This is a genomic window from Gaiella sp., from assembly GCF_057140465.1.
Window position 1 is genome coordinate 55,146 of record NZ_DBNHWK010000101.1, and the last position, 51,214, is coordinate 106,359.

Annotated in this window: 51 protein-coding genes, 4 tRNA genes and 1 pseudogene (1 of these 56 running past the window's edge); 13 read left to right on the top strand and 43 right to left on the bottom strand. The window is 72.7% G+C overall.

What is annotated here, in order from left to right; translation table 11 throughout:
* Both AC162C_RS14185 and AC162C_RS14190 read right to left on the bottom strand, forming a co-directional pair.
* Positions 1-307: the 5' end (the start) of a CoA-acylating methylmalonate-semialdehyde dehydrogenase gene (locus AC162C_RS14185; protein ID WP_484098099.1), read on the bottom strand. The gene continues 1,226 nt to the left of window position 1, outside the view; only the first 307 of its 1,533 coding nucleotides appear in the window; its start codon is at positions 305-307; the stop codon falls past the left edge of the window.
* A gap of 78 nt (positions 308-385) precedes the next feature.
* Positions 386-1,438, bottom strand: a complete 1,053-nt coding sequence (locus AC162C_RS14190; protein WP_484098100.1) for a C40 family peptidase — start codon at positions 1,436-1,438, stop codon at positions 386-388.
* Positions 1,439-1,534: 96 nt separating this feature from the next.
* On the opposite strand from AC162C_RS14190, the gene AC162C_RS14195 reads away from it, so the two are divergent.
* The 3 genes and pseudogenes from AC162C_RS14195 to AC162C_RS14205 all read left to right on the top strand — a co-directional run bounded on the left by AC162C_RS14195 (position 1,535) and on the right by AC162C_RS14205 (position 2,436).
* Entirely contained in the window at positions 1,535-1,717 is a 183-nt protein-coding gene (locus tag AC162C_RS14195; RefSeq protein WP_462972595.1) for a TlpA family protein disulfide reductase, read from the top strand.
* 15 nt (positions 1,718-1,732) lie between these two features.
* Positions 1,733-2,029 (top strand): annotated as a pseudogene (locus AC162C_RS14200) (TlpA family protein disulfide reductase); the annotation flags it as partial.
* A gap of 53 nt (positions 2,030-2,082) precedes the next feature.
* Positions 2,083-2,436, top strand: a complete 354-nt coding sequence (locus AC162C_RS14205; RefSeq protein WP_484098101.1) for a hypothetical protein — start codon at positions 2,083-2,085, stop codon at positions 2,434-2,436.
* Between the two features lie 36 nt (positions 2,437-2,472).
* On the opposite strand, the gene AC162C_RS14210 is transcribed toward AC162C_RS14205, so the two are convergent.
* Complete coding sequence (locus tag AC162C_RS14210; protein ID WP_484098102.1) at positions 2,473-3,279, bottom strand: DUF4097 family beta strand repeat-containing protein; 807 nt, start codon at positions 3,277-3,279, stop codon at positions 2,473-2,475.
* Between the two features lie 155 nt (positions 3,280-3,434).
* On the bottom strand, positions 3,435-3,893 hold the full coding sequence (locus AC162C_RS14215) for a toxin-antitoxin system HicB family antitoxin (RefSeq protein ID WP_484098103.1): 459 nt from the start codon (positions 3,891-3,893) through the stop codon (positions 3,435-3,437).
* A gap of 188 nt (positions 3,894-4,081) precedes the next feature.
* Between AC162C_RS14215 and AC162C_RS14220 the strand changes: the two genes are divergently transcribed.
* Together AC162C_RS14220 and AC162C_RS14225 are read left to right on the top strand one after the other, a co-directional pair.
* Complete coding sequence (locus tag AC162C_RS14220; RefSeq protein WP_484098104.1) at positions 4,082-5,839, top strand: ABC transporter ATP-binding protein; 1,758 nt, start codon at positions 4,082-4,084, stop codon at positions 5,837-5,839.
* Positions 5,829-7,610, top strand: coding sequence for an ABC transporter ATP-binding protein (locus AC162C_RS14225; RefSeq protein WP_484098105.1), 1,782 nt, complete (start codon positions 5,829-5,831; stop codon positions 7,608-7,610). Before AC162C_RS14220 ends, AC162C_RS14225 begins: the two co-directional genes overlap by 11 nt.
* 39 nt (positions 7,611-7,649) lie before the next feature.
* On the opposite strand, the gene AC162C_RS14230 is transcribed toward AC162C_RS14225, so the two are convergent.
* Positions 7,650-7,952 (bottom strand): hypothetical protein, encoded by a 303-nt coding sequence (locus AC162C_RS14230; protein ID WP_462972602.1) that lies wholly within the window; start codon positions 7,950-7,952, stop codon positions 7,650-7,652.
* Between the two features lie 126 nt (positions 7,953-8,078).
* On the opposite strand from AC162C_RS14230, the gene AC162C_RS14235 reads away from it, so the two are divergent.
* Positions 8,079-8,261 (top strand): hypothetical protein, encoded by a 183-nt coding sequence (locus tag AC162C_RS14235; protein WP_462972603.1) that lies wholly within the window; start codon positions 8,079-8,081, stop codon positions 8,259-8,261.
* Positions 8,262-8,294: 33 nt separating this feature from the next.
* Here the strand turns inward: AC162C_RS14235 and AC162C_RS14240 are convergent, their stop codons facing one another.
* The 8 genes from AC162C_RS14240 to AC162C_RS14275 all read right to left on the bottom strand — a co-directional run bounded on the left by AC162C_RS14240 (position 8,295) and on the right by AC162C_RS14275 (position 15,433).
* Positions 8,295-11,351 (bottom strand): 2-oxoglutarate dehydrogenase E1 component, encoded by a 3,057-nt coding sequence (locus AC162C_RS14240; RefSeq protein ID WP_484098106.1) that lies wholly within the window; start codon positions 11,349-11,351, stop codon positions 8,295-8,297.
* Between the two features lie 63 nt (positions 11,352-11,414).
* Positions 11,415-11,711: a hypothetical protein gene (locus AC162C_RS14245; RefSeq protein ID WP_484098107.1), complete on the bottom strand. Its 297-nt coding sequence runs from the start codon at positions 11,709-11,711 to the stop codon at positions 11,415-11,417.
* Entirely contained in the window at positions 11,708-11,968 is a 261-nt protein-coding gene (locus AC162C_RS14250) for a hypothetical protein (protein WP_484098108.1), read from the bottom strand. Before AC162C_RS14250 ends, AC162C_RS14245 begins: the two co-directional genes overlap by 4 nt.
* Before the next feature lie 30 nt (positions 11,969-11,998).
* Positions 11,999-12,253 (bottom strand): hypothetical protein, encoded by a 255-nt coding sequence (locus AC162C_RS14255; protein ID WP_484098109.1) that lies wholly within the window; start codon positions 12,251-12,253, stop codon positions 11,999-12,001.
* A gap of 20 nt (positions 12,254-12,273) precedes the next feature.
* Positions 12,274-13,089, bottom strand: coding sequence for a PqqD family protein (locus tag AC162C_RS14260; RefSeq protein WP_484098110.1), 816 nt, complete (start codon positions 13,087-13,089; stop codon positions 12,274-12,276).
* Positions 13,089-14,438: a hypothetical protein gene (locus AC162C_RS14265; RefSeq protein ID WP_484098111.1), complete on the bottom strand. Its 1,350-nt coding sequence runs from the start codon at positions 14,436-14,438 to the stop codon at positions 13,089-13,091. The genes AC162C_RS14260 and AC162C_RS14265 overlap by 1 nt, the downstream gene beginning before the upstream one ends.
* Entirely contained in the window at positions 14,419-15,150 is a 732-nt protein-coding gene (locus tag AC162C_RS14270) for an ABC transporter ATP-binding protein (RefSeq protein WP_484098112.1), read from the bottom strand. The genes AC162C_RS14265 and AC162C_RS14270 overlap by 20 nt, the downstream gene beginning before the upstream one ends.
* Positions 15,151-15,208: 58 nt before the next feature.
* The gene (locus AC162C_RS14275; protein ID WP_484098113.1) at positions 15,209-15,433 is read right to left on the bottom strand and encodes a hypothetical protein; all 225 of its coding nucleotides are present in this window, start codon (positions 15,431-15,433) and stop codon (positions 15,209-15,211) included.
* A gap of 166 nt (positions 15,434-15,599) precedes the next feature.
* Here AC162C_RS14275 and AC162C_RS14280 point away from each other — a divergent pair, with 166 nt between their 5' ends.
* Together AC162C_RS14280 and AC162C_RS14285 are read left to right on the top strand one after the other, a co-directional pair.
* Positions 15,600-17,009 carry a cellulase family glycosylhydrolase gene (locus AC162C_RS14280; RefSeq protein WP_484098114.1) on the top strand — a complete coding sequence of 470 codons (1,410 nt, stop codon included), beginning with the start codon at positions 15,600-15,602 and terminating at the stop codon, positions 17,007-17,009.
* 35 nt (positions 17,010-17,044) lie between these two features.
* Positions 17,045-17,503, top strand: a complete 459-nt coding sequence (locus tag AC162C_RS14285) for a hypothetical protein (protein WP_484098115.1) — start codon at positions 17,045-17,047, stop codon at positions 17,501-17,503.
* Between the two features lie 26 nt (positions 17,504-17,529).
* Here the strand turns inward: AC162C_RS14285 and AC162C_RS14290 are convergent.
* From AC162C_RS14290 to AC162C_RS14420, 27 genes are all read right to left on the bottom strand, one after another.
* Positions 17,530-17,602, bottom strand: a tRNA-Ala gene (locus AC162C_RS14290).
* Positions 17,603-17,677: 75 nt separating this feature from the next.
* On the bottom strand, positions 17,678-18,100 hold the full coding sequence (locus AC162C_RS14295) for a thioredoxin family protein (RefSeq protein ID WP_484098116.1): 423 nt from the start codon (positions 18,098-18,100) through the stop codon (positions 17,678-17,680).
* An 8-nt stretch (positions 18,101-18,108) separates the two neighbouring features.
* The gene (rsfS, locus tag AC162C_RS14300) at positions 18,109-18,456 is read right to left on the bottom strand and encodes a ribosome silencing factor (protein ID WP_462972650.1); all 348 of its coding nucleotides are present in this window, start codon (positions 18,454-18,456) and stop codon (positions 18,109-18,111) included.
* 33 nt (positions 18,457-18,489) lie between these two features.
* A complete protein-coding gene (locus AC162C_RS14305; RefSeq protein WP_484098117.1) occupies positions 18,490-19,074 on the bottom strand; it encodes a nicotinate-nicotinamide nucleotide adenylyltransferase in 585 nt (194 codons plus the stop codon).
* The gene (gene cgtA, locus AC162C_RS14310; protein ID WP_484098118.1) at positions 19,071-20,264 is read right to left on the bottom strand and encodes an Obg family GTPase CgtA; all 1,194 of its coding nucleotides are present in this window, start codon (positions 20,262-20,264) and stop codon (positions 19,071-19,073) included. The genes AC162C_RS14305 and cgtA overlap by 4 nt, the downstream gene beginning before the upstream one ends.
* Before the next feature lie 83 nt (positions 20,265-20,347).
* Positions 20,348-20,602: a 50S ribosomal protein L27 gene (rpmA, locus tag AC162C_RS14315; RefSeq protein WP_462972617.1), complete on the bottom strand. Its 255-nt coding sequence runs from the start codon at positions 20,600-20,602 to the stop codon at positions 20,348-20,350.
* Between the two features lie 3 nt (positions 20,603-20,605).
* The gene (gene rplU, locus AC162C_RS14320) at positions 20,606-21,148 is read right to left on the bottom strand and encodes a 50S ribosomal protein L21 (protein WP_484098119.1); all 543 of its coding nucleotides are present in this window, start codon (positions 21,146-21,148) and stop codon (positions 20,606-20,608) included.
* Positions 21,149-21,274: 126 nt separating this feature from the next.
* A complete protein-coding gene (locus tag AC162C_RS14325; protein ID WP_484098120.1) occupies positions 21,275-24,214 on the bottom strand; it encodes an Rne/Rng family ribonuclease in 2,940 nt (979 codons plus the stop codon).
* Positions 24,215-24,414: 200 nt separating this feature from the next.
* On the bottom strand, positions 24,415-24,609 hold the full coding sequence (locus tag AC162C_RS14330) for a hypothetical protein (RefSeq protein WP_462972620.1): 195 nt from the start codon (positions 24,607-24,609) through the stop codon (positions 24,415-24,417).
* Between the two features lie 73 nt (positions 24,610-24,682).
* On the bottom strand, positions 24,683-25,471 hold the full coding sequence (locus AC162C_RS14335; RefSeq protein ID WP_484098121.1) for a hypothetical protein: 789 nt from the start codon (positions 25,469-25,471) through the stop codon (positions 24,683-24,685).
* On the bottom strand, positions 25,468-26,658 hold the full coding sequence (gene rodA / locus AC162C_RS14340) for a rod shape-determining protein RodA (protein WP_484098122.1): 1,191 nt from the start codon (positions 26,656-26,658) through the stop codon (positions 25,468-25,470). The genes AC162C_RS14335 and rodA overlap by 4 nt, the downstream gene beginning before the upstream one ends.
* Positions 26,655-28,664: a penicillin-binding protein 2 gene (gene mrdA / locus AC162C_RS14345; protein ID WP_484098123.1), complete on the bottom strand. Its 2,010-nt coding sequence runs from the start codon at positions 28,662-28,664 to the stop codon at positions 26,655-26,657. Before mrdA ends, rodA begins: the two co-directional genes overlap by 4 nt.
* Before the next feature lie 48 nt (positions 28,665-28,712).
* On the bottom strand, positions 28,713-29,228 hold the full coding sequence (gene mreD / locus AC162C_RS14350) for a rod shape-determining protein MreD (protein ID WP_484098124.1): 516 nt from the start codon (positions 29,226-29,228) through the stop codon (positions 28,713-28,715).
* Entirely contained in the window at positions 29,225-30,166 is a 942-nt protein-coding gene (gene mreC / locus AC162C_RS14355; RefSeq protein ID WP_484098125.1) for a rod shape-determining protein MreC, read from the bottom strand. The genes mreD and mreC overlap by 4 nt, the downstream gene beginning before the upstream one ends.
* Positions 30,167-30,229: 63 nt before the next feature.
* Entirely contained in the window at positions 30,230-31,282 is a 1,053-nt protein-coding gene (locus AC162C_RS14360) for a rod shape-determining protein (protein ID WP_484098126.1), read from the bottom strand.
* A 128-nt stretch (positions 31,283-31,410) separates the two neighbouring features.
* Positions 31,411-31,986: a Maf family protein gene (locus tag AC162C_RS14365; protein ID WP_484098127.1), complete on the bottom strand. Its 576-nt coding sequence runs from the start codon at positions 31,984-31,986 to the stop codon at positions 31,411-31,413.
* Positions 31,983-32,750 carry a class I SAM-dependent methyltransferase gene (locus AC162C_RS14370; RefSeq protein WP_484098128.1) on the bottom strand — a complete coding sequence of 256 codons (768 nt, stop codon included), beginning with the start codon at positions 32,748-32,750 and terminating at the stop codon, positions 31,983-31,985. The genes AC162C_RS14365 and AC162C_RS14370 overlap by 4 nt, the downstream gene beginning before the upstream one ends.
* A gap of 100 nt (positions 32,751-32,850) precedes the next feature.
* Positions 32,851-33,267, bottom strand: a complete 417-nt coding sequence (ndk, locus tag AC162C_RS14375; protein ID WP_462972629.1) for a nucleoside-diphosphate kinase — start codon at positions 33,265-33,267, stop codon at positions 32,851-32,853.
* A 12-nt stretch (positions 33,268-33,279) separates the two neighbouring features.
* Positions 33,280-33,810, bottom strand: coding sequence for a zinc ribbon domain-containing protein (locus AC162C_RS14380; protein WP_462972630.1), 531 nt, complete (start codon positions 33,808-33,810; stop codon positions 33,280-33,282).
* Positions 33,811-33,916: 106 nt separating this feature from the next.
* Positions 33,917-34,972 carry a bifunctional folylpolyglutamate synthase/dihydrofolate synthase gene (locus AC162C_RS14385; protein WP_484098129.1) on the bottom strand — a complete coding sequence of 352 codons (1,056 nt, stop codon included), beginning with the start codon at positions 34,970-34,972 and terminating at the stop codon, positions 33,917-33,919.
* A gap of 13 nt (positions 34,973-34,985) precedes the next feature.
* Positions 34,986-37,433 (bottom strand): valine--tRNA ligase, encoded by a 2,448-nt coding sequence (locus AC162C_RS14390; RefSeq protein ID WP_484098130.1) that lies wholly within the window; start codon positions 37,431-37,433, stop codon positions 34,986-34,988.
* A 118-nt stretch (positions 37,434-37,551) separates the two neighbouring features.
* A complete protein-coding gene (gene clpX / locus AC162C_RS14395; RefSeq protein ID WP_484098131.1) occupies positions 37,552-38,823 on the bottom strand; it encodes an ATP-dependent Clp protease ATP-binding subunit ClpX in 1,272 nt (423 codons plus the stop codon).
* Between the two features lie 47 nt (positions 38,824-38,870).
* On the bottom strand, positions 38,871-39,455 hold the full coding sequence (clpP, locus tag AC162C_RS14400) for an ATP-dependent Clp endopeptidase proteolytic subunit ClpP (RefSeq protein ID WP_484098132.1): 585 nt from the start codon (positions 39,453-39,455) through the stop codon (positions 38,871-38,873).
* On the bottom strand, positions 39,456-40,802 hold the full coding sequence (gene tig / locus AC162C_RS14405; protein ID WP_484098133.1) for a trigger factor: 1,347 nt from the start codon (positions 40,800-40,802) through the stop codon (positions 39,456-39,458). It lies immediately after the preceding gene.
* A 134-nt stretch (positions 40,803-40,936) separates the two neighbouring features.
* Positions 40,937-41,021 (bottom strand) — tRNA-Leu (locus AC162C_RS14410).
* An 88-nt stretch (positions 41,022-41,109) separates the two neighbouring features.
* Positions 41,110-41,343: a hypothetical protein gene (locus AC162C_RS14415; protein ID WP_484098134.1), complete on the bottom strand. Its 234-nt coding sequence runs from the start codon at positions 41,341-41,343 to the stop codon at positions 41,110-41,112.
* A 79-nt stretch (positions 41,344-41,422) separates the two neighbouring features.
* Positions 41,423-41,495, bottom strand: a tRNA-His gene (locus AC162C_RS14420).
* 35 nt (positions 41,496-41,530) lie between these two features.
* Between AC162C_RS14420 and AC162C_RS14425 the strand changes: the two genes are divergently transcribed.
* Together AC162C_RS14425 and AC162C_RS14430 are read left to right on the top strand one after the other, a co-directional pair.
* A tRNA-Arg gene (locus tag AC162C_RS14425) sits at positions 41,531-41,602 on the top strand.
* Positions 41,603-41,710: 108 nt separating this feature from the next.
* Positions 41,711-43,168: an arylsulfotransferase family protein gene (locus AC162C_RS14430; protein WP_484098135.1), complete on the top strand. Its 1,458-nt coding sequence runs from the start codon at positions 41,711-41,713 to the stop codon at positions 43,166-43,168.
* Positions 43,169-43,264: 96 nt separating this feature from the next.
* Here the strand turns inward: AC162C_RS14430 and AC162C_RS14435 are convergent, their stop codons facing one another.
* On the bottom strand, positions 43,265-43,690 hold the full coding sequence (locus AC162C_RS14435; protein WP_484098136.1) for a hypothetical protein: 426 nt from the start codon (positions 43,688-43,690) through the stop codon (positions 43,265-43,267).
* A 164-nt stretch (positions 43,691-43,854) separates the two neighbouring features.
* Here AC162C_RS14435 and AC162C_RS14440 point away from each other — a divergent pair, with 164 nt between their 5' ends.
* A complete protein-coding gene (locus AC162C_RS14440; RefSeq protein WP_484098137.1) occupies positions 43,855-44,748 on the top strand; it encodes a hypothetical protein in 894 nt (297 codons plus the stop codon).
* 19 nt (positions 44,749-44,767) lie between these two features.
* Here AC162C_RS14440 and AC162C_RS14445 read toward each other — a convergent pair whose 3' ends face one another.
* Positions 44,768-46,816: an alpha/beta fold hydrolase gene (locus AC162C_RS14445; protein WP_484098138.1), complete on the bottom strand. Its 2,049-nt coding sequence runs from the start codon at positions 46,814-46,816 to the stop codon at positions 44,768-44,770.
* Between the two features lie 25 nt (positions 46,817-46,841).
* Here AC162C_RS14445 and AC162C_RS14450 point away from each other — a divergent pair, with 25 nt between their 5' ends.
* Complete coding sequence (locus AC162C_RS14450) at positions 46,842-48,239, top strand: NAD(P)/FAD-dependent oxidoreductase (protein WP_484098139.1); 1,398 nt, start codon at positions 46,842-46,844, stop codon at positions 48,237-48,239.
* 204 nt (positions 48,240-48,443) lie between these two features.
* Entirely contained in the window at positions 48,444-49,853 is a 1,410-nt protein-coding gene (locus tag AC162C_RS14455) for a hypothetical protein (RefSeq protein WP_484098140.1), read from the top strand.
* On the opposite strand, the gene AC162C_RS14460 is transcribed toward AC162C_RS14455, so the two are convergent.
* Positions 49,854-51,214 (bottom strand): tetratricopeptide repeat protein (locus AC162C_RS14460; protein ID WP_484098141.1); only part of this gene is annotated, 1,361 nt, incomplete at its 5' end.

Below are 51,214 nucleotides of genomic sequence, written 5' to 3' on the forward strand. Positions count from 1 at the left end.
CGAGGAGACGCGCGAAGTCGTCCCGATGGGCATCGATCAAGGCCTGGATCCGGAAGAACAGCTCGGTGCGCTTCGCGAGCGAGAGCGCCCGCCACGCCGGGAACGCCGCCCGCGCGGACTGCACCGCACGATCGACTTCCTCGACGCTCGCAAAGTCGACGCTTCCCTGGCGGCGACCCGTGGCCGGCTCGTACAGAGGGCCCGATCGTCCCGACTCACCGGCGACCGTGCGCCCGTCGATCCAGTGGCTGATCCTCTTCTCGCCCTCGCTCTCGGTGACGGAGGGGGCGTCGGCTAGCTCTGTCATCCCAGATTCTCCTCCTGACGTGAGCCTCTGAGACTAGCGCGCAGCGGCATCTCCCGCGTGCGTGCGCCGACGCCCGGGTCAGACGCCGAGCGCGAGCTCTTCGAGCGGGCGGCGGGCCCAGGCGAACCGCGTCTCGTACCACCCCTGCAGCGGCTGCATCGTGACGCCGTTGGACGAGGAGTGGACGAACCACCCGGAGCCGACGTAGATGCCGCTGTGCGTGATCTGTGCCGGCTTCGAGCGGACGCCGCGCGACCCGAAGAACAGGATGTCCCCGGGCTCGAGCGCGTCGATCGCGATCCGCATCGCCGCAGGCACCTCGGCGCTCATCGCGTAGGTCGTGCGGCCCTGGATCACCGACGCGAGCTCCGGCACGAGCGGCAACGGCTCGAGCTTGTAGACCCGCCACACGAGCCCCGAGCAGTCGAAGCCCCCGGGGGCGCTCACGGTCCCGCCCGGAGCCGACGAGCTCCAGAGCTGCTGTCTTCGCTCGGACGTCCCGGAGAACACGTAGGGGTAGCCGACGAGACGCAACGCACGGGACACGATCCCCGCCTGCTGGTCGCTCATCTCCGGGAACACCAGCGAGCGGGAGGCCTCGTCGAGCGACGTCCTCTGCCAGTCGGAGAGCTGGAGGACGCGCGCCAGCGAGTACGCGGCCTCGGCGCGGGATGCGAGCTCGTTCGGCCCTCGCTCGAGATCCTCCTGCCCCACCGGGTGGTTCGTGCGGAGCCCGAGCACCCGTGCGACGGTCTCGGTGCCGAGGAACGGAGTGGGCCGGAGCCCCGCGTCGCGAGCCGCGACGCGGATGCGCGTCGCCACCGGTCGCAGCCCGACGGCGATCACGATCTTGGCGTCGAGCTCCCGCATCGTCAGCGCACGGCCCGGATCGGCAGGCAGCGGAGCCCTCCACCCGAGGACGAGGAGCGCATCGGTGAGCTCGCCCGCCGTCACGGCGTCGTCGGGACGGAACGACGCCACGTCCGGGCCCATCGCCCCGGCGGCGACCACCGCCTCGATCTGCGGCGCCGCCCAGCTCGCGAGGGCGCGCGACGACCCTCCCGACGCGACGGCCGCGAGCGACAGCGCACCGACGAGAGCGAGGCATGCGGACACGACTGAGCGACGCATCGCTCCCTGTATCGGCGGGATGGCGCGCGCAGTGAAGGGCCGACTCCCTCGTCCGGGGCGACCTCGACGGGCAGCCGGACCGGTACCCTCGAGCGAATGGTTCGCGCCCTGAGCACCTTGATCGCACTCGGGACCCTCTTCCTCGCCGCCGCGCCGGGTGAGACGGCGACGCGGCCGAAGGCTCCCCGCATCGTCGGCCTGACGCTCGAGGGGAAGCGTGTGAACCTCGCCCAGTTCCGCGGGAAGCCCGTGTTCATCAACGTCTGGTCGTCGTGGTGAAGCACGTGCCGCAGCGAGGCAGGCGCCTACGCACGTTGGGTGAAGAAGCAGGTGAAGAAGCGGGGGCGCAACGCCGTCGTCTTCCTCGGCCTGAACACGGTCGATGACCTCGCCGACGCCAAGGCGTTCCAGAAGCGCTACCGGTGGACGTGGCCCTCGATTCGCGACCCGAAGCGCGCGCTCGCACGGAAGTTCGGGGCGACGTACCAGCCCGCGTTCGTCCTCATCGACGCGAAGGGCCGCTTCGTGTCCGGATTCCAGGCGGCCGGGACGCCGGCCCGCTGGAACGCCCTGATCGCGCGCCTGCCATAGCCGAGCGCGGAGGACCACGCGACTGGATCAGGTCGCTCGAGCGCGCGGATCCCGTGGATCAGTGGGCGTTGCTCTGCTTCCTCGCCCGCGGCGAAGTCGAGATCGATCCCTCCGAGCGCAACGCCGCGGTGCGGCGCGCCGAGCTGCTCCTCGCCACCGGGGGCGACCCGCGGAGGCGCCCGGAGCTCCACGGGCGCGCTGTGACGTCGATCGCCGGTGATCTCGACCGCCCCGACCGGCGTGCCGCCCTGCGCGCAGGACTGCGCGCACTGGAGCCCGAGGCGCGGGGCCTGCGGGGTGGCTCCGAAGGCCTCCACCTCCTCCTCACCGATCCCGACCTCGCGTGGCAGGCGTTCGCACTGAGCCTCCTGGCCGAGGCGCTCGCGGACGAGGACGCCGAATCGTGAGGGCCGGGCGGCGGGAAGGCCGCCCGGCGGGAAGGCTCAGCAGCGCCGGATTTGGACGTCTCCGCTGACCGTCCGGATCCTGAGCTCGACGACATCGCCCCCATCGGCGCTCGGCGCGTCGCCGAGGTCGAGGTCGGAGCGCATCGACCCGCTGACCGACTGTGCGTCGATCCAGAGACGCAGCCCGCCCTGGACGGCGACGTCGACGTCGCCGGACACCGCGTTCGCACGCAGGCCGCCGCTCGCAAGCGACTCGATCTCGAGGTCGCCGGACACGGTCCCGACGGTGCACGAGGCGGAGACCCGACCGAGCTTGACGTCGCCCGACACGGAATGCACCTTGGCGACACCTGCCACGGCCTGGGCGACGACGTCGCCGGACGCCGTCTTCACCGACAGGTCGCGATCGACGGACGCGACCGCGACATCACCGCTCGCGGATGTCACGGAGAGAGCCCCGACCCGCGCTGCGGTGACGTCACCCGAGGCCGTCTTGACGGTCACGGCCCCGCAGTCGACGCGGAGGTCCAGATCGGCCGACGCCGAGTCGACGTCGACGTCGCTCCCCGAGGGGCAGCGGACGCGGACGCCGACCTTCGCCTGCCGCGCGAGCGAGAGCAGCCCTCCCTCCCTGCGCGGCACCTCGACGCGGATCTCGTGGCCTCCGCCGCGCTCGACGGCATCGACCCGGGTTGCCTCGACTGCTCGCGTGGAGGCGTCGTCGTTGCGCAGTGCACGCAGCTCGACCTCGACGCGGTCGTCCTCGCCCGGCTCCACCTCGACGCGTCCGGCGGGGACGGTGAGCCGGAGGCGGACGGGCCCCCGGACGTCGAAGGTGGTCATTGCCTCACCACCGACGGCTCCGGAAGACTCGCCGTCGGCGGACGGGCATCGACCCTGACGTCTCCCCCGGAGCGGCGACCGGTGCGTGACGCGAGCAGATGGACGTCCTCGGGGAGATTGAAGGTCGTGAACAGCATCGCTCTGCTCCTTTCGTGTCAGCTCTGGGCGAAGCCCTGCAGCCGGTTGCCGGTGCGACCGCTCCCGGAGCGTCGGTCGAGCGCCCGCGACAGCGCGCGCACGATCCAGGCGTTGGTGGAGACACCCTCCTGCCCCGCCGCCGTCTCGACCGAGACCTTGAGCGTCTCCGGGAGGCGGAGCGTGATCCGCGCACTGAGATCGTCGCCGGGTGTCGGGACGTCGTCCGCACCCGGTACCTCGTCCACGAACACGAGCTCGGGCTCGCGCCCCGCGAGGCGGACCTCCACGTGCCCCGAGCGCAGCGTGCCACTCAGGGCGACGGCGGCCTCGGTCAAGAGGTCGAGGACGCGGAGCGTGAGGGCGGACTCGACGGCGTCGGACAGCCGGCGCCCCGCCTCGGTGGTCGCCTCGTCGCCGAGTGCGGCCGCGGCGGCGAGGTCGTGCTGGAGTGCCGTGACGTAGCGACTGATATCCATGCCTGCAGTATGACATCAAAATGATGTCTGTCAAGACCATTTTGTGATGTCTGTAGTATGTCGCCGATGACGCGCCTGCTATGGTGCGGCCCGCTCCGGATCGTGCCCGGGCCCGCGATGGAGGGGGCCATCGGACAGACCCGCCGCGCCACCACCCACGTCCACGAGCGCCGGAGGACGCGTCCCGCGTGACCGCCGTCGACCCCGTCGATCTCCCGCTCCGCGGAACCCTTCGCCGCCTCTACCCGCTCTGGCGGGAGCAGGGGCGCCTCGTCATCGTCGGACTGTCGTGCGCGCTCGTCTACACCGGGCTCTCGCTCCTGATCCCGGTGCTCGTGCAGCGAACGATCGACGACGCGATCGACGGCGACCACCCCCAGATGCTCGTCCCCTATCTCGCGGGGATCGTCCTCGCCGGCGCCGCCGCGTTCGGCTTCAACTTCGTCCGGAGGTTCTCGACGGCCCGCATCGGCATCGCCGTCGAGGCCCGCCTGAGGGGCCTGCTCTACGACGCGTACCTGCGGTACCCGCGGGCGTTCTACGACCGTCATGCCACGGGCGAGGTGATCTCGCGCGCCACGAACGACATCTACCCCGTGCGCTACTTCATCGGGTGGGGCGTGATCCAGGCGCTGCAGAGCGCGATGATGCTCGTCGGCGCAGCCGTCGTCCTGACCGCCGTCAACGCGCGGCTGGCGTTGTACGCCGCAATCGCGATGCCGCCGATCGCGATCCTCACGTACCTCTTCGCGCATCGCGTCTTCCCGATCTCCCGCCGCGTCCAGGAGCGCAAGGGCCACCTCACCGAGGCCACCGACGAGGCGGTCGTCGGCATCGAGATGGTGCAGGCCTTCGGTCGGGAGGACGACGTCCGGGACCGGTTCGGGTCGCGGGCGGAGGCGGTGCGGTCGGAGACGATGCGCCAGGCGAACGTCGAGGCACGGTTCCTGCCCGGCCTCGTCTTCCTCCCCACGCTCGGAATCGCCGCCGTGCTCTGGGTCGGCGGCCGGGAGGCGATCGACGGCCAGCTCACGATCGGGGAGTTCACCCTGTTCATCACGCTGCTGCTCCAGCTCGTCTGGCCGCTCGAGGCCCTCGGCTGGATCATCAACCTCGGCCAGCGGGCGACGGCCGCGGCGGGCCGATCGTTCGCGTGGCTCGAGGGCATCGAGCCGCTCCCCGAGCCCATCCGCCCCGTGCTGCTGCCCGACGGGCCCCTCGGGGTGTCGTTCGAGCGCGTGTCGTTCCGGTACGGCTCAGGAGGCGACGTGCTCACCGACCTCTCGTTCGCCGTCGCGCCCGGTGAGATCGTGGCCGTCTGCGGAGCGACCGGATCGGGGAAGACCTCGCTCCTGAACCTCCTCCCCCGCTTCTACGATCCGACGGCGGGGGTCGTCCGGATCGAGGGCGTCGACACGCGTGACGTCGGTCTCGCGGAGCTCCGGAGCGCCGTCGCGATCGTCACGCAGCGCCCCGTCCTCTTCTCGGTCACGCTGCGCGAGAACCTGCTGGCCGCCAGGCCGGAGGCGGACTGGGAGGAGGTGCTCCGGGCCTGCGAGGCCGCGGGCGTGTCGCTGTTCGCAGAGCAGTTGCCACACGGCTACGACACGCTGATCGGCGAGCGTGGAGTCAACCTCTCCGGAGGACAGCGCCAGCGGGTGGCGCTCGCCCGGGCCCTCGTCGCGGACGCCCGGATCCTCGTGCTCGACGACCCGATGTCGGCGGTCGACACGGAGACCGAGCGACACCTCGTCACGAACCTCCGCTCCGCGGTCGCGGGCAGGACCGTCCTGCTCGCGAGCCAACGCCTCTCCACGGTGCTCGTCGCAGACCGCGCCGTCGTGCTCGCCGACGGGCGGATCGTGGAGGAAGGACATCCCTCCGAGCTCATCACCCGTCCCGGGCCGTTCGCGACTCTCTTCGGAGACGAGGCCGTTGCCGCGTAGGAGACATCGCACGGGCCTCTCCCGCCTGTGGCTCTACACGGAGGGCCAGCGCGGCCGCGCGCTCGGCGTGATGCTGCTCGCCGCGTGCTCGGCCGCAGCCCCCGTCGTGGGCTGGCACATCGTCGGGGACGTCATCGACGCAGGCATTCGCGCCGGCGACCGGACGCGTCTCACGGTCGACGTCGTCCTGTACGTCGTGGTCAACGCGCTCGCCTGGGGGCTCGGCACCGCGACGTGGCTGATGCTCGCCGGCATCGGGCAGCGGATGGTGGTGGAGCTCCGTCGGAACCTGTTCGAGCACCTGACCTCCCTCTCCCTGCGCTACTTCTCCGAGCAGAAGGCCGGATGGATCATCGCGCGCCTCACGAGCGACGTCGACGCGCTGTCCGACGTGCTCAACCAGGGCCTGACGACGCTCGTCGTCAACTCCCTCACCCTGATCGCGGCGGTACTCGGGCTCTTCCTCCTCGACTGGCGCCTCGGTCTCGTCGCCCTGCTCGTTCTCCCCCCGGGAATGCTGGTGACACGCTGGTTCCAACGCCGCTCGCACGTCGCGTTCTCGGAGGTCCGCACGCGGATCGCCGCCGTGACGGCGCAGCTCGCCGAGTCCGTCTCGGGCATGGCGATCGTGCAGGCGTTCAACCGCGAGCGGGCGTTCCAGCGCGAGTTCGACGAGTTGAACGACGCGAACCGCACGGCCAACGTCCGCGCCCAGCGCCTCTCGTCGGTCTTCTTCCCGGCGATCCAGTTCCTCGGTGTGTTCGCGACGGCCGCCGTCCTCTTCGCCGGGGCCCGCATGATCGATGCCGGGGCGCTGGAGATCGGGACGCTGGTCGCCGCCGTCGGGCTGCTCTCGCTCGTCTTCCAGCCGCTGCAGGAGCTGTCGGAGCTCTACGGGCAGGTGCAGGCCGCAGCGGCGGCGATGGAGAAGATCTCCACCGTCCTCGACGCGGAACGGGACATCGTCGATCGCCCCGGTGCGAAGCCGATGCGCCGGATCGAGGGACGGCTCGTGCTCGATCGCGTCGTGTTCGCCTATGGCGACGATCCCGTCGTCAAGGGGATCGCGCTCGACATCCCGCCCGGCGGGTGCATCGCGCTCGTGGGCGAGTCCGGAGGCGGCAAGTCGACGACCGCGAAGCTCATCGCGCGCTTCTACGACCCGCTGGAGGGCGCGGTTCTCGTGGACGACACCGACCTCCGGCTCGTTCAGCTGCGCACGTACCGTCGACAGCTCGGCGTGGTGCTCCAGGATCCGTTCCTCTTCAGTGGGACGATCGCCGACAACATCCGCTTCGGACGGCCCGAGGCGACCGACGAGGAGGTCGAGGCAGCTGCCGGCGCGGTCGGCGTCGACCGTGTCGCAGCACGCTTCGAGCTCGGGCTCGACCACGTCGTGCGCGAGGGCGGCGCCGGGCTGTCGGCGGGAGAGCGTCAGCTGATCTCGATCGCACGAGCCCTGCTCGCGGATCCCCGGATCCTCATCCTCGACGAGGCGACGTCCAACATCGACCGGCCCAGCGAGGTCCTGATCGAGCGCGCATTCGACACGCTCCTCCACGGCAGGACCTCGATCATCATCGCCCACAGGCTGGCGACGGTGCGCCGCGCCGACGAGATCCTCGTGATCGAGCGCGGCAGGATCGTCCAGCGGGGGACCGAGCGCACGCTCCTCGCCGAGGAGGGGCCGTTCCGCCGTCTCGCGCACACCTTCGAGGCGCCGCCGGCGGAGCAGCTGGGGCACAGCGACGTCGAGCTCGCGCCGGGCTAGCGCTCGCCGCGAACCGTCACCGGCGTACGGCGAGCCCGGCTAGTCGCCCCAGTCGAAATCGCGAGACCGCGTCCAGAGGTTCTCGTCGACGGACGACGCGTCGTCCTCGGCGTCCGCCTCGCCGGGCCACGGCAGCACCGATCGCACCGGCTCCGGCGCTTCGACGCGCTCGAGCGTCTCCTCCAGCCGTGCCTGCTCCTCGGACTTGAACAGCGGGTGGTTCTCGAACGGGTCGTCGGGCTGGTACTCCGTCAACGGCATCTCGCCATCGAGCGCGGCGTTCCGCTCTCGCAGGGCGAGGTGCTCCTCGATCGCACGTGAAAGAGTGGTGTCGGAATCCACCGAGACGAACCTCCGGTCCTCGTCGTAGTGCCTCCCCGCGGGAGTGTACCGCGGAACGAATTCCCTGCAAGCCGGTCACTTCTGACATGTCTGCATGCGCCCGCGCCGATATGCGACGATGCCCCGATGCCGCGCATCCCGCGAAGCCCGACCGCCGTCGCGTTCGTGCTCTATCGAACGTGGGTGAAGCTCCCGCCGGAGCAGCGCCGCCAGCTGCTCGAGGCAGCCCGGAAGCACGGGCCGCAGCTCGCCGCGAAGGCGGCGGGGGCGACGAAGAAGGCGGCGGCCGCCCGACGCGGCCCGGTCTGAGCGCGCTCGACCCGCCCTCGACGGGACGCGCCGTCAGTCGGCGCCGGTGAGCGCGGTGCGGACGATCCGATCCTGCTCGCGCTGGTGCGCAGTCGGGTACCCCTCGCTCGGGCTCGCCCGCCACGGGCGACCCACGTAGCGGCTCGCACTGACCCCGAAGCTCGATCGTGCCGCGTCGTCCAGGCGATGCCTGATCGAGCGCCACGGCCCCATGTTCTGCGGCTCCTCCTGCGCCCAGACGATGTCGTCGAGGTGCGGGTACGACGCGACGAGCGCCGCCACTGCATCGACGGGGAACGGGTAGAGCTGCTCGAGTCGGGCGATCGCCACCGCGTGGGCGCCGGCGCGCTCGTCGTGCCCGACGAGGTCGTAGTACACCTTGCCCGAGCAGAGCACCAGCCGCCGCACCCGCTCCCGGTCGGCGCTCGGGTCGTCGAGCACCATCCTGAACGAGTCGTCTGCGAGCTCCTCGAACGACGATGCGGCGTGCCGGAGGCGGAGCAGGCCCTTCGGCGTCATCACGACGAGCGGCCGCGCGGTCGCATCGAGCGCCTGCCGCCGCAGGAGATGGAAGTACTGCGCCGCGGTCGTCGGGCTGGCGATACGGATGTTGTCCTGGGCCCCCAGCTGCAGGAACCGCTCGAGCCGCGCGCTCGAGTGCTCCGGGCCGTTCCCCTCGTATCCGTGCGGGAGCAGCAACGTGAGCCGCGACGTCTGGCCCCACTTCGAGCGACCGGCGGTGATGAACTGGTCGATCACGACCTGGGCGCTGTTCGCGAAGTCCCCGAACTGGGCTTCCCAGAGCACGAGCGCGTCCGGCGCGGCGACGGAGTAGCCGTACTCGAAGCCGAGCACCGCGAACTCGGAGAGCGGAGAGTTGAACACCTCGAACGACGCGTTCGCGCCCGCGAGGTGCTGGATCGGGGCGAAGATGCCGCCCGTCCGGTGGTCGTGCAGGACGAGGTGTCGATGCGAGAACGTGCCGCGCTCCGTGTCCTGACCCGTGAGTCGGATCGGGATCCCGTCCTCGAGCAGCGACGCGAAGGCGAGCGCCTCCGCCTGGCCCCAGTCGATGCCGCCCTGCTCCATCGCGTCGTTCCTGCGCTCCAGCTGGCGGGCGAGCTTCGGGTTGACCGCGAACCCGGGTGGCACGCGGAGGAGCTCCTCGTTCAGCGCCCGCAGGCGGTCTCCGGACACGGCGGTGATCACGGCGTCGCCGGTGGGTGGGCCGCCCGCCGGCTCCCCCGCCGGCGGCGGCACCGGTGGCGCTTCGGCGATCGCCGCCCGGAGGCGCTCGTGCGCCTCACGGAGCGACTCGGTGGCCGACGTCTCCATCGCCTCGACCTCGTCCTCGGTGAGCACACCCTCCTGCACGAGTTGCTCCGCATACTGCTGGCGAACGGTCGGCTGCGACTCGATCCGCGCGACCTGGAGCGGCTGCGTGTACGACGCCTCGTCCTGCTCGTTGTGCCCGAAGCGCCGGTAGCCGACGAGGTCGATGACGACGTCGTCGCCGAACTCCTCCCGGAAGGCGAGCGCGAGCCGGACCGCCGAGATCGCAGCCTCCGGGTCGTCGGCGTTGACGTGGATGATCGGAACGTCGAACCCCTTGGCGAGGTCGCTGCAGTAGCGCGTCGAGCGGCCCTCGAACGGGTCCGTCGTGAAGCCGACCTGGTTGTTCCCGATCAGGTGGAGGGTGCCGCCCGTCGTGTAGCCGTCGAGGCCCTGGAGGTTGAGCGTCTCGGCAACGATCCCCTGGCCGGCGAACGAGGCGTCGCCGTGGATGAGGAGCGGCAGGGCGACGGTCGGGTCGTGGAGCCCCGGGCCGCCCGACCGGTCCGTCTGCTCGGCACGGGCCCGGCCCTCGACGACGGGGTCGACGGCCTCCAGGTGGCTCGGGTTGGGGATCAGCGCGACGTCGATCTCGCCCGCACGCGTCGCGCGGGTGCCGGAGGCGGGGAGGTGGTACTTCACGTCCCCGGTCCCGCCTTCCGGATCGACGACGAGGGCGTCGTACGACCGCTCTCCCTCGAACTCGCGGAGGATCGACTCGTACGAGCGCCCGACGGCGTGGGCCAGGGCGTTGAGCCGACCGCGGTGGGCCATCCCGATCACCACCTGGTGGGCACCCGATGCCGCGACAGACTCGACCGCCTCGTCGATCATGACGATGAGCACGTCGAGCCCCTCGAGCGAGAACTGCTTCTGCCCGAGGAACGCCCGGCGGAGGTACTGCTCGAAGCCCTCGACCTGCGAGAGCCGCGCGAGCAGCGCTCTGCGCTCCTCGGCCGGGAGCGGCCGACGGAATCGCCCTGACTCGATCGCCTGTCGAAGCCACATGCGCTCGGCGTAGTCCGAGATGTGCTCGACCTCGTACGCGATCGTCCCCGTGTACACGTCCCGCAGCCGGGGAAGCGCGTCCTTCAGCGTCTCTCCTTCGACGGACAGGTTCAGCAGGCGTGCGGGGATCCTCTCCAGCAGCTCCGGCGTCAATGCCGGGTTGAAGCGGGTCTCGTCGAGCGCAGGGTCGCCGATCGGCTCGGATCCCAGCGGATCGAGGCGGGCAGCGAGGTGCCCGTGTGTCCGGTACGCCTTGACGAGACGGGCCGCGGCAGCGATCGCCCCCAGAAGCTCGTCGTCGGGCTCGGACACGTGGCGCTCGTCCGTCGGCGGCGCGGCGCGCACGACCTGCGCCGGTGCCGCGGTTGCGACGGCTGGGGCCGGGGCTGGGGCCGGGGCCGGAGTAGACGGTGCAGCCTCCACGACGACCTCGGCTGCGACCGCCGGCACCACGGGCATCGGAGACGCGCCGGGCCGCGGCGGCTCGTCGACGCGATCGGGGCGTGCGCCTTGCGACGGCGGGGCCGGAGGGGCCGGCGGCGCGGGCGTCGCCCGTGCGACCATGGGGCCCGGACGAGGTGCCTGCGGCTCTGCGAGGCGCCGGAGGCCCGGGAGCGCGAGCAACACGTCACCGTCCCGTTCGAAGACGTCGCGCCACTCGCGGGGGACGCTCGCCGGGGCGTCGAGGTAGTCCTCCAGCAACTGGGCGACGTAGGCGACGTTGAGTCCGTTCAGCTCGTGCCCTGGCATTGCACGAGTTGTAGCAGCGCCCTCACAGAGGCCGCGCGACGATCCCGAGCGAGCGCCGGAGGCCTAGATGATGGGGTTCTCGGTGATCACCACGAGCGTCATCCCGACGACCCAGGCGATCATGGCTGCGACGACGGCGGCGAACGCCAGCCGCTCGAACCGCGTGCTCATGCGCCCCGCGACGATCGCGAGCACGAGGGCGACGGGAGCGGTCCGCGCGGGGTGGGCGTCGAGCTGGAGGAGCAGTCCCAGTCCTGCCGCGATCCCCGAGAGCACGAACGACCCGACTGCGAGCAGGCCGGCGACGGCATCGACCGACGAATGACGCGTGGCGGCGTCCGGGCGATCGATCGTGCTCATCGGCGGACCTCGACACGGGTGACGCCCGACCTCGGACGCCCGGGGATCGGACGGAGGGGACCGCGAGACCGACGACCGGCGGGGCGCGAGCGATCGCCGACGCCCCACGCGGGGCCGGTCGGCGGCGTGTCGGACACCGTGGCGACGACGAGCTGGTCGTCGGCCGGCTCAGCCCGGATCGCCCACCAGACGACCAGCGCGAGGTAGACGACGGGGATCTTGAGCAACACGAGCATGAAGACCGCTTCCCAGACCATGAGCGCGCAGTCTACGCGATGGCGGCGTCGTCACCGAGCTCGGCCGGGACGCCGTCTCTCCCGCCGGGCGATCACGAACGCCGCGACCGCGTTGGCGAGGCCGCCGACGAGGGCGACGACGATCAGCCCCGGCCCGAGCGTCGTCACGGTTCCGCCGTCGTCGGGGAGTTGGTCGACCGACAGCACCGCGACGGGACCGAGCCCCAGGTCGAGCACGGACCCGGACGATGCGACGACGATCACGGCCGCGGTCGCCACCGTGTACGCGAGGACCCCCGCAGCCACGGTCCCGAGGATCGCTGCTCTCACTGTCCGCACGCTTCCCTCCCGTCTCGTGTCGCCACGGTGAGACCGATCGCATGGCCACCGAACGCGCAGCCGGCGAGCGCGAGCGCCGTGCTCTCGACGGGCTGGGCCACTCCCGCCGCGAGCGTCGCCAGCGCGATCGGCACCGAGGGCCCGGCGGCCGCGACGAGCCGGCGCCGGGCTCCGACGAGCCGGCTGTGGATGACGAACGTCCGCGACCCGGCGAGGGCGATCGCCGCCGGGACACCGGACAACGCGAGCGCGTGACCGGCCTCGTGCACGGCGAGACCGACGGCGACGGCGGCCCCGACGGCCAACCAGGCGGTCGGCGGCGCCACCCGCGAGAGCCCGGCCGTCTGCGTCCCGAGCGCCGCCGCGAGCACGCCGAGCGCGACGGCACGCGCCCGGACCGCCGACACGGCGCCCACTCCCGACCGAAGGCGGGAGGTGGTGTCGAGTGCGACCCGCCGCCATGCGGGACGTGGGTACCCACCGGAGGGGGCGAGATGCAGCACGGCGCCGACCCACGAGGCGATGCGCGCAACGGGTCCGCGTCCCCGGTCGACGTTCGCGAGCAGCAGCCGGTTGAGCCGGAACGCGAAGGCGAAGACGTCGTCGCGGGCCTGCCCGGGGTCGAGCCCGTACGCCGCGGCGAGCTCGATCGCGATCTCTCCGAGCGGCCAGCCGGAACGCTCGAGCACGAACCGCGCCGTGGGATTGACGGGAAGCCGGCTCCCCCGAAGGTCGTCGACCACGACGGCTCCTTCGAGACGCACACCGGCTGCGAGCACGACGCTGTCGGCAGGCTCGAGCATCAGGCGCCTCCGACCCGCCTCCACTGGAGCACGCCGGCCAAGGCGCACCAGAGCCCGAGAGCGAGCGCCGTTCCGACGAGGCCGGGCGCACCGACGCGCGCCATGACCTCCTGGACACCGGCGATCCCGGAGACCCCGACCGAGGCGACGGCGACGAACGCCGCGAGCACGGCGGCATCGTCGGCGAGGGACGGAGACCGGCGGGGGACGAGGGCGCCGGCGGCAATCCCTGCGGCCCAGGCGACGATCGCGATCACGGTTCCGTGGAGGGCCGCCACAGCTGCTCCTGCGAGCACGCCGGCACCCACGAGCGGGCCGATCACGGCGAGCACGGCAGCCGCGGTCGCGGCGAGCCACCCGACGGTGATCCGGAGCGGCCGACCCACCGACCAGAGCCACCGCCCCTCGGACACCTTCCCGGCAGCGGACAGCGGCGCGAGCGCGGCTCCGAGCGCCGCGACACCCGATGCCAGGAGCACGGCCGGCCCGATCTCCGCCGCGAGCGCTCCGAGCGCCAGCGACACCGCGCCGAAGCAGAGAGCCGTGACGAGGGCAGGCCGGATGTCCGGCGCCCGCACGAGCACGGCAAGGGCGCTCGCCTCGACCGGGGGCAACACGCGCCGACGCGTGCGGACACGCCGCCGCACGACGGCGGAGGGTCGCCCGGAGGCGACGACGAGCCACAGAGCCCCCGTCGCGACCCCCAGCATCGAGCCCGCGGTGGCCACCCCCACCGCGGAGCCGACCGACCCCGACAACCCCCGGGCCGCGAGCTCGCTCGCCGCACAGATGGCGGCCGCTCCGACCGCGGGCACCCCGAGGCCGATCGGGATCGACACCCTCCGCACGAGCCTGAGCACGCTCTCTGCGACGAGGCCGCCCGTCGCCGTGGAGGCGGCGAGCACGGCGAGCACGCCGGCGGCCGCAGGGACGCCCCCCGGCGACGGGAGACAGACGGTGACGACGGTCGCGACGACCGGCGGGGCGACGAGCACGGTCGTCAGGATCAATCGTGGGAGGACGACGGCGGCGTAGGCCGCCGAGCAGGAGACGGGTGCCGATGCCACCGACCCGCCGAGGGCGGCGACGCCGGGTGACGCCAGCGCCACTGCTGCCCCAGCGGCTGCTGCCGGCAGGACCAGGCCGATCACGACCGCGCGCGCGAGTCGAGCATCCGCGAGGACGGGCGCAAGGATCTCCGCCACGCGCCCACCCGCCCGGACGGCGAGCACCGGCGACAGGGCCCACGCCGCGGTTGCGGTCGCCGTCGCGAGCGGCGCACGCCGGGCCGCGCTCCGGAGGCGCCGCACCTGTGCCCGTGCGGTCGCGTCAAAGAGCGGCCAGCTCACGCCGCACCCGTTCGCGGAGCACGCCCGCTCCGGTCTCGACGAGGAAGACCTCCTCGAGGCTCGACGCGCGGTGCGCCCGGCGCAGGGCGCCTGGCCCACCCGAGGCGAGCACGCGACCGCGCCCGAGCACGACGACGGTGTCGCACAGCTGCTCGGCGAAGTGGAGGTCCTGGGTGGCGAGGAGAACGCCGCTGCCTGCCGCTGCGCGCACACGGAGCGCTTCACGGAGGACGACGACGGCCTCCGGGTCCAGCGTCGCCGTCGCCTCGTCGACGACGACGAGAGGGGCGTCGACCGCGAGGCCAGCGACGATGGAGGCCTGGCGGCGCAGGCCCCGCGACAGCGACCCGAGCCGCACCGCGCGATGCCGGTCGAGGCCCAGGGACCCGGCGACGACGCCCGCACGCCGGCGCCCCCGCTCGCCCGAGCCGTGCAGCGCGAGCACGAGGTCGATGTGCTCGGCCACCGTCAGCTCGTCGAGGCCGCCGGGGTCGTCCGGGACGAGCGCGAGCGCCCTTCGGGCGGACAGCGTGCCCGCAGCGCACCCGGCAACGACCGCCTCCCCGGCATCGAGGCGGACGAGCCCGGCAACCGCGAGGAGCGCCGTCGTCTTCCCGGAGCCGTTCGGGCCGACGAGACCGACGATCTCGCCGTGGTCGACCGAGATGTCCACCCCGTCGAGCGCACAGGTCGTTCCGTACCTCTTGCACATGCCGCGCGCGAGGAGCGGTGGAGAGGCGCCCAGGCGAGCGCCTCCCCACTGCTCGGGCTCAGGGCGCCGACTTGCAGGCAACCTTGAAGCCCTTCCACCCGAACGAGATCTCCGGGTATCCGCCGGTGATCCGGCAGTACGTGGCCCACGCGAGTGCAACCGCGTAGGCGAGACCCACGAACACGACCCACCAGACCGCCTCGTCGGCCTGTGCCGTCTCCGTCTCGAAGCTGATCGCAGGTGCCGTATACGTCGGCTCCGCGAGCGCGAGCGTCGCTCCCATCTCGACCTCCTTCTCCCTTCGTGGCTGACCTCGCTCACGCTACGAGGGGAGGTCGAACGAGGGGGTAGCGGGTTCGTGTCGAAAGGGCGACTGGCCCTTCACATCGTGCTAACGCGGCATCGCTAGCGTGGATGTCGATCGTCCCCCTCAAGGAGGTAGCTTCCCCGTGAGACGTCTCGTTCTCTTGTTCGCCGTCGCCAGCGTCGTGGCTGCTGCAGCAACCGCGACCGGCGTCGCAGCCGACCGGATGTGGGTCGGCTTCCACGACGACCCGGTGCTCCGATTCGACGGCGGCCGACAGGAGGCGCTCGACCGCGCCGGACAGAACGGCGCATCCATCGTCCGAACGCTCGTCCAATGGCATCTCACTGCACCGACGAGGCCGGCGAACCCACGCGACCCCTTCGATCCCGCGTACCAGTTCGACGACCTCGACGAGTTCATCCGCAATGCGCAGCAGCGCGACATGGAGGTGCTGATCACGATCTGGGGCACCCCGTCGTGGGCCAGCGGACAGTCGAAGCCGCAGTACATGCCGAAGCGCTGGAGCGACTTCCAGGCCTTCGCACAGGCGGTCGCAGCGCGCTATTCGGGGCGGTACCCGGGATACCCGTACGTGGGCTTCTACGGCATCTGGAACGAGTCGAACCTCGGCACGTTCTTCCTTCCCCAGTTCAACAGCAAGGGGAAGATCGTGTCCCCCGCGCTGTACGCGAGGCTCGCCGCCGCCGGGATCGCGGGCATCAAGAGCGGGAACCCGAAGGCCCTCGTCGCGATCGGCGAGACGTCGTCGAACGGTCGGAACCGGAAGCGACAGGGGCAGACCGACACCGTCGCCCCCGCGACGTTCATGCAGGGCATCGCGAAGGCGAACAAGCGCCTCCGCTTCGACGCCTGGGCCCAGCATCCGTATCCGTTCCCCGTGAGCCAGAAGCCGAACCAGAAGCTGCGCTACCCGAACGTGGGCCTCACGTCCCTGAAGCAGTTCGAGAAGGACCTCGACAAGCGCTTCGGGCGCACGAACATCCCGATCTGGATCACGGAGTACGGTCACGAGACGAAGCCGGGCGAGCCGAAGGGCGTCACCGAGGCGCAGCAAGCGGCGTACGTCCGGCAGGCGATGACGATCGCGCGCAAGGATCAGCGCGTCGAGATGTTCGTCTGGTTCGTGATGCAGGACTCGCAGGGCAGCCTCTGGCAGAGCGGCATCTATCGCGGCGACGGGGGCGCGAAGCCCGCGCAGCCGCGATTCGCGAGCTCGGCGACGCCCGTCGATGCGCGAAACGGCCTGATCCGCGTCCGCGGGGGCTCCCGCAACCCGGCCGCGACCGTCTACGTCCGCTCGTTCTGCGCGAACAACGCGGCGGGAACGACGGTCGGCACGACGACCCGCGTCTCGCTCGGCGCGACCCTCGTCGGGGTTCAGCAGACGGCGGTGCCCCTCGGGGCGGACTGCACGGTGCGGCTGCGCCTGCCGGTGACGGTCGCGAAGGGGAAGCGGTACACGGCGGTGGTCGAGCTCAACACCGAGAACGGGCGCTTCGCGACCCGGACGATCACGGTCGTCGGAGCGTGACCACTCCTTGAGCGGATCGCGCGGCGAGCCGGTCGGTGCGGAGACGCACCGCCGGCTCGCCGTCGACCTCTACAACCACGCGTGGGGGCTGCTCGAGCAGGGTCGGCGCTCGGTGGCCGCGAACGACGAGCTCGTCCACGCGCCCATGCCTCGCGCTGGCACTGGGGGAGGGTCGGCACGACCGCCAACCTCGCGCGGCGGAGTGGCTGTGCGCTCGCGTCTACGCGACGCTCGGCCATCCCGAGCCCGCTCTCCGGCACGCGGGGCGCTGCCTCGACCTCGTCGAGGCCGGGGGCGAGGGCTTCGAGGAATGGGATCGCGCCGCCGCCCTCGAGGCGGTCGCCCGCGCCAGGCTCGAGGCGGGCGATCTCCCGGGAGCGCGCAACGCCTGCGCGCTGGCGACCAACGCCCTCACCGCGATCACCGATCCCGACGACCGCGCACAGATCGCGGCGGAGCTCGACGGCCTCGCCGGGCTGCTCGACCGCGCGTAGGGCTCCCGGTGCACGCACCGGGGGAGTGGAGCCGACGGGGCTCGAACCCGTGACCTTTTGGCTGCCAGCCAAACGCTCTCCCAGCTGAGCTACGGCCCCAGAGCGACGAATTGTAGATCGTCGTGCGACCCGCCGCCGAGCGCCGCCGCGGTGGCCCGCTGACCGTCGGGCAGGCTACCGCAGGTGCGGCGCGAGGAACGCCTCGAGCGCCGGGAGCGGCTGGGCACCGACGATGCGCTCAAGCTCGACGCCGTCGCGCACGAGCACGAGCAGGGGGATGCTGGACGTCTGGAAACGCGCGGCGAGACCGGGGCTCCGGTCGACGTCGACCTTGACGACCTTCAGCGACCCCGCGTGCCGGGCCGCGAGCCGCTCGAGCACGGGCGCGACGGCGTGGCACGGGCCGCACCAGGGCGCCCAGAAGTCGACGAGCGCTGGGATCGGCCCGCGCGCCTCCTCGGCGAACGACCCGTCGTCCGCCTCGACGATCCACGGCACACGCTCACCGCAGCCCGGGCACTTCGGCGGCCCCGGCGCGGCGCGCCGCACACGGAGCTTCTTGCCGCACGTCGAGCACGCGACGACCGAGGCGTCCATGTCGGCGCTCAGCCCGCGGCCGCGACCTTCGGCACGTCGTGCCACAGGTCCTCGAGGCGGTAGTACTCGCGCGTCTCCGGCGTGAACACGTGGAGCACGACGTCGAGGTAGTCGTCGACGATCCAGGTCGCCTCGGGGAGCCCGCTGACGGAGCGCGGCAACAGACGGTGCTCGTGCTTCAGCGCGCCCGCGACGTCGTCGTGGATCGCCTTGGTCTGGCGCGGGTTTCGCCCCGTGGCGATCACGAAGTAGTCCGTGTAGTCACACACCGAGCGCATGTCGAGGATCGCGACGTCGGCTGCCAGCTTCTCCTCACAGAGGGCGGCGATGCGTCGGGCTTGCTCGAGCGGGGTCAGTCGGGTGCGTCCTCTCCGATGTCGTCCAGGAGTCTATCCCGACGCCGGCTCGCCGCGGGCGCCGCGGTACAGGCCGCGGCGTGCTATCTCACCGGCGACCTCCGGCGTGACGAGCCCCTCGATCGACGTCCCCGCGGCGACCATCGACCTGATCGAGGACGACGAGACCGGCTGTGGTGGGATCTCGAAGAACGTCACCCGGTCGGGCCGACGCAGCCCGGCGAGCACGGGCTCCAACTGGGCCCGCGGGTACCCCGGTCGCGTGGCAACGGCGAGACGGGCCAGCTCGAGCACACGGTCGGGCTGCTTCCAGTCGAGGAACGACGCGAACTCGTCGGCCCCGACGAGGAAGATCGGATCGTCGAGCGCGAGCTCCTCGAGCGAGTCGACGGTCCGGTCGTGCGGGTCGAGCGCGACCTCGGCCCCGGGGAGCGCCGCGAACGCGACGCGCGCGAGCGCGAGACGATCCTCCGCAGGCGTGGCGACGTGCTTGTGCCCCGGGGACACGACGACGCGGACGAGCAGCCGCTGGAGGCCGAAGCGCTCGATCGCCCGCCGTGCGAGCGTCACGTGCCCGACGTGCGGAGGGTCGAACGCACCTCCGAGGAGACCCGTCACGGCGTCCACTCGAGCTCCTCGCCGCCGATCTCGACGATCATCCCCCGCCGTGCCCCGGCGTCCCGCAGCGCCTCCTCCAGCTCGTCGTCGGGCGGCGGCTCTCCGACGACGCGAAGCCCGCGATCCGTGCGCAGGACGCGAAAGCCGCGCCGGCGGGCCGGGCGCGGGCGGTACTCGAGGAACTCCGGGAGCCCGTCGCCGTCGCCGTCGGGCCCGGGAGCCGACTCGGGGCAGAGGCGGAAGAGCTCGCGGACGAGGGCGTCGATCCCGGCGCCGGTCGCGCAGGAGACGCGCAGGACGCCCACGATGCGCGGGTCGACGACCGTGAACGGCGCCGGCTCGAACGTGAGATCGGCCTTGTTGAGCACGACGAGCTGGAGGCGCTGCTCGAGATCGGCGCCGTACAGGGCGAGCTCGCGGTCGACGATCGCGAACCGGTCGTCCGCGTCGCCCTCGGAGCCGTCGATCACGTGGACGAGCACCTGTGCCCGCTCGAGGTGCGCGAGGAACTCGTGCCCGAGGCCGACGCCGGCGCTCGCGCCCTCGATCAGCCCCGGGACGTCCGCGACGGTGAGCTGCCTGTCGTCGGGGCCGTCGACCGTCCCCAACACCGGTGTGAGCGTGGTGAACGGGTACTCGGCGACCTTCGGCCGGGCATTCGAGATCCGCCGGAGCAGCGACGACTTCCCGGCGTTCGGGAGCCCGGCCAGCGCGGCGTCGGCGAGGAGCTTGAGGCGAAGCTCGAGCTCCCGCTCCTCGCCCGGGAGACCCGTCTCTGCGAACCGCGGCGTCTGCCGCGTCGGGGTCGCGAAGCGCGCGTTGCCACGGCCCCCGCTGCCGCCGCGCGCGACGACGACGCGGGCTCCCGGGTGCGCGAGGTCGACGAGGAGCATGTCGTCCTCGAATGCCTGCGTTCCGACCGGCAAGCGCAGGGTGACGTCGTCTCCGTCTGCCCCGTGCCTCCGGCTCCCGCCCCCGTTGCCTCCCCGAGCGCCCCGGTACACGGCCTTCCCGCGCAGCGTCGAGAGATCACGAAGCGCCGGGTCGGCGACGAGCACGACATCGCCGCCACGCCCGCCGTCACCGCCGTCGGGCCCTCCCTTCGGCACGTGCTTCTCCCGGCGGAAGCTGAGGCCCCCGTCCCCCCCGCGGCCGGCCTCGACCCGGATCTGCGCTCGGTCGTGGACCATCGTCCTCCGTCCGGAGGATGCGCTCCCGATCCGCCGGACGACGGACCGAGGGCCGGCGTCGGCGCGCCGATCGTGGGTACGCGCTAGACCTGTTCGGTGACCGCGACCGTGCGACGGTCGCCGGAGCGCCGGAACTCGACGACGCCCTCGCGCAGCGCGAACAGGGTGTCGTCGCGGCCGAGCCCGACACCGGGCCCCGGGCGGAACCGCGTGCCGCGCTGCCGCACGATGATCATGCCGGCCTTCACCTGCTGCCCGGCGAAGATCTTCACGCCGAGGCGCTTGCTCTCGGAGTCGCGCCCGTTCTTCGAGGAGCCGAGCCCCTTCTTGTGTGCCATGTCCTACCCGCCTTCCTGGCCGGCGATCGCGGACTCGAGCACGGTGAGCGCGCCCTTCCGCTTTCCGTGCTCCTGCTCGTACTCGAGAGCGGCCCGAAGGGCGGCCGGCTCCCATCCCGCAACCGCATCCTTGATCTGGGCGATCGTCATGCTCTCGTATCCCTCGGGCACCGACCCGGCGGCGGCGGGAGCCGCGTCCGTCTTCGGCTCCGCCTTCGCGGCACGCGTGCGCTTCGCGGCCGCCCCGGTGCCGATCGACTCGATCTCGACCTTCGTCAGGGCAGCGCGAAAGCCCGTGTGCCTCCGGTAGCCCGTCCGCTTGCGGTACTTGCCGATCCGGATCTTCGGGCCTCGCTCCTGCCCGACGACGCGGGCCGTGACCGTGAGGCCCTCGGGCGCGATCGCGGTGTCGCCGTCACCGCCGACCAGCAGCACGGGCGGCGTGAACGTCTCACCGTCGTCGAGCGCGATGCGATCGACCAGGACCTGCTGGCCCTCGCGGACGCGGTACTGCTTGCCGCCGATGGAGACGATTGCGTAGCTCATGGAAGGAAGAGGTTGCGGGCGTCTGCAGGGGAATCGCGGGCAGGCGCCCGCGAGCCGTCGCATGATAGCGAATCCCCCGTGCGGCGAATCGACCGAGCGCCGCCGGGTCGGCGCGCCCGGGCCGCGCTACGCGTCGAAGTCGTCCTCCCACTCGGACATCGGCACGTAGTCGCCGCCGCCCGCGGTCACGGTCGCCGTCGCCGCGTGTTCGGGCTCGTCGTCGCCGCTTCCCGACGCCGCCTGGGCCCCGGCTCCGGCCGGCTTGCGCCGGCGCCGCCCGCCGCGCGAGCCACGTCGAGCCTTCTTCTTCGGCTTCTCCCCGTCCGCCGCCGCGCCGGGCGCGGGCTCCGCGTCGGCCTCCGCCTCCGCCTCCGCCTCTGCCTCCGCAGCGACACCGGCAGCGGGCGCAGCGGCGGCGGCAGCGCCGTCGCCGGCGGCCTCACCACGGCCGGAGTCCGGCGTATGGATCTTCGGGGTGCGTGGTGCCGCACGCCGTGCCTTCGGCTTCGGCTCGGGCGTCGTCTCCGCGACGGCCTCGACCGGCGGCTCGCCCGAGGTCCGGCCGTCCTCCTCCGGCTCGCCCGCCGGCGCCTCCTCGACCGCTGCGCCCCCTGCGGGCTCGGTCGGCTTCTTCTTGCGCCGCCGCCCACCTCGGGAGCCTCGGCGGGTCTTCTTCTTCGGCTTCTCGGCCTCGCCTTCACCGGGCGCCTCTCCCCCCTCCGAAGCGGGTTCGGCAGCCGCGGCCTCCGCGGCCGTCTCCGTCTCCGTCTCGGCGGTCTCCTCGGCCTCGGCGGTCTCCTCGGCCTCGGCGGTCTCCTCGGCCTCGGCGGTCACCGCGGCGGCGGGCTGCGCTCCCTCGGGGGGCTCAGCCTCCCGCTTTCCCTTCGCGGCCGCCGCACGGCGCGCCGGGGCCCGTGTCGGCTTCTCCGCCTCGCTCTCGAACGTGATCGGTGCGGGCGGCGCGCCAGCGTCGACGAGCGTCGCGAAGACCTGCCCGTCGAGGACACGGCCGACCCGGATCTTGACGCGCTTGCCGACGCGGGCGGCGGCGCCGGCGACGACGACGTCGCTGCCGTCCAGCTTCCCGACGCCCGCGGAGGGATCGTGGAGGCCGACCTCGACGAGCTTCAGCTCGAGCTCCGCGTCCTCGGCCACCGACGACGGGGGCTGGAGGTCGTCGCGCTTCCCCTCGGCGAGCACGTCGAAGTGGTCCGCGTGCACGTGACCCTCGGCGGGAGCGAGGAAGAACCGTCGCCGTGTCGATGCCTCGAGCGCGGCGAGACGATCGCCGCCGGGGCCGACGACCAGCGACAGCGTCTGGGGATGGAGTGCCACCTTGTAGGCCTGCACGCCCCGCGCACCTGCGGCCGCGAGCGCGCGGAGCCGGCGCTCGACGCCCATGGCGATCGTGGCGTCCGAGACGACGATCCCGTCGCCGCCGCACGCCGGGCACTTCCGCGTCATCACCTCGCGCGGGCCCTCGGTGACGTTCTGCCGCGTCATCTCGACGAGGCCGAGCGGCGAGATCTCGACGACGTACGTCTTCGTCCGGTCGCGCTCGAGCTCCGTGCGGAGCGCCTCCTCGACGGCCTGGCGGTTCTTCGGGTTCGCCATGTCGATGAAGTCGATGACGATGATCCCACCGATGTCCCGCAGCCGAAGCTGGCGGACGACCTCCTTCACGGCCTCGAGGTTGTTCTTGACGATCGTGTCCTCGAGCCGCTGGGTCGAGCTCTTCTTCCGTGAGCCCACGAAGCGGCCGGTGTTCACGTCGATGACCGTGAACGCCTCGGCGTAGTCGAAGACGAGGTAGCCCCCGGAAGGGAGGTCGACGCGGCGGTCGAGCGTGGACGCGATCTCGCGCTCGACACCGTAGCGCTCGAACAGCGGCACCTTCTCCTTGTCGCGATGCACCCGCTCCAGCATGTGCGGCGAGGTCTTCTTGAGGTAGCCGACGATCCGCCGGTGCGCCCGATCGTCGTCGACGTACGCCGCGACGAAGTCGCCCGCGAAGAGGTCACGGACGATGCGTAGCGGCAGCTCCGCCTCCTGGTACACGAGCTCGGGCGCCGACGCGGCCTTCGCCCGCGCCTGGATCGTCTTCCACAGCCGCTCGAGGAACACGAGGTCGCGCTCGATGTCCTCGGGCGACGCGCCGTCGGCGGCGGTGCGGACGATCACGCCGCCGTGCTTCGGCTCGATCCCGCGGAGGATCTCCTTCAGGCGCTGCCGCTCCGCCTCCTCGATGCGCCGGGAGACGCCGAGGCCCTCGCCGTAGGGCACGTACACGAGGAAGCGGCCGGGCAGCGAGATCTCGGTGGTGAGGCGGGCACCCTTCGTCTTCATCGGGTCCTTGACCGCCTGCACGAGGATCTGCTGGCCGCGCTGGATGAGGTCGGTGATGCGCTTCCCCTCGCGCGCCTTCCCTTCGAGCTCGGGCGCGACGATCTCGTCGACGTAGAGGAACCCGTTCTTCTCGAGGCCGATCTCGACGAACGCGGCCTCCATGCCGGGCAAGACGTTGTCGACGACGCCGAGGTAGATGTTCCCGGCGATCGACCGACGCTCCGGCCGTTCGAGGTACACCTCCGCGACGCGGTCGTCCTCGAGGATCGCGACGCGCTGCTCGCCGGCGTCGACGGAGATCAGGAGCTCCCGCTTCGCGGCCGGCAGCGGCGCGCGCCGCGGGGCCTGCTTGCGTCGGCCGCCGCCTCGACCGCCGCCACGCTTGCTCGCTCCCTTGTCGCCGTCGGCACGACGCTCCGCGGGCTGCCGCCCCTGGCGAGCCGCCCGGCGCGGTGCGGCGGCGTCGGCTGTCGCTCCGTCCCCGTCGCTCGGGGTCGAGGTCGACGTCGAGGCCGACGCAGTGCGCTTCCGGCGGTTGCGCCCGCCGCGGCTTCCCCGGCGCCGTCTGCGTCGTTCGGCGTCGGTGACCGCCCCTTCGGGCGGCGTCGCGTCAGCGTTGTCGTCGTCTGCTGCCGGCGTCTCGGCCGGCGTCTCTGCCTGTGCTGCGGCGGTTTCCTCCCCCGCGCGCTCGGTCTTCTTCAGAAATCGGAACCAGGGCAAGGATCGGGTCTCCTCCTGTCTGCGCGCACCAACCGGGCGCCGCCTCGGCGGCTGCCGTCGTCGCGCAGCATCGTGTGTGGAAATCGGCGGCCATGAGCCTCGACTCCAAGGCTAGCAGCGACGGGGGTCGAGGCTCGACGCGTGGTCGCGCGGCCGGAGGCGTCCGGCACGGGGACCACCCGCGGCTGGAGGTGTCGGCGCTAGGCTGCGGCCGGCTTGAGGCGTGCCCGCCGCGCCCGCACGGCCCGCAGCCGCTGCGAGAGGCGCGCCCACGCCCACGGCTCGACCTCTCCGTACCGCGTGTGCATCTGCCCACGGGTCGCTTCCAGGTACTCGAACCACGCATCCGCCTCTTCGATCTGGAGCAGCTCTTCAGCCAGTTCAGTGTCCGCCACAGTGCCTCCTGGTCGTGCGAGTCCGCGCCATCCTAGGACCGGGTCCGGACGGACCCGCTCGTCGGTGGCCCGGTCAGGAGGAGATGCGTAGGCCCGGACGCGACGCTGCGAGGGCGCCGAGGGCGAGCGTCGCTCCGGCGGCGACGACGGCGCGGGCCGGCGCGCCCCGGTAGGGCAGCGCGCGTACGAGGCTGCGGGCGGCGAGCCCGAGGGTCAGCGTGATCACCGGCTCGGGCCGAGCGGACACACCCGCGAGGACGGGGAGGTCGGGGTCATCGGCACCGGCAGCGGCGGAGACGTCGCGGAGGAGCCGCGTCTGGATGAAGAGGAGTGGCATCAGGTGCGCCCGCGCGCCCCAGGGAGCGGCAGCCAGGGCGGCGGCGACGACGGCGGCCCGCTCGATCAGGTGACGCGTCACGGCGGGCGCGAGGACGGGAAGGCGTGCCGCGAGGGGCGCCGCGGCGCGTCCTCCGGCGCGGGCGATCGCGGCGGCGATCTCGTCGATCGGGAAGCCTCGACCCGGCGGGCAGTCGACGACGTCCGTCGCGAGGACGTACGGGACGTCGCCGGCGTGACCCGTCTGGACGGCGACGACGGGGGTGAGGCGGCGGGTCGCAGCCCGGAGGGTCGCGAGCTGGGCCACGGACGGCTCGCCGGCGAGGACGCACACGACCACGGAGGCGCGGGCCGGGTCTCCGTCCGCCACGACGAGCGAGGCGTCGCCGCCTGCCGCGAGTGCACGTGCGAGCTGCGCCGCGAGCGGACCGATGACGACGACCGGCCCGGAGGGCGACACGTGCGGCGCCGTGTCCTCGCGCGCGAGCCGCACGAGCGCGCCGACCGGGACGCCGCCCACCCTCATCTGCGCCCCCCGGCGTGCGCCCCACGGGCGTGGATCGACTGGAGGATGCCGATCGCGACCAGGTTCGAGACCATCGAGGAGCCGCCGACGGTGAAGAACGGCAGCGGGATCCCGGTCACGGGGGCGATGCCCATCGTCATCCCGACGTTGACGAAGATCTGGAAGAGGAAGGCGAACACGATCCCGCCGGCGACGATCGCCCCGTAGAGGTCGCTGGCGACGGTGGCGACCCGCAATGCGCGCCAGACGACCAGGAGGTAGAGGAGGAGGAGGATCGATGCGCCGAAGAAGCCGCGCTGCTCGGCGAACGAGGCGAACACGAAGTCGGTCGCGTGCTCGGGCAGGTAGTCGAGACGCGTCTGGCTCGCCTCCCGGACGCCGCGGCCGTCGAGGCCCCCCGCACCGATCGCGGTGATCGACTGGGTGACGTTGTACGTGAGCCCGCCCGGGTCGGAGGCCGGGTCGACGAAGCCCGTGAGGCGGGCGGTCTGGTACGGCTTCAGCACCTCGACCCCGGCCGACGGGAGGAACCACAGGACACCGGCGGCGACGCAGCCCACGACGAGGGTGAGGACCGCCAGGTGGAGCCAGCGGACGCCGGCGAGGAAGAGCACGGCCCCGACCGCGGCGCCGTAGACGAGCGCCGTGCCGAGATCGGGCTGGAGGAAGACGAGAACGGCGGGCACCATGCCGAGGCCGACCGCCACGAGCACCGTGCGGAGCTGCCGGGCCCGACCCTGCCGCTCGACGAGGAAGCCGGCGATCGCGAGCACGAGCGCGACCTTGCCGAGCTCCGACGGCTGCAGCTGGAACGGCCCGACCTCGATCCACCGCTTCGACCCGCGGACGGCGTCCGCGACGACGATCACGGCCACCATCATCGCCACCATCGCGCCGTAGACGAGCCGCCAGTGGCGGCGGTAGACACCGGTCGGGATCAGCGTGGCGCACACGAGCCCGACGGTCCCGAGCACCACGGCGACGACCTGTCGGTCGAAGTAGTAGTCCGGAGAGCCGGGGATGTCGAACCGCGTGATGCCGTCGACCGCCCAGAGGCCGTAGGCGACGAGCGCGCCGACGGTGGCCAGCAGGACCCAGTCGAGCCGACGGGCGAATCCGCCGACGGCGCCGAACCCGACGTGCTGAGCGCGCGACGGCAGAGGGCGACGTGGGGTGTCGACGATCAATCCGTCTCCACGAGGATCGGGGCCGGAGCCTTGACGCCGAAGAACTGCTCGAAGACCTTGAGCGCCGCGGGCGCAGCGGCGGTGCTGCCGTGGCCGCCGTTCTCGATCACGGCGCAGACGACGATGCGGGCGTCGTCGGCCGGACCGTATCCGCACCACCACGACTGGTCCTCGAGGTGGTCGGGCGGGTACCCGGGGATCGGGACGACCTTCTCGGCCGTCCCGGTCTTGCCGGCGATCGGGACCGGGTAGGTCGAGAAGACGCCGGACGAGGTGCCGTTCACGGAGTGGGTGGCCGAGTACAGGCCCTCCCTGATCACCGACAGCGCCTCACCGTCGACGCCCGCGTCGCGCGGCGGGTCCGGAGCGAAGCGCCGCAGCACGACCGAGCGCTGCGCGTTGGCGGCCGGCGTGTCCACCTCCGAGACGACGTACGGGGTCACGAGCTTGCCGCCGTTCGCGATCATCGCGTAGAACCGCGCCATCTGGAGGGGCGTGACCGTGACGTCCTTCTGGCCGATCGCGAGCTGGATCGAGTCGCCCGGGTTCCACGCGCGGTCCCAGTCGCTCGTGAACGTCTTCTTCCGCCAGCCGGGAGTCGGCACGAGCCCGTCCGACTCACCGCCGATGTCGAGGCCCGTGATCCCACCGAAGCCGAAGATGCTCGCCCAGTCCTGCATGCGTGACCACCGCTGCACGCCGGAGGTGTAGAAGCGGTAGCCGACGTCGTAGAAGTACGTGTCGCACGACGTCGCCATCGCCTCCGGCAGCGCCATCGGCCGGTTCACGTTCGGGTCCCAGTTCCTGAAGACCTGCTTGTCGAGCCCGTACTCGGCGCGCGGCGTGCAGCGGATCGACTCGTACGGCTCGAGCAGGTGCTCCTGCATCGCCGCCAGCGCCGTGACCGGCTTCCACGTCGATCCCGGCGGGTACTCGACCTGCGTGGCGCGATTCAGACCCGGGTAGTTCGCCTCCTTCGCAGCGTCAGCGTCGAGCAGCGGCGCGAGCTTCTTCGGGTCGACGCGCCCCACGTACACGGACGGCTTGAACGTCGGATACGAGGCCATCGCGAGCACGGCGCCGTCCCGCGGGTCGAGGGCGACGATCGCGCCGCCGTTCGCGTAGAAGGAGTCGTTCTCCCGCGCGGTCTCGATCCCGAAGCGGAGGGCCTTCTCGGCCGTCCGCTGGAGGCCGAGGTCGAGCGTCAGGCGAACGGCGTTCCCGGGGCGCGGGTCGCGCCGGAGCTCGAGGCGACTCTGCGGCTGGCCGAGCGAGTCGACCCGGATCTGTGCGAGCCCCGTGGCGCCGCGCAGGTACTCGTCGAAGCGTGCCTCGATGCCGCTCTTGCCGATCTTGTCGCCGAGCACGTACCCGTCCTTCGCCTTGCGCTTCAGCTCCGCGCCCGAGATCTCGCCGACGTACCCGAGGATCTGTGCGGCGGTCGACTGGTACCGGTAGTCGCGGAGGTACGTCTGCTGGATCTGGACGCCGGGGAACTCGGCCTGGTGCTCGTACAGGTACGCGATCTGCTCCTCGTGCACCGCGGTCTTGACCGTGATCGGGGTCAGCGGATCCGCGAGCCCCTCGTCGACGGCGCGCGCGAGGCTCAGCGGCGGGATGTCCAGCACCGCCGCGAGACGACGGATGACGTCGAACCGCCCCTTCGCCGGCAGGTCCCCGACCCAGAGCTTCACCGCCGTGCCGGGGACGTTCTCGACGATCACCTTGCCGTTGCGGTCGATGATCGGTCCCCGCGGGGCCTCGAGCCGGATCGACCGCAGCTGATTCGACTGGGCGGCGTCGAGGTACTTCTCCCCGGAGAGCACCTGCAGCGACCAGAGCCGGACGAGGAGCACCGCGAACACGGCGAGGGCGACGGCGCCGAGCACGCCCACGCGGAGCGCCAGCCCCGGCGTGAGCCGGTACGGGGCGGTGACGCCGGGGTCCGGCGGGAGGAACCGCGGCGAAGACGAGCGAGGCTCGCCGTACGGCGTGGTGGAGCTCATCGCGGCGCGCCCCGCCCTCGTCGGGACTGACGGCACCGTGCGGCGGGCCTACGCAACGAGCTCGACCTCCTGGGTGCGCTCGACGCGCGGCTCGCCGACCGCCCACCGGGTGAAGGGGACGAACACGACTGCGAGGGCGACGTTGAGCAGCACCGCGGGAACGAGACCCGCGCCGATCGCGCGCAGGTCGACCGCGTCACCGAGCAGGAAGTGCACGACGGCCCCCCCGACGGCCACGAGCACGGTCATCACGGCGACCGCGAGGTAGGGAGCGGCGTTCCGGCCGCGCCCGGTCGTCTCGCCGTAGCGCCCCGCCCAGAACCCGGCGAGCGTGAGCAGGAGCGACGACACGCCGAGCACGCCGAGCGTGGCGGTGTCGACGATCAGGCCTCCGCCGAACCCCGCGATCGCCCCGGCGAGCGACCCCCGGTGGAAGGCGACGGCGACGACGACCACGAGCAGGAGGTCGGGGGTCGTCCCCAGCACGTCGATGCCCGAGACGACGGCGACCTGGACGATCGCGGCGGCGAACACGAGCACGCCGGCCCTGATCGCCGTGATCACGGCCGCTCCCCCTCGGTCGGGACGAGCACGAGGACGGAGTCGAGCGACCGGAAGTCGGCGAAGGGCTCCACGAGCACCTGCTTGTACAGGTCGGTGTCCGCCTGGCCGACGCTCGTCACCCGGCCGATCGGGATGCCTCGGGGATAGAGGGACGAGAGCTGGCCGACACGCCACCCTGCGGTGACGATCGAGTCGCCGACCCGCACGACGTCCTCCTTCGGCACGCGGTCGAGAACGAGCGTGGAGCGCGCCGCGCGTCCGTGCCGGACGACGCCAGCGGCGTTCGTCCTCGCGTCGACGGCGGACACGGCGCTCCGGTCGTCCGTGAGCAGCGTCACGCGGGCCGTCCGGTTCGAGACGCGCGTCACCAGGCCGACGAGCCCGTCCTGCGTGAGGACGGGGTCGTTGCGCTGGATGCCGTCCGCGCTTCCGGCCGCGATCACGACCGCCTGCGAGAACGCACCCGCCGGGCGGCCGATCACGGCGGCCGCGACACCGTCGTACCCGCCCGGGAAGGACGGGCCGTCACGGAATGCGAGCAGGGCCTTGAGCCGCGCGTTCTCGCGGGTCGAGAGCTCGACCCGGGCGGCCTGCTGGCGCAGCACCTCGTTCTCCTCGCGCAGCCGCTCCACGTCGGAGCGCGCCGTGAGGAGCCCGTCGAACCAGCCGTAGCCGTCCTCGAACGGCTCCGCGACGCGCTCGGCCAGGACCTGGAACGGCCGCAGCGCGCTCGCACCGGCCTCCTGCGCCCGGTCGAGCGGGCCGCCTCCGTCGTCGCGGAAGGACAACGTGATCAGCGCGAAGGCGACGAGGACGAGCACGCCGACGACGACCCGGCGGCGAAGCTGGGTGGTCGTGCGCGAAGGGCTCTGACCCGGGGCGGGACGCCGCAGAGGCGCACCCAGCACCGCCGGGCGTGCGGTGCGGTTACGAGGCACTTCGAGCCAGTGTAGATGCCGGAGGAGCGGACGTCCGCTCCCCACCGGGTCCGTTGCCGCCTCCTACCGACGGCTGCCGTTGCGGCGCACCCGCGCCCGGCTGGCGCGATGGATCGCCTCGAACTCCTCGAGGCTGCGGCCGGACCCGACGGCGACGCAGGTCAGCGGGCTCTCGGCGAGGTGCACAGGCATGTGCGTCTCGTGCCTGAGACGGTCGTCCATGCCCTGGAGCAGCGCCCCGCCGCCGGCGAGGACGATGCCGCGGTCCATGATGTCGGCGGCGAGCTCCGGGGGCGTCTTGTCGAGCGTCGACTTGATGGCGTCGATGATCTGCGCGACCGGCTCGTCGAGCGCTCGGCGCACCTCCTCGGACGAGATGATCACCGTCTTCGGGAGCCCGGTGAGCATGTCGCGCCCCCGGACCTCCGCCTGGAGCTCCTCGGGCAGCCGGAACGCCGAGCCGACCTCGAGCTTGATCTCCTCGGCCGTCTGCTGCCCGACGAGGAGCTTGTACTCCTTCTTGATGTGGTTGACGATCGCCTCGTCCATCTCGTCGCCGCCGACGCGGAGCGACTGGGAGACGACGATGCCGCCGAGCGAGATCACCGCGACCTCGGTCGTGCCGCCGCCGATGTCCACGATCATGTTCCCGGTCGGCTCCGCGACCGGGAGGCCGGCGCCGATCGCCGCAGCCATCGGCTCCTCGATCAGGTACGCCTGGCGGGCACCGGCCGACAGCGTCGCCTCCTCGACGGCGCGCTTCTCGACCCCGGTCACGCCGGACGGGACGCAGACGACGACGCGGGGGTGGGCGAACCGGTGCTGGTGCACCTTCTGGATGAAGTGCCGCAGCATCTGCTCCGTCACGTCGAAGTCGGCGATCACGCCGTCCTTCAGCGGACGGATCGCCGAGATCGACCCGGGGGTGCGGCCGAGCATGCGCTTGGCCTCGACGCCGACGGCGTGCACGTCGCCGCTGCGCTGGTCGATCGCGACGACCGACGGCTCGGAGAGCACGATGCCCCGTCCGCGGACGTACACGAGCGTGTTGGCGGTGCCGAGGTCGACGGCCATGTCGCGGCCGCCGAAACCGGTCATCGAGCGAAACAGCCCCATGGGAGGCGGAGTGTAGCGACCCCGCGATTTGCAGGGAGGTTCTTCCCCGACGGCGCGCGCGGCGATCGGGCGCCGACGGGGCGCGACCGGTTCGTGCGCGCGCGGACGGGCGGGCGTCGGGGCGGACGTCAGTGGAGCGCGAGCAGCTCGGGCGCGTGGTGCTCGAGCAGGTCGACGAGCAGCGCTCCCGGGAGCCCGACGACGTTCAGGTAGTCGCCGTCGATCCGCGCGACGAGGCGGCCGCCGAGCCCCTGGATCGCGTACGCGCCCGCCCTCCCCTCCCATTCGCGGCTCGCGAGGTACGCCTTCAGGTCGAGCGGCGTGAGCAGGCGGAAGGTGACGTCGGTGAGCTCGTGGTGGACGAGCTCGAACCCGGGACCGAGCAGGCAGATGCCCGAGAGCACCGTGTGGGTGCGACCCGACAGCTGCCGCAGCATGCGCTGGGCGTCCTGCTCGTCCGCCGGCTTGCCGTAGATGCGGCCGTCGAGCTGCACCGTCGTGTCCACGCCGAGCGTCACCCGGCCCTCGACGTGCACCGACCGGGCCTTTCCGACGGCGTGGTCGCGCACGAGCGCGGTCGCCTGCGCATCGGGCGGGTCGTGCTCCTGGTAGCTCGGCGGCACCACCTCGAACGGGACGCGCAGCTGCTCGAGGATCGCCCGCCGCTGGGGCGAGGTCGACGCGAGGACGAGTGGCGCCGTCATGTCCGCTTCCGCGCCACCCAGATCTCCTCCGCCGGCCACTGGCGCGACCACTCGAGGGAGAACGCGTCGTAGTACTCGTGGTCGACCGCGTCCTCGGGCGGGTACACCTCGACGAGGTCGACGACGTCGAAGCCGGTGCGCGTGAGCAGCCGGAACAGCTCGCCGTGCGGGAGATGCCACTCGACCCCGGTCGTGTCCGGCCACTCCAGGCGGCCGAGACCGCGTTGCGGACGCTGCAACGATCGGGTCGGTGGCCCCTCGTCCGGGAAGCAGATCACCGAGAGCGTGCTGTTGCGGAAGAACCACAACCGGCCTCCGGGCCGCAGCAGCCGGTGGGCCTCGGGGAGCCAGGCGCGGGGATCGCACCAGATGCTCGCCCCGTACTCGGACACGGCGAGGTCGAAGCTCGCGTCCGGGAGCGGGACGTCCTCCGCGCTCGCCTCGATCAGGGGGAACTCGAGCCCGAACCGCTCCTGGCAGCGCCGCGCGGTCGCGAGCTGGGCCGGGGTCACGTCGACACCGACCGGCCGCGCTCCGCGGCGCGCGAGCCACGCCGAGACGTAGGCCGTGCCGCAGCCGAGCTCGACGACATCGAGCCCGGCGACGTCGCCGAGCGTCCGGAGCTCGTCCTCGGGGGCGCCGAACACGCCCCACGTGATCTCGTCGGCGGCCCAGCGCTCGGGCGCCTGCCGATCCGTGTACTCGGCGTTCGCGGTCGTCCAGTCCTCGCGGTTGCGCAGGGCGTCCTCGGAGAGCTCGCTCACGGGCCCGATGCTACGCGCCCGTCGGCAGGTCGACCAGCGCGAGCCAGCCCGACGTCCCGGCGCCTTGGGCCCGCGCGGCGGAGCCGGGCGCGCCCGGGCGTCAGAGCAGCCCGTCGGGGAAGAAGAGCTTGAGCTCGCGGCGGGCGCTCGCCCTCGAGTCCGACCCGTGCACGATGTTCTCGCCGAGGAGGGTCGCGTAGTCGCCGCGGATCGTGCCGGGAGCCGAGTCCTTCGGGTTCGTCGCCCCCATCATCGTCCGCACTCCCGCGATCGCGTCCTCCCCGGCGACGGCGAGGGCGAGCACGGGGCCCGACGTGATGAAGTCGACGAGGTCGGCGAAGAACGGCTTGCCCTTGTGCTCCGCGTAGTGCTGGCGCGCGACCGCCTTCGTGATGCGGATCAGCCGCGCCCCGCGGAGCACGTACCCCCGGCGCTCGAAGCGCGCGACGATCTCGCCGCAGAGGCCCCGGCCGACGCCGTCCGGCTTGACGAGGACGAGTGTGGTCTCGACGGCCATGGGCCGGGCAGTCTAGCGCCCCTGCCGCGGGCGCCGCGGCTGCGGCAGCGGCTGCAGCACGTCGTCCGAGAGCATCGACGGCGGCACGGGCGCGGCGCAGTGCGGGCACGCCTGCCAGAGCGGCTCGAGCGGCGAGCCGCACTCGGCGCAGGCCTGCTTGAGCCGCGTCGTGCAGACCGGGCAGACGAGATACGTCGACTCGACGCGGCCGCGGCAGACGGGGCAGCGCAGGTCGCGCTCGGCGAGGCGCTCCTCGATCGCACGGATCTCGAGCTCGCGCTCGCGCACGTCCTCCAGGTACTCGGGCGGGCGGAAGAACAGGTACAGGATCGGGCCGAGGAACGGCGGCACCAGCCCGAGGACGACCGCCATCGCGACCAGCCACCCGTCGTCGATGCGCCGCCGCGCGTCCTTGTAGACCCAGTACGCGGTGGCGAGCCAGAGCAGCACGACGACCAGCACCGCGAGGTTCCGGCTCACGGTCCACGTGGCGGAGTCGAAGAACGACTCGTCTGCGGCGAGGGGGAGGGTCGCGGTCGTCACAGGAGCAGCTTGCCGAGGATATACCCGAGCGCGAACGACACGCCGACGATCACCGCGAGCACGACGAGCGCGAACAGCAGCACGCTGACGCCACCTCTCTTCCGTGTCATCGGCCCTCCTGCTCCGCCTGCTCGAGATCGGCGAGAAGATAGAGGGAGCCGGTGACGAGCACGGGCTCGCCGAGCTCGTGGGCGCGCTCGACCGCGTGCACCGGGTCGGGGACGGCCTCGACGTGCTCGAAGTGCTGCTCGGCGAGCCCCGCGAGGTCGTGCGCGAGCAGCGCGCGCGGGCTCGACGACGTCGTCGCGACGAGGTGCGTCCCGGCGCGGGCGAGCCCCTCGAGCATCGCGTCGACGTCCTTGTCTCCGAGGATCGACGCGCAGACGACGTACGGGGCGCGCGGCAGCCGGTCGACGAGCCACCGGACGCCGTCCGGGTTGTGGGCGCCGTCGCGGATCTCCGCCCCACGCCGCTCGAGCCGGCCGGGGAGGGCGACGGCGGGATCGGCCGCGATCGCGTGGCCCACGAACGCCTCGGCCGCCTCGCGTGCGCCGCCGACGCGCGTCACGCAGCCCGGGACCAGCCCGGCGTGCGTCGTGTCGGGCAGCACGACGATCGAGCCGGGGCGGGCGACGGCGAGCTTCTCGCGGGCGATCTCCTCGAGCGTCTGGCCGAGGACGTCGGTGTGCTCGAGGGAGACGTTCGTGAGCAGGACGACCCGGGAGCGGAGGACGTTCGTCGCGTCGAGCCGGCCGCCGAGGCCGGCCTCGACGACCGCGGCGTCGACCGCCGCGTCCACGAAGGCCCGGAACGCCGCGGCCGTGATCGTCTCGAACTGCGTCGCCCCCAGGCGCTCCGCGGGGTCGCGCACGCGCGCGAGCGCCTCCTCGAGGTCGACGGGCCGGCCGTCGACCGTCACGCGCTCCGACCACGAGCGGACGTGCGGCGACACCGTCGCGCCCACCGAGAGCCCGTCGGCGAGCAGGAGCGCCTCGATCCGCCGCGTCGCCGTCGACTTGCCGTTGGTGCCGACGACGTGGACGGCCTCGTACGCCTCCTGCGGGTCGCCGAGGGCCGTCAGCAGCTCGCGCATGCGGTCGAGGCCGAACCCGTCGGACGGCCAGGGCGAGAGCGACGCGAGCCAGGTGAGGTTGGGCCCCACGGGCCACCCTCGCTCAGCCGGAGAGCGCGTCGAGCTCGCGCCGGTAGCGATCGAGCTTGTCGCGCTCGGCCGCCACGACCTCGGGGGGCGCCTTCGAGAGGAAGCGCTCGTTCGCGAGCATCCCCTCGGCGCGGGCGATCTCCGAGCGCAGTCGGGCGCGCTCGGCCTCGACGTCGGCGCCTCCCGGCGCCGTCCTGCCCGGGCGGACGACCGCGGCGAAGATGCGCTCCTCGTCGGGCGAGGCGAGCTCGACCTGCACGCCGGAGCGGCGGTAGATCCGCGCGGCCTCCTGGACGCGGTCGAGCACGTGGAGGTCGGCGGCGAAGCGGCCGTCCGGCTCCGGCCACGAGGAGACGACGAGGCGCGCCCGTCGGTGCGGCAGGCTCGACCAGAGCTCCTCGGTCACGTGCGGCATGACCGGGTGGAGGAGCGCGAGCAGCCGCTCCAGGGCCGCGAGCGCCGTCGCCGCCGCGTCCTTGTCGTGGTCGTACAGCCGCGGCTTGATCGCCTCCGCGTACCAGTCGCAGAAGTCGTCGAACGTGAGGTGGTAGAGCACCGCCGTCGACGTCGCGAAGTCGAACCGCGACCAGCTGTCCTCGAGCTCCGCCCGCGCCGCGTCGAGGCGGGCGAGGATCCAGCGCTCCTCCACCGAGCGCGGCTGCAGCGACGGCGTCACGAGCTCGGCGTTCGCGAAGATCAGGCGCGCGACGTTCCAGAGCTTGTTCGCGAGCTTGCGGCCTTCCTCGATCGCACCGTAGGAGAACCGGACGTCCTGCGTCGACGAGATCTTCAGGAGGCCGTAGCGCGTCGCGTCCGCCCCGTAGCGCTCGATCGGCTCCATCGGGTCGATGCCCGTGCCGAGGCTCTTCGACATCCGTCGCCCGTCGGGCGCGAGCACCGTCGAGTGGATGATCACGTCCGAGAACGGCACCTCGCCCATCGCCTGCAGCCCGGTCCAGATCATCCGGTTCTCCCAGAGCCGGATGATCTCGCGCGCGGTCGAGTTGACGTCACCGGGGTAGTAGCGCTCCAGCTCGGGCGTCTCGTCGGGCCACCCGAGCGTGGCGTACGGCCAGAGCGCCGACGAGAACCAGGTGTCGAGCACGTCGGGGTCACGCTCGAGCGGCACCCCCTCCCCGGCCTTCTCCCGGGCCTCCTCCTCCGTGACCGCGCACACCGCCTCGCCGTCGGGCGTGTACCAGATGGGGAGCTGGTGCCCCCACCAGAGCTGCCGCGACAGGCACCAGTCGGGCGCGTCCTCGAGCGAGGCGATCGCGAACCGGTGCTGCGACTCCGGGTGGTAGCGGACGACACGCTCGCGGAGGGCCTCGATCGCCGGCCGCGCGGGCTCCGCCATGCGGCACCACCACTGCAGGGAGATCAGCGGCTCGATGCGGGAATGGCAGCGCTCACACGTGCCGACGGCGTGGCGGTAGTGCTCGCGCCGGACGAGCCAGCCCCGCTCGCGCACCCACTCCACGATCGCCTCGTCGGCCTCCGCCTGCGTCACGCCGGCGAGCGGCCCCGCCGCCTCGTTCATGCGTCCGTCCGGGCCGATCACCATCGGCTCCGGCAGCCCGTGGTCGCGCCCGATCTCGAAGTCGGTCGGGTCGTGCCCCGGCGTCACCTTGACCGCGCCCGACCCGAACTCCGGGTCGACGCGGTCGTCGGCGATCACCGGCACACGGCGCTCGACCACGGGCACGACCACCTCGCGGCCGACCGCCGCGGCGTACCGGGCGTCACCCGGGTGGACCGCGACGGCGACGTCGGCGAGGATCGTCGCCGGCCGCACGGTCGCGATCACGATCCCGTCCTCCCCGTCGCCGTCGGCGAACGGGTAGCGGACGTACGTGATCGTGTCGTCCATGTCCTCGTGGACGACCTCGAGGTCGGAGATCGCAGTCTGGTGCTGGGGGCACCAGTTGACGATCCGGTTCGCCCGGTAGATCCAGCCGTTGTCCCAGAGCCGGACGAAGAACGTGAGCACGGCGCGCACGTAGTCGTCGTCCATCGTGAAGCGCTCGCGCGAGTAGTCGAGCGACGCGCCGAGCCGCCGGAACTGGCCCATGATCGTCCGCCCCGTCGCCTCGAGCCATTCCCACGTGCGCGCGACGAACGCCTCCCGTCCGATCTCGACCCTCGTCGTCCCCTCTCGCGCCAGCTGCTTCTCGACGACGTTCTGGGTGGAGATCCCCGCGTGGTCGTAGCCGGGCTGCCAGAGCGTGTCGAAGCCACGCATGCGGTGCCACCGGACGAGCACGTCCTGGATCGAGCCGTTCAGCGCATGGCCCATGTGCAGCTCGCCGGTGACGTTCGGCGGCGGGACGCAGATCACGAACGACTCCGGTCGTCGCCGCCCCGCGCCGGCTGCGTAGAGGCCCTCGGCCTCCCACGCCTCCTGCCAGCGGCGCTCGACCCCGGCGGGGTCGTACAGCGAGTCCATCGGCGCGCGCTCCATGGGCGCTGAGTCTACGGGCGTGAGGCGCGGCGTCTCGGTCGCTACCGTGCGCGACCGCGACGCCGGGCTACCGGGGACGGCGCGTACCGGTCGGCGCTGCGGGCCATCCGACGGCCGCCTAGGCCTCGGCGACGGCGTCGAGGTCGTCGAGGTCGGCGCCGCCGCTCGTGAGGAGCGTCGGCTTGAGGCCGCGCGCGATCGTCTCGCGCGTGATCACGCACTTCGTGACGTCTCGCCGCGACGGCAGCTCGAACATCACGTCGAGCAGCGCCGCCTCGATGATCGAGCGCAGGCCGCGCGCGCCCGTCTCCCGTTCGAGCGCGTGGTCCGCGATCTCCCAGAGCGCGTCGTCCGTGAACACGAGCTCGATCGTGTCGTAGCCGAAGAAGCGCTGGTACTGGCGGACGAGCGCGTTCTTCGGCTCGGTGAGGATGCGGACGAGGTCCTCGCGGCGCAGCTGGTGCACGGCCGAGACGACCGGCAGGCGCCCGATGAACTCGGGGATGAGCCCGAAGTTCATGAGGTCCTCGGGCATCACGTGGCCGAGCAGCTCCGCCGCCTCGGCCGAGTGCTTCGAGCGGACGTCGGCGCCGAAGCCGACGGCGTTGCTGCCGGTGCGGCGGGAGATGATCGCGTCGAGCCCGGCGAACGCCCCGCCGCAGATGAAGAGGACGTTCGTCGTGTCGATCGAGAGGAACTCCTGGTGCGGGTGCTTCCGCCCGCCCTGTGGAGGCACGGACGCCACCGTCCCCTCGAGGATCTTCAGCAGCGCCTGCTGGACGCCCTCGCCCGACACGTCGCGGGTGATCGAGGGGTTGTCGGCCTTGCGCGCGATCTTGTCGACCTCGTCGATGTAGATGATCCCCGTCTCGGCCTTCTTGATGTCGAAGTCGGCCGCCTGGATCAGCTTGAGGAGGATGTTCTCGACGTCCTCGCCGACGTAGCCGGCCTCGGTGAGCGCGGTCGCGTCCGCGATCGCGAAGGGAACGTTGAGGATCCGCGCGAGCGTCTGCGCGAGCAGCGTCTTGCCGCACCCGGTCGGCCCGAGGAGGAGGATGTTCGACTTCTGCAGCTCGACCTCGCCGTCGTCCTGGCCCATGCGCACGCGCTTGTAGTGGTTGTAGACCGCGACGGCGAGCGTGCGCTTCGCCTCCTCCTGCGACACGACGTAGTCGTTGAGGACGGAGTAGATGTCCTTCGGGCGCGGGAGGTTGTCGAGGTCGAGCGCGGTGGGGGTGGTCAGCTCCTCGTCGATGATCTCGTTGCAGAGGTCGATGCACTCGTCGCAGATGTAGACCCCGGGGCCCGCGATGAGCTTCTTCACCTGGCGCTGGCTCTTGCCGCAGAAGCTGCAGAGCAGCTGCTCGTTCCCCTCGCTCGCTCGCGCCACGTCTCTCCTTTTACTCCGTTTTCACCGGCTCGGCTAGCCGCTCCGGCCTAGCGGTGGGTGATCACCCGGTCGACGATCCCGTACTCGAGCGCCTCCTCCGAGGTCATGAAGAAGTCGCGGTCCATGTCCGCCCGCACCTTGTCGACGTCCTGCTTCGTGTGCTGCGCGACGATCTCCTCGAGCTTCCGTTTCAGCGCGATCGTCTCCCTCGCGTGGATCTCGATGTCGGATGCCTGGCCCTGGTAGCCGCCCCACACCTGGTGGAGCAGGATCTTCGAGTTCGGCAGGGCCATGCGCTTCCCTTCGGCCCCGCCGGCGAGCAGGACCGCCCCCATGCTCATCGCGATCCCGACGCAGATCGTCGAGACGTCGGGCTTGATGAACTGCATCGTGTCGTAGATCGCGAGGCCCGCGTACACGTGGCCGCCCGGCGAGTTGATGTACAGGTAGATGTCCTTGTCGGGGTCCTCGGACTCGAGGTGGAGCAGCTGCGCGACGATGAGGTTCGCGATCTGGTCGTCCACCTGCGTGCCCAGGAAGATGATCCGCTCGTTGAGCAGCCGTGAGTAGATGTCGAACGAGCGCTCGCCGCGCGACGTCTGCTCGATGACCATCGGGATCAGGGGGCTCATCTAGCTCTCCTCGCTTCCGGGTGTCCACAGTTTTTTCTCTTCGCCGCCCTTCTCCTTGTCGGGCGTCCAGATCGCCTCCCTCGCGGCGGCCTGCTCGACCGGGATCGGCTTCACGTCCGCCGCGAGCCGATCGAGCGCGGCGCGCAGGCGCAGGTCCTCGCGGAGAGCCTCCTGGTGACCGTGCTCCCACACGTCGGCGACGACGGCGTCGGGGTCCTCGCCGGCCGCCTCCGCCTGCTCGCGCACGAGCTGCTCGACGTCGGCGTCGGTGATCGCGATCTCGGCGCGCTCCGCCACGGCCTCGAGCGCGAGCTCGCGGGCGACCGAGCGCGCCGCTTCGGCCCGCACCTGCGCCGTCAGCAGCTCCGGTGTCTGCCCGGTGGTCTGGAAGTACGCCTCGGGGCTGACGCCCCGGTTGGCGAGCGAGCGCAGGAACCCCTCGAGCAGCTCGCGGGCGCGCGCCTCGACGAGCGGGCCGGCGCCCTGCACGTTCGACTCGCGCACGAGGACGTCGACGGCGGACGCGCGGAAGGCCGCGTCGATCTCCTCGTCGAGGGCCTCGCGGATGCGTCCCTCGATGTCGGCGCGGAGGTCGGCGAAGGTGTCGAACTCGCTGGCGGCGCGGGCGAGCTCGTCGTCGAGCTCGGGCAGCACCTCCTCGTTGACGTGCTTGAGCGTGAGCGAGACGCTCGCCGTCGAGCCGTCGTGGAGCTCGTAGCCGACGTCGCGCACGTCCCCGACGGACGCCCCGATCAGCGCCTGCTCGATCTCCTCGACGAGCCGGCCGGAGCCCAGCTCGACGACGGTGTCGGACTGGGACTCCCCGTCCGGGTTCACGAGGTCGATCACGACCGTGTCGCCCTCGCGTGCCGGCCGGTCGTCGGCCGGCACGAGCTCGGCGACGGTGCGCCGGAGGGCGTCGAGCTCCCGCTGGACGAGCTCCTCCGGGATCTCGGCCTCGGCTCTCGGCACCTCGAGCGTCGTCCAGTCGACGATCTCCGGTGTCGGCTGCACCTCGACGGTCGCGCTGAACCTCCAGGGCTCGTCGTGCGACGTCGGGAGCTCGAAGTCGTAGTCCGGCGCGGAGACGGGCCGGAGGCGCGTCGCCGCCGCGGCGCTCCAGAACCACCCGCCGATGTGCGATTCGACGGCCTCCGTCCAGAGCCGCTCCCGGCCGACCCGGGAGATCAGGACGGGCATCGGCACCTTGCCCTTGCGAAAGCCCGGGATCTTCACGGACGTGGCGAGGTCCGAGGCGGCGTGGTCGACGGCGTGCTCGAGCTGGTGGGGGGTGACGTCGACGGTGAGGCGGACGCGGTTGCCGCCGAGCTCCTCCACCTGGGCCATACGAGCCATTCAATCAGGACCCACCGGCCTCACCCGGGGGGAGGGTGCGCGCGCGACCGGGCCACGGGCGGGCACGGGACGCGCTCCTCGCGGGACGGCAGAACCGCCCTCAGGCGCCGCGGGCGGGAGTGAGGTGCGGGTGAGAGGAGTCGAACCTCCAAGGGACGGTGTCCCACCGGGACCTAAACCCGGCGCGTCTGCCAGTTCCGCCACACCCGCGGGTAGACGGAGCGTATCGACGGATCCGGCACGAGGGGGCCCTCGGGCGGGGCGCGGCCCGCGCCCGGGTCGTGCGCCCGCCCCCCGGCTATCTGCCGAGGAGCAGGCCGACCGTCTCCCTCACCGAGTCGGCGACCAGCCCCCCGAGCACGATCAGCGAGAACGTCGCGAACGCGACGAACGGCTCGTGCGCCTGCGCCGTGAGCAGCGCGACGAACGAGCCGACGACGAGACCGGCCGTGGGGAGGGGCCGACGGGTGACGGTCCCGAGGCCGAGACCGACGAGGAAGACAGCGCCGAAGACGACGATGCCCAGCGTCATGCGGCGAGGGTAGGACCCCCGTCGGACGGACCGGACCGCCCGGAGCCGTCTCCGGCCCCGGATCCGGGCGAGTGAGAGGGGTGGCGGACGGGACTCGAACCCGCGACCACCGGGACCACAACCCGGGGCTCTACCAGCTGAGCTACCGCCACCGCGCGCCGGGTCAGGATACCGTGAGGGGTGGCACGGCCCCGTAGCTCAGTGGATAGAGCGGCAGACTTCGAATCTGCGTGCGGTGGTTCGACTCCACCCGGGGCCATCCGGCGTGGCTGCGGGGTCGCCGCGGTCGCGCGACCCCGGCCCGGCGACGGGCGCCCGCGCGCCGATTCCCGGCCCGGAATCCGCCGGACACTGCGATCATGCGGGCGTGCGCGAGGCTCTCACCCGACGCGACCTCCTCCTCGCCGCGGGCGCGGGCCTGGTCGGCCTGTCCGCCCCGGGGGTGGCGGCCGCCGGCGGCGGCGGGCACGCCCGGGCGCTCGCCACGCCCGGCGTCGCGCGGTTCGTCACCGAACCAGGGCTCTCGCCGCCGACGATGACCGTCACGACGTCGGCGGGCCCCTCACCCGGGTACCTGTTCGTGGCGTCGCTCAACGGGCCCGGCCAGCGGGGCCCGACGATCCTCGACAACCGCGGGAACGTCGTGTGGTTCCGACCGATGGTCGACTCCTTCGCCGTGGACTTCCGCCGCCAGGTCTACGCGGGCAGGCAGGTCCTCACGTGGTGGGAGGGCACGATCGACACCGATATCGGCGTGGGCGTCGGCGAGGGCGTGATCCTCGACCAGCGCTACGTCCCCGTCGCCCGCGTGCGTGCGGGCAACGGCTACGACGCCGACGTGCACGAGTTCCTCCTCACGCCGCGGCGCACGGCGCTCCTCACGATCTACAGCGCGGTCTCCGCCGACCTCACCGCCGTCGGCGGCTCCGCCGACGGGACGGTGCTCGACTCGATCGTCCAGGAGGTGGACATCGCGTCGGGCCGCGTGCTGTTCGAGTGGCACAGCCTCGACCACGTCGCGCTCACCGAGTCGTACGCGCCCGTGCTCGACCCGTTCGACTACTTCCACATCAACTCGATCGACGCCGACCTCGACGGGAACCTCGTCGTCTCGGCGCGGAACACGGCGGCCGTGTACTCGATCGACCGGGCGAGCGGGCAGGTGCGGTGGCGGCTGGGCGGGCGGAACAGCGACTTCACGCTCGGGCCCGGAGCCGACTTCATGTACCAGCACGACGCCCGCGCGCACACCGACGGGACGCTCACGCTGTTCGACAACGGCCCGTCGCAGTCGACCCCCCAGTCGCGCGCGATCCGCCTCGGGCTCGACCACGTCGAGCGACGCGCCTACCTGCTGCAGCAGTACCGCCACCCGGCCGCGCTGGAGTCGACGGCGATGGGGAACGCACAGGTGCTCGCCGGTGACGCCGTGCTCGTGGGCTGGGGGACGGAGCCGGTCGTCACGGAGTTCGGGCCCGGCGGCGACGTCCGCTTCGACGCGACCTTCGACGGGGGCGCCTGGAACTACCGCGCGTTCCGCCTCCCCTGGGTGGGGCGGCCGACGACGCGACCGAAGGCCGTCGCGAGGCGCTCCGCAGGCCGCGTCACCGTCCACGCGAGCTGGAACGGCAGCACGGAGACGCGGTACTGGAGGGTGCTCGCAGGGGACGTCCGGAGCCGCCTCACCCCCGCGCGAACGGTGAGCAGGGCGGGGTTCGAGGCGGCGATCCCGCTGGCCGGGCGTCCGCGGTTCGCCCAGGTGGTGGCGCTCGACGCGTCGCGGCGGGAGCTCGCGCGATCGCAGGTCGTCGCCGTCCGCGGCTGATCCGCGGACGGCGCGCGAGGCGCGCACCGGAGCCCCGGCGCTCGGCGCCGGGGGAGATCCGCGCGGGCGGGTCGCTCGAGAGGCCGTGCGCGGCGACTACATGGCGATCACGACGAACGGCGTGTCGACGGGATCCTGCCGGCCGGGAACCCAGAGCGTGACGCGGAACGCCGTGCCGTTGTGGCCGCCCGTCGGCTGGGCCTCGGGGGCGCTGAAGGTCGCGATCCGTGACGCGTTCCCCGGGAAGCGCACCTCGTACACGCCGCGATCGACGCGGCGGACCTGCGGGGCCGAGCCCTTGCACGTGAAGCGGGCGGCGAACAGGCTCTTCGCGGACGTGAACGTGTCGGGGATGTTGGCGATGCCCTTGGCCGGGTCGCCGGTGACGGCGACGTAGCCGCGGACGGCCCCGGGCTGACAGCGCGCCTGCGGCTTCACGGCCTCCGAGACGGCGAGCGCCGAGCCGCCGAGCGCGAAGAACAGGGCGGCGAGGGCGATCAGGGTGGACGGGGACGGGCGCATCGAGTGCCTCCTTCCGGGGGACGTCCTGCGATCGCCTCGCAGCGTAGACCGCCGTCCGGCGCTCTCCGCGACCGGCGTCTCCCGGTCGGGGCCGCCGCGCCGGGTCGCCGCTTCCACCGAGGCCGGCCGCACGCTCGGCGGCCCATCGGGCACAATGTGCCGACATGCGCCGGCCGAGGCTCCTCTTCGTCGTCCTGATGGCCGCGCTCGTGGCCGTCCCGGCGATCGCGCTCGCGGCGTCCACCGCGACGACCGCGAACTCGCAGGTGTTCCAGGACGCGACGGGCGAGGACCCGGAGGCGCCGGACGTCACGGCGATCACCGTCTCGAACGACGACACCGGCCTGATCAGCTTCAAGATCGACGTCGCGAACCGGCCGTCGCTGACGCCGGACATGCTCTTCCTCGTCTTCCTCGACACCGTTCCGGGCGTCGGCGACGCCGACAGCCTCGGTGCCGACTACGCGCTCCAGCTCGTCGCCGGCAGCGCGGCGCTGTTCAAGTGGAACGGCACCGACGACTACGACGCCGCCCCGTCGCAGGCGTCGACGTCGTTCACCTACGAGCCGACGGGGCCGACGATCCGCGTCGGCGCCGTCGACCTCGGCAGCCCGAAGACGTTCGGGTTCGTCGTGATCGCCGTCTCCGGGATCGTCGACGACGCGGCCGGCGACCCGGACTTCACGAACGCGCACACCGACGTCGCACCCAACGCGGGCGGCGGGCTGTACCGCTACGAGGTGAAGGCGACCGTCAAGCTCACCGCCGTCGGCTTCACGACCTCGCCGAAGCCCGCGCGGGCCGGCAAGGCGTTCTCGGTCGGGCTCGCGGCGACGCAGAACACGACCGGCCGTCTCGTGAAGGGCGGCACCGTCCTCTGCAACGCGACGATCGCGGGCACGCGGCTCCCGGTGCGGGCGAAGCGGGTGCGCAACGGCGTCGCCACGTGCGTGTGGAGGATCCCGAAGACCGCCAAGGGCAAGATGGTCAGGGGCTCGGTCACGCTCCTCGTCGAGGGGGCGCGGCTGTCGCGCTCGTTCTCGGCGAAGATCCGCTAGCTCGCCGCGCCCGCCGCCGTCAGCGGCCGGCGAGGACGCCGTCGAGCGTGCCCGCGAGCCTGCCGCCGACGAAGCCGAGCAGCCCGGACGCAGCCCTGGGGCCGCCGACCGTGACCACGCCCTCGAAGATGAGGGGCGGCCCGAAGCCCGTCAGGTCGACGGTGCCCGACAGTTGCACGCCGGGGACGATGCTGTAGCGGTCGAGCCGGAACCCGTCCTCGGTGACGATGATGCGGCCGCCGTAGAGCCCGGCGCGGCGCGTGCCGGGGTTGCCTCCTGCCGACAAGTACAGGGCCTCGGCGTCCTCCACCGTCGCGGTCGCGATCGCGAGCGTGGCCGCCGCGCCGATGCGCCCGTTGCGCGTCGGCGCCGGGTACGGGGCGATCGGCTCGACGAGCGGCCGCGGCCGGGCGCACTGGTCGGAGAACTCGGCGTCGAGCATCCACTTGCGGACGGCCCGCGCCGCGCAGAACGACGGGTCGGCCCCGAGGACGCTGTGCCCGACGCCCGGGACGACGATCAGCCGCCCCCGCGGGAAGCGCTGGACGACCGAGACGGCGCTCGGCGGCGGCGTCCGCATGTCGAAGCCGCCGTTGACCGCGAGCACGGGCACGTCGGGCAGCGGCCCCGCGCCGAGCGCGGCCCCGCCCGCGGGGGGCGGCCACGACTGGCAGAACGGGGCGTTGCCGATGCCGGCGGCCCACTTCCCGAAGGGCCCGAACGCGTCGTCGGGCGTCGCCGCGACGGCCGCGGCGGTGATCGGCGGACGCTCGGCGACCGGCGTCTCGGGCGCCCACGGGAACGGCCCGTCGGCGCACGTCGTCGCCGCGAACAGGCCGCCGCTCAGGTCCTCGGGGCTCTCGAAGCCGCGCTGGTCGAGGTCGACGAGGCGCAGCAGCGGCTGCGGGTCGCCGCGGAGGGCGGAGCGCACGGCGGCGGGGAGCGCCGCCGCGATCCCGGGGTCGAGGTCGGCGTCGACGACGAGCCCGAGGAAGTCGAGGCCGGTGACGCGCACCGTCCGCGTGGAGCCGTTCTCGCGGAGCACCTTGCCGCTGACCGGCGTCGCCTGGAGCCGGTTCGCGAGCGTCGAGACGTCGCGGGCGATGTTCGACGTGCTCGAGCGGCAGAGGCCGCCGCCGCAGTACTCGGAGAGCGCGCCCGGGATCGCGCGCAGCGTGTGCGTGCGGAACGGCTCGCCGAGGTCGGGGGGCACGACGGAGTCGAGGAGCAGCCGGTCGACCTGCAGCGGGTGGGCGAGGGCGTAGGCCATCGCGAGCTTCGTGCCGTACGAGGTGCCCCAGAGCGCGACGCGCTCGCGCCCGAGCGACACGCGTACCGCGTCGATGTCCTCGGCGTGGTCGCGGGTGGCGTAGTAGACCCGGTTCGGCCCGATCGTGTTCGCGCACCCGGCGACCCGGGCCCCCTCCTCCTCGAGGGGGTAGGAGCCCTGCAGGCCGGGGCAGATGAGGAGCCCGGAGCGGCCGGTGCCGCGGTTGTCGAACGCGACGAGCGTGTAGCCGGGGAAGAGGTAGCGGTAGTAGTCGACGTTGTCGGGGTCGGCGAGGCCGAAGGAGCCGGCCGAGCCCTGGCCGGGGCCGCCGGCGATCAGGAAGAGGAGCCCGCGCTCGGGTCCGGCCGCCGGCACCGTCTCGACGTAGAGCGTGATCGACCCGGGGACCTGGCCGGTGCGGTCGAGCGGGACGACGACCTCGGAGCAGAGCACCCCGGAGGCGCCGCACGGGGTGGCGGCGGTGCCGAGGCTGCCGGTGGGCCGGAGCGCGGCGATGCCTGCGGCCGGCGCCGTCGGGCGGAGCTGAGCGGCGGGCGGGGCCGCGAAGCGGAGCCACCCGGGGACGACCGCGTCGCCTGCGGCGCGCGTGACCGGGGCGCCGTCGGTGGCGGCCGCGGACGGCGCGGCCGCGCCGAGGAAGACCGCGAGCGCCGCCGTGAGCACGCCGACCGAGGCCGCGGCGAGCGTCCATCGCGTCGCGAGCCGGGTTCTCGCCGAGGTCGGGGGGCTCCCGTCGATGCCGCTCAGGGTACCTGCAGCTCGGCGGGCCGACGTCACCCGTCCGCGAGTAGGCTCGGGGCGCATGCGGGACGTGCGGCACACGCGCTTCGGCTGGTGGCTCGAGGACGCCCGGCGGGACTGGCCGGTCGAGCCGGCGCGACCGCTCTCGGGCGACCTCTCGGCCGACGTCGTCGTCGTCGGCGCCGGCTACCTGGGGCTGTGGACGGCGTGGCAGCTGAAGGCGCTCGAGCCCGCCCTCGACGTCGTCGTGCTCGAGGCGCACCTCGCGGGGCACGGGCCGAGCGGGCGCAACGGCGGCTTCGTCTCGACGCTGTGGGACGACCTCCCGATCCTGCGCGACCGGGTCGGCGACGCGCGCGCGGTGGACGTGTGCCGCGCCTCCGAGCGCGCGGTGCACGGGATCGGGGCCTGGTGCGAGGCGGAGGAGGTCGACGCCTGGTACCGGCAGGGCGGGACGATGCACGTGGCGACGAGCGCGGCGCAGCTCGGCGACTGGGACGAGATCGTCGCGGCGTGCCGCGCGGTCGGCGCCGCGGAGGAGGCGACGCCGCTCTCGCGGGACGAGGTGCTCGCGCGCTGCCGCTCCGACGCGTTCCGGGGCGGGATGCTCCTGCGGCTCGCCGCGAGCGTGCAGCCGGCGCGGCTGTCGCTCGGGCTGCGCGCCCGCGTGCTCGACGCCGGGGTGCGCCTCCACGAGCGCAGCCCGGTGACGCGCCTGACGACGGACGGCGTCGCGCACACCGACGGCGGGGCCGTGCGGGCGGGGGCGGCGGTGCTCGCCGTGAACGCGGCGACGGCGAGGTTTCCCGGCTACCGGCTCGCGCTCGCGGTCGCGTCGAGCCACATGGTGATCACCGAGCCGGTGCCGGACGTGATCGAGGAGATCGGCTGGACGGGCGGCGAGAACGTCCACGACTGCCGGACGCTCCTGCACTACTTCCGCACGACGCGCGACGGGCGGATCGCGCTCGGCTGGGGCGGCGGGCGGATGGGCTTCGCCGGGAGGCACCGCGACCGGCTCGACGTCGACCGCGACGCCGCCGCGAACGCCGCGCAGACGCTGCGGCGCCTCTTCCCGGCGCTGCGCGAGCGCCGGGTCACGCACGCCTGGGGCGGCCCGATCGACGTCTCCCCCACCCACATGCCGATCTTCGGGTCACGCGGGCGCGTGCACCACGGCTTCGGGTTCACGGGCAACGGGGTCGGGCCGACCTACCTCGGGGGCGAGATCCTCGCCCGCCTCGCCCTCGACCGCCGCGACGAGCTGACCGCGCTCGCGATCGTCGAGCCCGACCGCGCGCTGTTCCCGCCGGAGCCGGTCCGCTTCCTCGGCGGCGCGGTGATCCGCGAGGCGCTCGTCCGCCGCGACGCGGCGCTCGACGAGGGCCGCGCCCCCGACCCGCTGACCGGGTTCGTCGCCTCGCTCCCGCGGCGCCTCGGGCTGCGGCTGCCGCGCTGACGGGGCTGAAAGGGAGCGGCGCGCGAGCGCGCCCCTGGGCCCAGGAGGGCGTGGGCCACCTACCAGGACGGGTAGGGGGCAGATCGGTGATCATTGCCCATTTGCGACGACCCCGCGCGCGCGTAGACTCGATCCAACAACCGGGTGGGGGAGTTCGCGGCCACGTGGGCTCCGCCGAGCCAGCGACAAGGGGTGTGATGCGGCATGACGCAACAGGTCAAACGGGCGTATAGGAAGAACAGGCGGGCGACGATCTTCCTCGTCCTCGCCGTGGTCGTGGCGGCGGCGGTCGCGATCCCACTGGCGAGCGGCGCGCCGGACAAGACGTACACGCTCTCCACAAGTCCGTTGGAGCTGTGCACGGGTGAGCAGACCACGCTCACGATCACGCTGACCAACACCGCCAAGACCGCGACGCTCGGCTCGGCCGAGGTGACTCTGCCCGGCGTCGTCGTGCCTGTGCCTGGGTCTGCCTCGGAGGGCACTCTGTCCGGGCAGGTCATCAGGCTCGAGAATCTCGAGCTCGCGGCGGCCAGGGGCAGCGCCCCTGGTGGATCCGTGACCGTCACGGTCGACGTCGACGCGCCGGCCGACGGCTCAGGCGGGATCACGGCCGTCGTCAAGCAGGCGAACAGCTTCAACGACAACCAGGGCGACGAGGCCAACGCGTTCTCGAATCCGACCTTCCAAACGCTGGTCGTCGCCGGATGCACCGGGACGATCTCGGGGATCGTCTTCAACGACGTCGACGAGAGCGGAACGCGGACCGATGGCACCGGAGACACGCCGAACGAGGCGCTGCTCAACGGCTGGACGGTCAAGCTCTACGAGGCGGGAGTGCCAGCAGGCTTCAGCGATATCACGGATGCCAACGGCTACTACGAGCTGAGCGACGTCCCGCTCAACAGCGACTACGTCCTGTGTCTGGAGAGCGGTGACGCCGGCGTCTACGTGCAGACCACGCCAAGAACGGGGACGCCCCCGACAGCGCATCCGGACTGGACGGCAGACCTCTCGGAGTGCGGATCGGACCTCCCGGACGGGTACGCGTTCACGTTCGAGGACGACTGGACGACGGCGAACTTCGGCGTCGCCAACGCCCTCGACGCCGGCTGCGCGCCGGGAATCGGCCCCGAGGTAGTCGGGAAGTTCCAGACCACGTCGGGGGTCGGGGACACCTACACGGTGTGGCTGCCGATCGCTGCGGTCTGCGACTCGTCGGGAGACGGCATCTTGGTGTTCGAGGCGTACAAGGCGGGAGACGACCGGGTGGTGAACCTCCACGGAGGGAATCCACTCAGAAGCGTTGTCGTCGTCGAGCAGATGGAGTGGGCGTTCGACGGGACGGCCCAGCCCGATCCCGCGAACCGGTCGCTCAAGTTCGACGACACCGCCCCATACACCGCCCCGGTCCCCATGCAGTACTGCACTTCGATGCCACTGTCGAACCCCGGCTTCGACCCCGAGACCGAGACACCGACTCTGGTCGAAGACTGGGATGGCTTCGGTGGGGCGGACATCACGTCCTGCCTGGCCTCGACGGTCGAGGAGGCCGGCGGCAACCGCGTCGACCTCGCGGTGACGAAGGTCGACGGCTACCGGCTCTTCCCGTAGTCAGCGACACGGAACGGCGATCACGCCGAGGCCCTGCAGGAGTCCACGCGACTCCTGCAGGGCCTCGGCACGTTCCGCTCCGTCCAGCCGGCCGATCCGGGCGCTGAGCACGAGCAGCAGCGCCCGCTCGTAGACGCGGTCGTTCTCCGCCGCGGAGGCAAGCCCGGCCGCGACGACCGCGGCCGCCTCGTCGAGCCGGTCGAGGGCGAGCAGCGTCTCCGCCTTCGCCCGGGCGAGCGCGGCCCCGAAGGGCACCACGAGCTCCCCCGCGCGCGACTCCTCCTCCTCGAGGACCGCGAGCGCGCCCTCCCCGTCGCCCCGGCAGCGCGCGACGTCGGCGAGCGTGATCGCCGCCTCGAGCGAGAGCACGCGGATCCCGAGCTCGACGGCCTCGGCCCGCGCCGCCGCCAGCAGCTCCTCTGCGCGGTCGAGGTCGGCGAGCGCGAGATGGACGCGTCCCAGCTGGATCTCCGCGAACAGCGCCGGGCCGACGAGGCCGTGCGCGCGGAGCGCCCGGATCGCCTCCACGAGCACCTCGCGGGCCTCGTCGAAGCGTCCCTGGCTGACGAGCACCTCCCCGACGTTGCCGGCGGTCGCGGCGGCATGGACCTCGTTGCCGGCGCGCCGGTAGGCGTCCTGCGCCCGCTGGTAGGCGGCCACCGCGTCGTCCCAGCGGCCCTCCGCGTAGGCGTGCACCCCGACCGAGTTCTCGACGTTCGCGAGGCCGGGGAGCTCCCCGATCCGGGCGTAGATCGTGAGCGCCCGGTCCGCGAACTCCTCGGACCCGCTCGCCCCCAGGTCCTCGAGGGCGGCGTTGAGGACGGCGTAGGCGTTGGCGAGCTCGAGCTCGTCACCGGCCCGCTCGGCCTCCGTCGCGGCGTCCTCCGCGAGCGAGCGCGCCTCGCGCGGGCGCCCCTCCATGAGGCGGAGGGCGCTGCTGAGGCGGACGAGGCGCGCACGCGCTCGCGTCGCGTCGTCTCCGGCGACCGCCTCGATCGAGCGGTAGCCGCGCATCGTCTCGCGATACGCGGTGCGGAAGGCCCCCATGCGCATGAGGACGCGCGCTCGCCGGTAGCGCACGTCGGCGAGCGCGATGGGGTCGTCACCCGCGAGCCGCCGCGCCCGCTGCAGGCCGTCGAGCGCGGCCTCGAACAGGCCGGCATGCTCTCTCGCCTCGCCCCGCCTGACCGCGACCTCGGCGGGGTCGGCACTGTCGATCCCGTCGATCCTGGGTGCGGCCGCCAGCGCCCGCTCGTAGAACCGCGCCGCCTCGACGTTCGCGTACACGGCGCGCGCGGCGTCGCCCGCGACGCGCGAGTACCGCCACGCCTCGTCCCAGCGCCCGGCCGCCGAGTAGTGGA

What these genes read in the sequence shown, in the direction of transcription:
- AC162C_RS14190 (WP_484098100.1), bottom strand. Translation starts at nt 1,438, where the DNA reads ATGCGTCGCTCAGTCGTGTCCGCATGCCTCGCTCTCGTCGGTGCGCTG.
- AC162C_RS14195 (WP_462972595.1), top strand. Translation starts at nt 1,535, where the DNA reads ATGGTTCGCGCCCTGAGCACCTTGATCGCACTCGGGACCCTCTTCCTC.
- AC162C_RS14210 (WP_484098102.1), bottom strand. Translation starts at nt 3,279, where the DNA reads ATGACCACCTTCGACGTCCGGGGGCCCGTCCGCCTCCGGCTCACCGTC.
- AC162C_RS14215 (WP_484098103.1), bottom strand. Translation starts at nt 3,893, where the DNA reads ATGGATATCAGTCGCTACGTCACGGCACTCCAGCACGACCTCGCCGCC.
- AC162C_RS14235 (WP_462972603.1), top strand. Translation starts at nt 8,079, where the DNA reads ATGCCGCGCATCCCGCGAAGCCCGACCGCCGTCGCGTTCGTGCTCTAT.
- AC162C_RS14240 (WP_484098106.1), bottom strand. Translation starts at nt 11,351, where the DNA reads ATGCCAGGGCACGAGCTGAACGGACTCAACGTCGCCTACGTCGCCCAG.
- AC162C_RS14245 (WP_484098107.1), bottom strand. Translation starts at nt 11,711, where the DNA reads ATGAGCACGATCGATCGCCCGGACGCCGCCACGCGTCATTCGTCGGTC.
- AC162C_RS14250 (WP_484098108.1), bottom strand. Translation starts at nt 11,968, where the DNA reads ATGGTCTGGGAAGCGGTCTTCATGCTCGTGTTGCTCAAGATCCCCGTC.
- AC162C_RS14260 (WP_484098110.1), bottom strand. Translation starts at nt 13,089, where the DNA reads ATGCTCGAGCCTGCCGACAGCGTCGTGCTCGCAGCCGGTGTGCGTCTC.
- AC162C_RS14270 (WP_484098112.1), bottom strand. Translation starts at nt 15,150, where the DNA reads ATGTGCAAGAGGTACGGAACGACCTGTGCGCTCGACGGGGTGGACATC.
- AC162C_RS14275 (WP_484098113.1), bottom strand. Translation starts at nt 15,433, where the DNA reads ATGGGAGCGACGCTCGCGCTCGCGGAGCCGACGTATACGGCACCTGCG.
- AC162C_RS14295 (WP_484098116.1), bottom strand. Translation starts at nt 18,100, where the DNA reads ATGGACGCCTCGGTCGTCGCGTGCTCGACGTGCGGCAAGAAGCTCCGT.
- cgtA (WP_484098118.1), bottom strand. Translation starts at nt 20,264, where the DNA reads ATGGTCCACGACCGAGCGCAGATCCGGGTCGAGGCCGGCCGCGGGGGG.
- rpmA (WP_462972617.1), bottom strand. Translation starts at nt 20,602, where the DNA reads ATGGCACACAAGAAGGGGCTCGGCTCCTCGAAGAACGGGCGCGACTCC.
- rplU (WP_484098119.1), bottom strand. Translation starts at nt 21,148, where the DNA reads ATGAGCTACGCAATCGTCTCCATCGGCGGCAAGCAGTACCGCGTCCGC.
- AC162C_RS14335 (WP_484098121.1), bottom strand. Translation starts at nt 25,471, where the DNA reads ATGAGGGTGGGCGGCGTCCCGGTCGGCGCGCTCGTGCGGCTCGCGCGC.
- mrdA (WP_484098123.1), bottom strand. Translation starts at nt 28,664, where the DNA reads ATGAGCTCCACCACGCCGTACGGCGAGCCTCGCTCGTCTTCGCCGCGG.
- AC162C_RS14360 (WP_484098126.1), bottom strand. Translation starts at nt 31,282, where the DNA reads ATGGGGCTGTTTCGCTCGATGACCGGTTTCGGCGGCCGCGACATGGCC.
- AC162C_RS14365 (WP_484098127.1), bottom strand. Translation starts at nt 31,986, where the DNA reads ATGACGGCGCCACTCGTCCTCGCGTCGACCTCGCCCCAGCGGCGGGCG.
- ndk (WP_462972629.1), bottom strand. Translation starts at nt 33,267, where the DNA reads ATGGCCGTCGAGACCACACTCGTCCTCGTCAAGCCGGACGGCGTCGGC.
- AC162C_RS14390 (WP_484098130.1), bottom strand. Translation starts at nt 37,433, where the DNA reads ATGGAGCGCGCGCCGATGGACTCGCTGTACGACCCCGCCGGGGTCGAG.
- clpP (WP_484098132.1), bottom strand. Translation starts at nt 39,455, where the DNA reads ATGAGCCCCCTGATCCCGATGGTCATCGAGCAGACGTCGCGCGGCGAG.
- tig (WP_484098133.1), bottom strand. Translation starts at nt 40,802, where the DNA reads ATGGCCCAGGTGGAGGAGCTCGGCGGCAACCGCGTCCGCCTCACCGTC.
- AC162C_RS14415 (WP_484098134.1), bottom strand. Translation starts at nt 41,343, where the DNA reads ATGACGCTGGGCATCGTCGTCTTCGGCGCTGTCTTCCTCGTCGGTCTC.
- AC162C_RS14435 (WP_484098136.1), bottom strand. Translation starts at nt 43,690, where the DNA reads ATGCGCCCGTCCCCGTCCACCCTGATCGCCCTCGCCGCCCTGTTCTTC.
- AC162C_RS14440 (WP_484098137.1), top strand. Translation starts at nt 43,855, where the DNA reads ATGCGCCGGCCGAGGCTCCTCTTCGTCGTCCTGATGGCCGCGCTCGTG.
- AC162C_RS14450 (WP_484098139.1), top strand. Translation starts at nt 46,842, where the DNA reads ATGCGGGACGTGCGGCACACGCGCTTCGGCTGGTGGCTCGAGGACGCC.
- AC162C_RS14455 (WP_484098140.1), top strand. Translation starts at nt 48,444, where the DNA reads ATGACGCAACAGGTCAAACGGGCGTATAGGAAGAACAGGCGGGCGACG.